General features: G+C 68.5%; 63 protein-coding genes (1 of these 63 running past the window's edge). 40 read left to right on the forward strand and 23 right to left on the reverse strand.

Annotation, left to right across the window (positions count from 1 at the left end; all coding sequences use genetic code 11):
* Positions 1-272: 272 nt before the first annotated feature.
* Both EPN29_05830 and EPN29_05835 read right to left on the reverse strand, forming a co-directional pair.
* Positions 273-1328 carry a hypothetical protein gene (locus tag EPN29_05830; GenBank protein TAN33277.1) on the reverse strand — a complete coding sequence of 352 codons (1056 nt, stop codon included), beginning with the start codon at positions 1326-1328 and terminating at the stop codon, positions 273-275.
* Positions 1325-1831: an RNA polymerase sigma factor gene (locus tag EPN29_05835; GenBank protein TAN33278.1), complete on the reverse strand. Its 507-nt coding sequence runs from the start codon at positions 1829-1831 to the stop codon at positions 1325-1327. Before EPN29_05835 ends, EPN29_05830 begins: the two co-directional genes overlap by 4 nt.
* A gap of 824 nt (positions 1832-2655) precedes the next feature.
* Between EPN29_05835 and ppsA the strand changes: the two genes are divergently transcribed.
* On the forward strand, positions 2656-5253 hold the full coding sequence (gene ppsA, locus EPN29_05840; GenBank protein TAN33279.1) for a phosphoenolpyruvate synthase: 2598 nt from the start codon (positions 2656-2658) through the stop codon (positions 5251-5253).
* Positions 5254-5535: 282 nt separating this feature from the next.
* Here ppsA and EPN29_05845 read toward each other — a convergent pair whose 3' ends face one another.
* Positions 5536-5967, reverse strand: coding sequence for a hypothetical protein (locus EPN29_05845; protein ID TAN33280.1), 432 nt, complete (start codon positions 5965-5967; stop codon positions 5536-5538).
* Between the two features lie 27 nt (positions 5968-5994).
* On the opposite strand from EPN29_05845, the gene EPN29_05850 reads away from it, so the two are divergent.
* From EPN29_05850 to add, 9 genes are all read left to right on the forward strand, one after another.
* On the forward strand, positions 5995-7113 hold the full coding sequence (locus EPN29_05850; GenBank protein ID TAN33281.1) for a twin-arginine translocation signal domain-containing protein: 1119 nt from the start codon (positions 5995-5997) through the stop codon (positions 7111-7113).
* 32 nt (positions 7114-7145) lie between these two features.
* A complete protein-coding gene (locus EPN29_05855; protein TAN33282.1) occupies positions 7146-8018 on the forward strand; it encodes an SGNH/GDSL hydrolase family protein in 873 nt (290 codons plus the stop codon).
* 99 nt (positions 8019-8117) lie between these two features.
* Positions 8118-8453: an ArsR family transcriptional regulator gene (locus tag EPN29_05860; protein TAN33283.1), complete on the forward strand. Its 336-nt coding sequence runs from the start codon at positions 8118-8120 to the stop codon at positions 8451-8453.
* Between the two features lie 71 nt (positions 8454-8524).
* The gene (locus EPN29_05865) at positions 8525-8995 is read left to right on the forward strand and encodes an ATPase (protein ID TAN33284.1); all 471 of its coding nucleotides are present in this window, start codon (positions 8525-8527) and stop codon (positions 8993-8995) included.
* Positions 8996-9077: 82 nt separating this feature from the next.
* Entirely contained in the window at positions 9078-9962 is an 885-nt protein-coding gene (deoC, locus tag EPN29_05870; GenBank protein TAN33375.1) for a deoxyribose-phosphate aldolase, read from the forward strand.
* A gap of 9 nt (positions 9963-9971) precedes the next feature.
* On the forward strand, positions 9972-11444 hold the full coding sequence (locus tag EPN29_05875; protein TAN33285.1) for an aldehyde dehydrogenase family protein: 1473 nt from the start codon (positions 9972-9974) through the stop codon (positions 11442-11444).
* On the forward strand, positions 11444-12277 hold the full coding sequence (locus EPN29_05880) for an aldehyde dehydrogenase family protein (protein TAN33286.1): 834 nt from the start codon (positions 11444-11446) through the stop codon (positions 12275-12277). The genes EPN29_05875 and EPN29_05880 overlap by 1 nt, the downstream gene beginning before the upstream one ends.
* 53 nt (positions 12278-12330) lie before the next feature.
* Positions 12331-12912 (forward strand): hypoxanthine phosphoribosyltransferase, encoded by a 582-nt coding sequence (gene hpt, locus EPN29_05885; protein ID TAN33287.1) that lies wholly within the window; start codon positions 12331-12333, stop codon positions 12910-12912.
* Complete coding sequence (gene add / locus EPN29_05890) at positions 12909-13856, forward strand: adenosine deaminase (protein ID TAN33288.1); 948 nt, start codon at positions 12909-12911, stop codon at positions 13854-13856. The genes hpt and add overlap by 4 nt, the downstream gene beginning before the upstream one ends.
* 39 nt (positions 13857-13895) lie before the next feature.
* Here the strand turns inward: add and EPN29_05895 are convergent, their stop codons facing one another.
* From EPN29_05895 to EPN29_05905, 3 genes are read right to left on the reverse strand one after another with little or no spacing between them, the layout of a single operon-like run.
* Positions 13896-14516 carry a uracil phosphoribosyltransferase gene (locus EPN29_05895; protein TAN33289.1) on the reverse strand — a complete coding sequence of 207 codons (621 nt, stop codon included), beginning with the start codon at positions 14514-14516 and terminating at the stop codon, positions 13896-13898.
* Positions 14497-15270: a nucleoside phosphorylase gene (locus tag EPN29_05900; GenBank protein TAN33290.1), complete on the reverse strand. Its 774-nt coding sequence runs from the start codon at positions 15268-15270 to the stop codon at positions 14497-14499. The genes EPN29_05895 and EPN29_05900 overlap by 20 nt, the downstream gene beginning before the upstream one ends.
* A gap of 12 nt (positions 15271-15282) precedes the next feature.
* Positions 15283-16575: a thymidine phosphorylase gene (locus tag EPN29_05905; GenBank protein TAN33291.1), complete on the reverse strand. Its 1293-nt coding sequence runs from the start codon at positions 16573-16575 to the stop codon at positions 15283-15285.
* A gap of 112 nt (positions 16576-16687) precedes the next feature.
* On the opposite strand from EPN29_05905, the gene EPN29_05910 reads away from it, so the two are divergent.
* Genes EPN29_05910 through EPN29_05925 form a run of 4 tightly spaced genes read left to right on the forward strand, consistent with a single transcriptional unit; the run spans position 16688 to position 21454 of the window.
* On the forward strand, positions 16688-17716 hold the full coding sequence (locus EPN29_05910; GenBank protein TAN33292.1) for a BMP family ABC transporter substrate-binding protein: 1029 nt from the start codon (positions 16688-16690) through the stop codon (positions 17714-17716).
* A 59-nt stretch (positions 17717-17775) separates the two neighbouring features.
* The gene (locus EPN29_05915) at positions 17776-18960 is read left to right on the forward strand and encodes an ABC transporter permease (protein ID TAN33293.1); all 1185 of its coding nucleotides are present in this window, start codon (positions 17776-17778) and stop codon (positions 18958-18960) included.
* The gene (locus EPN29_05920; GenBank protein ID TAN33294.1) at positions 18957-19907 is read left to right on the forward strand and encodes an ABC transporter permease; all 951 of its coding nucleotides are present in this window, start codon (positions 18957-18959) and stop codon (positions 19905-19907) included. Before EPN29_05915 ends, EPN29_05920 begins: the two co-directional genes overlap by 4 nt.
* Positions 19904-21454: an ABC transporter ATP-binding protein gene (locus tag EPN29_05925; GenBank protein TAN33295.1), complete on the forward strand. Its 1551-nt coding sequence runs from the start codon at positions 19904-19906 to the stop codon at positions 21452-21454. The genes EPN29_05920 and EPN29_05925 overlap by 4 nt, the downstream gene beginning before the upstream one ends.
* On the opposite strand, the gene EPN29_05930 is transcribed toward EPN29_05925, so the two are convergent.
* Positions 21451-22155, reverse strand: coding sequence for an HAD family hydrolase (locus EPN29_05930; protein ID TAN33296.1), 705 nt, complete (start codon positions 22153-22155; stop codon positions 21451-21453). The genes EPN29_05925 and EPN29_05930 overlap by 4 nt on opposite strands.
* Positions 22156-22227: 72 nt before the next feature.
* Positions 22228-24054, reverse strand: coding sequence for a hypothetical protein (locus EPN29_05935; GenBank protein ID TAN33297.1), 1827 nt, complete (start codon positions 24052-24054; stop codon positions 22228-22230).
* Here EPN29_05935 and EPN29_05940 point away from each other — a divergent pair.
* The 3 genes from EPN29_05940 to EPN29_05950 all read left to right on the forward strand — a co-directional run bounded on the left by EPN29_05940 (position 24002) and on the right by EPN29_05950 (position 25618).
* Positions 24002-24970, forward strand: coding sequence for a ring-cleaving dioxygenase (locus EPN29_05940; GenBank protein ID TAN33298.1), 969 nt, complete (start codon positions 24002-24004; stop codon positions 24968-24970). The genes EPN29_05935 and EPN29_05940 overlap by 53 nt on opposite strands.
* Positions 24971-25034: 64 nt before the next feature.
* A complete protein-coding gene (locus tag EPN29_05945) occupies positions 25035-25403 on the forward strand; it encodes a hypothetical protein (protein ID TAN33299.1) in 369 nt (122 codons plus the stop codon).
* Positions 25400-25618, forward strand: a complete 219-nt coding sequence (locus EPN29_05950) for a hypothetical protein (GenBank protein TAN33300.1) — start codon at positions 25400-25402, stop codon at positions 25616-25618. Before EPN29_05945 ends, EPN29_05950 begins: the two co-directional genes overlap by 4 nt.
* A gap of 51 nt (positions 25619-25669) precedes the next feature.
* Here the strand turns inward: EPN29_05950 and EPN29_05955 are convergent, their stop codons facing one another.
* From EPN29_05955 to EPN29_05965, 3 genes are read right to left on the reverse strand one after another with little or no spacing between them, the layout of a single operon-like run.
* On the reverse strand, positions 25670-26698 hold the full coding sequence (locus EPN29_05955) for an ABC transporter substrate-binding protein (GenBank protein ID TAN33301.1): 1029 nt from the start codon (positions 26696-26698) through the stop codon (positions 25670-25672).
* Positions 26699-26713: 15 nt separating this feature from the next.
* Positions 26714-27568 carry an ABC transporter permease gene (locus EPN29_05960; GenBank protein ID TAN33376.1) on the reverse strand — a complete coding sequence of 285 codons (855 nt, stop codon included), beginning with the start codon at positions 27566-27568 and terminating at the stop codon, positions 26714-26716.
* A 13-nt stretch (positions 27569-27581) separates the two neighbouring features.
* On the reverse strand, positions 27582-28430 hold the full coding sequence (locus tag EPN29_05965) for an ABC transporter ATP-binding protein (protein TAN33302.1): 849 nt from the start codon (positions 28428-28430) through the stop codon (positions 27582-27584).
* Here EPN29_05965 and EPN29_05970 point away from each other — a divergent pair.
* The 6 genes from EPN29_05970 to EPN29_05995 all read left to right on the forward strand — a co-directional run bounded on the left by EPN29_05970 (position 28388) and on the right by EPN29_05995 (position 33583).
* A complete protein-coding gene (locus tag EPN29_05970; protein TAN33303.1) occupies positions 28388-30091 on the forward strand; it encodes a sensor histidine kinase in 1704 nt (567 codons plus the stop codon). The two genes, EPN29_05965 and EPN29_05970, sit on opposite strands and share 43 nt — an antisense overlap.
* Positions 30088-30768, forward strand: a complete 681-nt coding sequence (locus tag EPN29_05975; GenBank protein TAN33304.1) for a response regulator — start codon at positions 30088-30090, stop codon at positions 30766-30768. Before EPN29_05970 ends, EPN29_05975 begins: the two co-directional genes overlap by 4 nt.
* Before the next feature lie 39 nt (positions 30769-30807).
* Complete coding sequence (locus EPN29_05980; GenBank protein ID TAN33305.1) at positions 30808-31308, forward strand: glutathione peroxidase; 501 nt, start codon at positions 30808-30810, stop codon at positions 31306-31308.
* Between the two features lie 61 nt (positions 31309-31369).
* The gene (locus tag EPN29_05985; protein ID TAN33306.1) at positions 31370-32026 is read left to right on the forward strand and encodes a DUF4013 domain-containing protein; all 657 of its coding nucleotides are present in this window, start codon (positions 31370-31372) and stop codon (positions 32024-32026) included.
* Complete coding sequence (pxpB, locus tag EPN29_05990) at positions 31977-32633, forward strand: 5-oxoprolinase subunit PxpB (protein ID TAN33307.1); 657 nt, start codon at positions 31977-31979, stop codon at positions 32631-32633. Before EPN29_05985 ends, pxpB begins: the two co-directional genes overlap by 50 nt.
* Positions 32582-33583 (forward strand): biotin-dependent carboxyltransferase, encoded by a 1002-nt coding sequence (locus tag EPN29_05995; GenBank protein TAN33308.1) that lies wholly within the window; start codon positions 32582-32584, stop codon positions 33581-33583. The genes pxpB and EPN29_05995 overlap by 52 nt, the downstream gene beginning before the upstream one ends.
* Here EPN29_05995 and EPN29_06000 read toward each other — a convergent pair.
* From EPN29_06000 to moaC, 6 genes are all read right to left on the reverse strand, one after another.
* Positions 33578-33928, reverse strand: coding sequence for a redoxin domain-containing protein (locus EPN29_06000; protein TAN33309.1), 351 nt, complete (start codon positions 33926-33928; stop codon positions 33578-33580). The genes EPN29_05995 and EPN29_06000 overlap by 6 nt on opposite strands.
* A 3-nt stretch (positions 33929-33931) precedes the next feature.
* Positions 33932-34447: a redoxin domain-containing protein gene (locus EPN29_06005; GenBank protein TAN33310.1), complete on the reverse strand. Its 516-nt coding sequence runs from the start codon at positions 34445-34447 to the stop codon at positions 33932-33934.
* A gap of 455 nt (positions 34448-34902) precedes the next feature.
* Positions 34903-35685, reverse strand: a complete 783-nt coding sequence (locus EPN29_06010; protein TAN33311.1) for a hypothetical protein — start codon at positions 35683-35685, stop codon at positions 34903-34905.
* Entirely contained in the window at positions 35686-36378 is a 693-nt protein-coding gene (locus EPN29_06015; protein TAN33312.1) for a LamB/YcsF family protein, read from the reverse strand.
* Positions 36375-36890 (reverse strand): MogA/MoaB family molybdenum cofactor biosynthesis protein, encoded by a 516-nt coding sequence (locus EPN29_06020; protein TAN33313.1) that lies wholly within the window; start codon positions 36888-36890, stop codon positions 36375-36377. Before EPN29_06020 ends, EPN29_06015 begins: the two co-directional genes overlap by 4 nt.
* Positions 36845-37345, reverse strand: coding sequence for a cyclic pyranopterin monophosphate synthase MoaC (gene moaC / locus EPN29_06025; GenBank protein ID TAN33314.1), 501 nt, complete (start codon positions 37343-37345; stop codon positions 36845-36847). Before moaC ends, EPN29_06020 begins: the two co-directional genes overlap by 46 nt.
* An 11-nt stretch (positions 37346-37356) precedes the next feature.
* On the opposite strand from moaC, the gene EPN29_06030 reads away from it, so the two are divergent.
* Together EPN29_06030 and EPN29_06035 are read left to right on the forward strand one after the other, a co-directional pair.
* The gene (locus tag EPN29_06030) at positions 37357-38070 is read left to right on the forward strand and encodes an HAD family hydrolase (GenBank protein TAN33315.1); all 714 of its coding nucleotides are present in this window, start codon (positions 37357-37359) and stop codon (positions 38068-38070) included.
* Positions 38067-38309 (forward strand): hypothetical protein, encoded by a 243-nt coding sequence (locus tag EPN29_06035; GenBank protein TAN33316.1) that lies wholly within the window; start codon positions 38067-38069, stop codon positions 38307-38309. Before EPN29_06030 ends, EPN29_06035 begins: the two co-directional genes overlap by 4 nt.
* A 9-nt stretch (positions 38310-38318) precedes the next feature.
* Here the strand turns inward: EPN29_06035 and larB are convergent, their stop codons facing one another.
* Both larB and EPN29_06045 read right to left on the reverse strand, forming a co-directional pair.
* Positions 38319-39053 (reverse strand): nickel pincer cofactor biosynthesis protein LarB, encoded by a 735-nt coding sequence (gene larB / locus EPN29_06040; protein ID TAN33377.1) that lies wholly within the window; start codon positions 39051-39053, stop codon positions 38319-38321.
* A 68-nt stretch (positions 39054-39121) separates the two neighbouring features.
* Positions 39122-39709, reverse strand: a complete 588-nt coding sequence (locus tag EPN29_06045; GenBank protein ID TAN33317.1) for a hypothetical protein — start codon at positions 39707-39709, stop codon at positions 39122-39124.
* Between EPN29_06045 and EPN29_06050 the strand changes: the two genes are divergently transcribed.
* The 4 genes from EPN29_06050 to EPN29_06065 all read left to right on the forward strand — a co-directional run bounded on the left by EPN29_06050 (position 39608) and on the right by EPN29_06065 (position 44071).
* A complete protein-coding gene (locus tag EPN29_06050; GenBank protein TAN33318.1) occupies positions 39608-39880 on the forward strand; it encodes a cupin domain-containing protein in 273 nt (90 codons plus the stop codon). The genes EPN29_06045 and EPN29_06050 overlap by 102 nt on opposite strands.
* Before the next feature lie 170 nt (positions 39881-40050).
* The gene (locus EPN29_06055; protein ID TAN33319.1) at positions 40051-41391 is read left to right on the forward strand and encodes an aminotransferase class V-fold PLP-dependent enzyme; all 1341 of its coding nucleotides are present in this window, start codon (positions 40051-40053) and stop codon (positions 41389-41391) included.
* A complete protein-coding gene (locus tag EPN29_06060) occupies positions 41384-42166 on the forward strand; it encodes a xanthine dehydrogenase (GenBank protein ID TAN33320.1) in 783 nt (260 codons plus the stop codon). Before EPN29_06055 ends, EPN29_06060 begins: the two co-directional genes overlap by 8 nt.
* A gap of 123 nt (positions 42167-42289) precedes the next feature.
* A complete protein-coding gene (locus EPN29_06065; protein TAN33321.1) occupies positions 42290-44071 on the forward strand; it encodes a serine/threonine protein kinase in 1782 nt (593 codons plus the stop codon).
* 6 nt (positions 44072-44077) lie between these two features.
* On the opposite strand, the gene lysA is transcribed toward EPN29_06065, so the two are convergent.
* Both lysA and EPN29_06075 read right to left on the reverse strand, forming a co-directional pair.
* Positions 44078-45319, reverse strand: a complete 1242-nt coding sequence (gene lysA / locus EPN29_06070; protein ID TAN33378.1) for a diaminopimelate decarboxylase — start codon at positions 45317-45319, stop codon at positions 44078-44080.
* 51 nt (positions 45320-45370) lie between these two features.
* Entirely contained in the window at positions 45371-45619 is a 249-nt protein-coding gene (locus EPN29_06075; GenBank protein TAN33322.1) for a zinc ribbon domain-containing protein, read from the reverse strand.
* A gap of 3 nt (positions 45620-45622) precedes the next feature.
* Here EPN29_06075 and rsmG point away from each other — a divergent pair, with 3 nt between their 5' ends.
* A complete protein-coding gene (rsmG, locus tag EPN29_06080; GenBank protein TAN33323.1) occupies positions 45623-46240 on the forward strand; it encodes a 16S rRNA (guanine(527)-N(7))-methyltransferase RsmG in 618 nt (205 codons plus the stop codon).
* Between the two features lie 59 nt (positions 46241-46299).
* On the opposite strand, the gene pstS is transcribed toward rsmG, so the two are convergent.
* Positions 46300-47385, reverse strand: a complete 1086-nt coding sequence (pstS, locus tag EPN29_06085) for a phosphate ABC transporter substrate-binding protein PstS (GenBank protein TAN33324.1) — start codon at positions 47383-47385, stop codon at positions 46300-46302.
* A gap of 178 nt (positions 47386-47563) precedes the next feature.
* Between pstS and EPN29_06090 the strand changes: the two genes are divergently transcribed.
* The 10 genes from EPN29_06090 to thiS all read left to right on the forward strand — a co-directional run bounded on the left by EPN29_06090 (position 47564) and on the right by thiS (position 54847).
* Positions 47564-48598, forward strand: a complete 1035-nt coding sequence (locus EPN29_06090) for a hypothetical protein (GenBank protein ID TAN33325.1) — start codon at positions 47564-47566, stop codon at positions 48596-48598.
* A 40-nt stretch (positions 48599-48638) separates the two neighbouring features.
* The gene (gene pstB / locus EPN29_06095; protein TAN33326.1) at positions 48639-49481 is read left to right on the forward strand and encodes a phosphate ABC transporter ATP-binding protein; all 843 of its coding nucleotides are present in this window, start codon (positions 48639-48641) and stop codon (positions 49479-49481) included.
* Position 49482: 1 nt separating this feature from the next.
* Complete coding sequence (gene phoU / locus EPN29_06100) at positions 49483-50145, forward strand: phosphate signaling complex protein PhoU (GenBank protein ID TAN33327.1); 663 nt, start codon at positions 49483-49485, stop codon at positions 50143-50145.
* Positions 50142-50879, forward strand: a complete 738-nt coding sequence (locus tag EPN29_06105; GenBank protein TAN33328.1) for a response regulator transcription factor — start codon at positions 50142-50144, stop codon at positions 50877-50879. The genes phoU and EPN29_06105 overlap by 4 nt, the downstream gene beginning before the upstream one ends.
* 31 nt (positions 50880-50910) lie before the next feature.
* Positions 50911-51837, forward strand: coding sequence for a phosphate ABC transporter permease subunit PstC (gene pstC, locus EPN29_06110; protein TAN33379.1), 927 nt, complete (start codon positions 50911-50913; stop codon positions 51835-51837).
* Complete coding sequence (gene pstA, locus EPN29_06115; GenBank protein ID TAN33329.1) at positions 51834-52688, forward strand: phosphate ABC transporter permease PstA; 855 nt, start codon at positions 51834-51836, stop codon at positions 52686-52688. Before pstC ends, pstA begins: the two co-directional genes overlap by 4 nt.
* A gap of 175 nt (positions 52689-52863) precedes the next feature.
* Entirely contained in the window at positions 52864-53247 is a 384-nt protein-coding gene (locus EPN29_06120; protein TAN33380.1) for an NUDIX hydrolase, read from the forward strand.
* A 78-nt stretch (positions 53248-53325) separates the two neighbouring features.
* Entirely contained in the window at positions 53326-54120 is a 795-nt protein-coding gene (locus EPN29_06125) for a thiazole synthase (protein ID TAN33330.1), read from the forward strand.
* A gap of 14 nt (positions 54121-54134) precedes the next feature.
* Positions 54135-54641, forward strand: coding sequence for a thiamine phosphate synthase (locus EPN29_06130; GenBank protein ID TAN33331.1), 507 nt, complete (start codon positions 54135-54137; stop codon positions 54639-54641).
* Positions 54638-54847 (forward strand): sulfur carrier protein ThiS, encoded by a 210-nt coding sequence (gene thiS / locus EPN29_06135; GenBank protein TAN33332.1) that lies wholly within the window; start codon positions 54638-54640, stop codon positions 54845-54847. Before EPN29_06130 ends, thiS begins: the two co-directional genes overlap by 4 nt.
* Here the strand turns inward: thiS and EPN29_06140 are convergent.
* A protein-coding gene (locus EPN29_06140; GenBank protein ID TAN33333.1) for a UDP-N-acetylmuramoyl-L-alanyl-D-glutamate--2,6-diaminopimelate ligase crosses the window boundary here: on the reverse strand, positions 54844-55217 show its end. 1135 nt of this gene lie beyond the right edge of the window; the window shows 374 of its 1509 coding nt (coding positions 1136-1509); its start codon lies off the right edge, out of view; the stop codon is at positions 54844-54846. The genes thiS and EPN29_06140 overlap by 4 nt on opposite strands.

Raw genomic sequence — 55217 nt, forward strand, 5'->3', positions numbered from 1 at the left:
CTCGACGACGATGGCCTCGACGATGTAGCGATCGCGATTGGACATGACCACCTCCGGATTTGGTGGTGTCCACTATGTCTTGCGACATCTGTCCACTATGTGCTGAAACCACACACCTGCGCGAGCACCATGATGTCGCGTTTCTAAGTTCAAACCGACCCCAGATCTACTGCCCATGACGCGACGCGTCACGTGCAGTTGACAATCTGGCACTTTGAACAATCGCTGATCGTCCAGCTCTGGTCGACCGTCAGTGATGAGGTGCAGGCTCCTCAGGTCACGGCGATTGTGGAGGTCACCTTGGCATCGCCGCTTCCGATGCCGATGGTGTATCGCCCAGGCCCAGGCAGGACACCCTCCCATTGCCCCTCCGCTGGCCTGCCGTTTGGGAACGTGTAGCCGTACGTTCGCATCTGCACCAGCTGGCCGCCGCTGTCTAGGACGAGGACAGGCCATAACTCGACCTGACTGCTTGCAGGATCGGCAAAGCTGCCGGCCGCGATCCTTGCGTGGGCTCGATGGTTCGCGCCGCCGCTGACCAGCCAGCGCAGCTTGAGCAGTTGGCCGCTCAGTTGGGCGGAGGTGAAGGTGTATGTGGTGTCGCCGCGGATGACCGAAGCCGGCAGCGGCAGCGCCTTGCCGGGTGCTTGAGTGATCACGAAGTGGAGGTCCCAACTGCCCGACACAATGCTGCCGTCTCGGAATGTGGGCAGGAGCTCCGTCACGTGCAACGTGAGGCGGGCACCAATCGTGGCGGCGGGTGGCTGCAGCGGCTCGAACTCCGTAGCTCCCGGCGAGTACACGCGATTGTATTGGCGCCCGAACTGATCGCTCAGGGTGGCGTCCAGGTCGTAAGTGTGAGAGGTCTTGGAGGGAACCGCCAGCGGCTGGTCATCAATCTCGATCAAGGTCAGCGTCCTCAAGGGGTCGGCGTAGGCCCCAATTAAGTGCAACTTGTGGCCGTTAGCCACAGCGACGTCGTCCACCCCATTGATCGCCCCAGGATCCAGGCCGATGTACTTGAGCACGGGCGTGGAGACAGACCCCACGAATGGCGCTCTCGCCAGGGCACTGCCATAGACAGGGATGAAGTAGACGAGCCCGACGTTCACGATCAAAAGCAGCATGATGGCGGCCACCGCTAGCGCAGGCAGCCGAGTCGGCCGCCAGATAGAGCGCGAGTGCACGCGAGGCATCGTGCGCCCCTGCCTTGGTCGCGTGTCACCAGCTTCGAGAAGAGTCGACCGCAGTCGTTGCGCCGCCCCGAGCGATGGCTCAGCGTCGAAGGCCAGATGGAAGTGTTCGGCCACGTACTTCTCGTCGATCATGCGATCACCTCTTGCATCTGCAGCATTGGTCTCAGCCGTTTGAGAGCGCGTTCGGTTCGGGTGCGAGCCGCTTTCGTTGAGACGCCTAGCTGCAGACCGATTTCCTCGTAGGAGAGATCCACATAAAAGCGCAGGATCAGAATGACTCGCTCGTGGTGTGACAGGCGTTTGAGCGCAGCCCTCAGCTCGAGCGACGCCACTGCATCGGGTTGCTCCTGGACCTCTTGTCGTCGCACCTCGGGCACACGAAGCACCGACCACCACCGTCGCCCTGTAGCCGACCGGCACTCGTTGGCCACTATCCCCAGGAACCACGGCTTGAATGGCGACCCCTCATGGAGCTGGCCAATTTTGCGCCATGCCTTGAATGCCGCTTCCTGGACGGCATCCTCAGCCGCGTTGACGTCGTGGAGAAGAGCAAACGCAAGCCTGAACGCCGAGTCGTACTCGGCCGTGATCAGCTCCGCTAACGCGGCGAGATCCTGCGGATTGGCCACCAACATATACGCTTCCAGCAGCCAGTTTGCCCCAAGAATGTGAGCTCGGCGCGCTCGCAGATGGACTCGCGGCGGCCGAACGTCGCCTATCGCCCGTTTGACACCCTATCTGACACCTTGACCGTGGCGCTCGCTGGCACTCTGTGACACTCACTGGCGCTGCTGCGTCAAAATCCGGAGCTCATTTGGCACTCGCTGGCATTCCCTGACACCGTCTGGCACTCCGGTCCAGCGGTCTCTTAATCCCAAGGTTCAGGGTTCGACCCCCTGCGCGAGCACAATCATGTAGCGACAGCTGCCACTCGGCGAGCTACATGTTGTAGTGAGACTGCCGCGTTGCGTCAGATTCGCGGCATTGGACAGCTCATGGCGCAGCACCGCGTCTATTAGCTTGGCAAGTCGCACTTCTCGACAGACCGATCAGGATTCTGCGGCTGCCAGATCGATTGTCCCCCGCCCGGCTTGTTCTCAGCCCGGTTGGGTCCGAGCTGCGTGTAGAAGTTCGGCTGAAGCGCGCCAAAACGCCTTCGGTTGATGCATTACACACCTTCGGCCGATGCGTGGCTGAGCGAAGGTACTGGGCGGCCATGGCGGTGGGCGGGCGTTGCTTGGCTGATGGACGAGGTTGCTGCCGGAAGGGATCTGGACGGCGGCCCAATCACCAAGCCGGTTAATCCCCCCGCCATTACCAATGGTAGACGAGGGTGGGGGTCTTGCTGCAAGGGCCCCGATGTGCTGACACTGCACGCCACGAGCCGGCCCATGGCGGTCGGCGCGACCGACAGTAGGAATGAGAGAGGCCCGAGTGGGCTGAAGGGGAAGGTGGACGGATGGGCAGCTACGTGCTGGGTTTCAAGGAGATCGACCAGACGCAGGTCGCAATCGTTGGCGGCAAGGGCGCGCACCTGGGGGAGCTTTCGCGGATCGAAGGCATTCGCGTGCCGGCTGGCTTCTGCGTGACGACGGGCGCCTTCCGGCGGATCATGGCGGAAGCGCCGTCCATGGACCCACGGCTGGATCGGCTATCGCGCCTGAACCCGGACGACCGGGAGGCGATCCGAACGCTCAGCGCGGAGATCCGCCGGACCCTCGAAAGGATCGCCGTCCCCGACGATCTGGCGACGGCGATCACCGTCGCGCTTGCCCGGCTCGGCGAGCAAGCCGCCTACGCCGTCCGCTCGAGCGCGACGGCAGAGGACTTGCCGACGGCCTCGTTCGCAGGCCAGCAGGACACATACCTGAACATCGTGGGGCCGGCGGCGATCTTCGAGCACATCAGCCGGTGCTGGGCGTCGCTCTTCACTGAGCGGGCCGTGACCTACCGCCTGCGGAACGGCTTCGACCACCGGAGCGTCCACATGGCCGTGGTAGTGCAGCAGATGATCTTCCCGGAGGCCGCCGGCGTCCTCTTCACGGCCGACCCTGTCACGTCAAACCGGAAGGTCGCGTCCGTAGAGGCCAGCTTCGGCCTCGGCGAGGCACTGGTCTCCGGCCTGGTGAACGCGGACATGTACAAGGTGCGAGACGGCCACGTGATCGCCAGGGCGGTTGCCACCAAGCAGCTTGCCATCCACGCCCTGCCGGCTGGTGGGACGCAGGAACAGGCGATCGACCCGGAGCGGCAGGAGCAGCCAGCGCTGACGGATGCGCAGGTCGTGCGGCTCGCCCAGTTGGGATGGCGGATCGAAGCACACTTCGGCCACCCCCAGGACATCGAATGGTGCCTGGTCGATGACGGCTTCCAGATCGTCCAGAGCCGGCCCATCACCACGCTGTTCCCCATTCCCACCACGGACGACGGGGGGAATCACGTCTTCGTCTCCGTCGGTCACGGGCAGATGATGACCGACGCCATGAAGCCCCTTGGGATTTCGATGTGGCAGCTCACGGCTCTCCCGCGGATGTACGAGGCCGGCGGGAGGCTGTTCGTCGATGTCACCCAGCGCCTGGCGTCGCCCACGAGCCGGGCAGGCCTCCTGGAGATCATGGGGAGAGGCGATCCCTTGATCAGGGACGCGCTGGAGACCGTCCTCGAACGCGACGACTTCATCCCGTCGCTTGCGGACGATGACCGCGGTGGTGCTCCGGGCGGCAGTGCTCCCGCCCCGCTGGAGACCGATCCGGCCATCGTCGAAGAGTTGATGGGACGCACCCAGGCGTCCATCGCCGCGCTGCAGCGCGACATCCGAAGCCAGTCAGGACCCGCCCTGATCGACTTCATCCTGGCGGACATCCAAGAACTGCGGCGAATCCTCTTCGATCCGCGGAGCCATCAGGTGTTCATGTCGGCGATGGAGGCAACGTGGTGGCTCAACGACAAGCTGGAAGCGTGGCTGGGAGAGAAGAACGCGGCCGACACGCTGACCCAGTCCGTCCCCGACAACGTGACGTCGGAGATGGGGCTGGCGCTACTGGACGTCGCCGATGCGATCCGGCCGCATCCGGAGGTGGTCGCCTTGCTGCAGCGGGTCGACGGCAACGACGATTTCCTCGACGGGCTCGAGCGGGTCGCGGGCGGCCAGGAGGCGCGCGACGCCATCCGCGGCTTCCTCGACAAGTACGGCATGCGTTGCGTCGGTGAGATCGACATCACGAGGCCGCGTTGGAGCGAACGCCCCACCACGCTCGTGCCCGTGATCCTCGGCAACATCAAGAACTTCGAACCAGGCGCCGGCGAGCGGCGCTTCGAGCAAGGGCGGCAGGAGGCGTGGACGAAGGAACAGGAGCTGCTCGAGCGCTTGCGGGCCTTGCCGGACGGAGAGCAGAAGGCCAAAGAGGTCAAGCGGATGATCGACCGCGTCCGGACCTTCATCGGGTATCGGGAGTATCCAAAGTACGGCATGGTCAGCCGCTACCTCGTTTACAAGCAGGCCTTGCTGGAAGAGGCCGAGCGCCTCGTGCAGGCCCACGTGCTACGTGAGAAGGAAGACATCTTCTACCTCACGTTCCAGGAGATCCAAGACGTCGTGCGAGCGAACCAAGTGGATGACCAGCTCATCCACGCGCGCAAGGACGCGTTCAGGTCGTATCAAACGCTGACACCGCCCCGGGTGCTCACGTCGGATGGCGAGGTCATCGCCGGGGCGTACCGACGCGATGACGTGCCGGCCGGTGCGCTGGTCGGCTTGCCGGTTTCCGCCGGGACCATCGAGGGCCGGGCCCGCGTCATCCTGGACATGGCGGAGGCCGATCTCGAACCGGGCGACATCCTGGTCACGGCCTACACGGACCCCAGCTGGTCGCCCCTGTTCGTCGCGATCGCGGGGCTGGTGACGGAAGTGGGGGGCCTCATGACCCATGGCGCGGTGATTGCACGGGAGTACGGCTTGCCGGCCGTAGTGGGCGTGGATCAAGCCACCCGGCTGATTCGAAACGGGCAGCGGATCCGCGTGGATGGAACGGACGGGTACGTCGAGATCCTGCCCTAAGCGTTGCTGGGGTGGTGGTCCTTGGAGGTTCGGGACCGTGACTAGAACGGCGACTGACAGCTTATTTGACAGCTTATCCGGGGCAGTCTGTGGCACCCCGTGGCGCCCTGCGGCACAAACGCGTCAGACCGGCGAATACGTGAGGCACGTCCTGACAAGGAAGGTCAATCTCCGATTAACCCCAAGTTCAGGGTTCGACTCCCTGCGCGAACACCACACACATCGATCACGCCACGCCACGAAAATGCGCGGGAGGGGCTGCTCAGCCCCTCCCAGGATCAACTACCGCATGACCGTTGCCGGCTGCGCCACCCACTCCTGAGTCTTGTAGTGATAGCTGCCGTCGGCCTCGATCACGTACTCAGTGACGGTAGCTGCGCCCAGCAGCCGCTCGAACCTCGCCGGAACGGTCTGGAAGGCTCCGCAGACGGCGAACCGAGCCGCGGGCGGCGGGCCGGTCGGCCGACCTACGCCAAAGCCCTTCCAGAGAAGGGACTCTCCCTTGCTGGTCATGAACAGGACCCGGCCTTCGCCATAGAGCGAGCCCTCAGGCCGCATCGTCTGCCAGTAGGTCGTAAGTTCGGTTACGTCCTCGCCCAGGAGCTTGCCGGCGCCCTGGGTGCTGGCCTCGATCTTGAACTCCGGCCCTTCCGGCGGCAGCAACTTCGTCCCGATCATCTTGCCGCCGCCTTCTCCAAGAACCTCACCGAGCATGTCCGCCTCCTTCCGGTCCGAAGACCGGTGTCCACCTACCGGATGTCACTCGATCCGGAATCGGTCACGGCGGGCCGCGCGCCCAGTCGAGCTCGCTCATCACCCACTCCCCGAGCCCTGCTCACGAACCATGTTGCGCCACCGCCCAGGGATGTCAAGGCCGGCGACCAACGCGGCTTCGAGGGCCAGTCCTGCGACGGGATTTGCCGGCGCCTTGGCTACGGCAATTGTCCCATTGACACTCACAACGAATCCGTGCTAATTGAGCGCGGAGGCTGTCAGATGGCCAGTGGGTTCCTGGGCCGCCGGAAGTTGCTGGGTGCTGGGGCTGCCGGAAGGCTTGGGGATCTGCTGACACCGCAAAGCGTTCTCGCCGATGACGAGGAGGTGGGAGGTCGGCGGGGAGTTCGCGTGACACTCGCGGTGGCGCCGTACAGATTCAATCAGGCGAAGGTTCGATCACGGTGCACACCGGCAGTGCCGCGGCCGGTTCGACTGGAGGCCCGCACCCGCGGATCGATGCAGGTCGGAATCAGGAGGGGAGCCATGAAGGATGTAGTGCTCAGCCGCCGTCAGGTTCTGAAAGGGGCGGGCGCCATCGGAGTGCTGGGCGCGCTCGGAATGCCGGCGGCGGTATTCGCGGATGACACCAAGGTTCGATGGGACATCGTCAATGTCAACTTTGCGACCCTCACGCTCTTGGCCGGGGGGATGGCGTCTGCTCTGGCCAACGACAACTCCAAGATCGCGCTCAGCGGTTCCGGGAGATTCGGCTCGGGCGAAGACGACGGGGTGACCGGCGGTGGAACGTGGAAGACGTTCAACCCCGGCGGCACCCTGACCGGGAGCGGTACGTACAGGGTGAGGCGGCTCGTCAGTTGGGAGCGGGCTCCGGGCACACCGCCCCTTCCCCATGACAGCATCGGGAACCGAGCCGACGAAAGCGCGGGCCTGGCGGTGCTGCGGATTCGCTACTCGGACGGGAGCCGCGGCGTGCTGACGGTCAGTTGCTCACTGGTGGGGACGCCCAGCGGGGTGCTCGAGGGGGTCACTGCAACCAAGGGTTTCGTCGATTATTGGAACCGCCAGGCACCAGTGGCGGGCGTCCAGGGCAACCGCACCAATTTCCACGTCATGTCGGACTAGCCGTTAGCTTCGGGCTCGGGTAGGTGGGGAGCATGCACGTTCGTCTATCGGCCCTGGTAGCGGCGCTGGCCGCCGTCCTCGTCACCACGACCTCGGCGGCCGCCGCGCCGGGCCAGTATCAGGCTCCGCGCAAGTACTACCTGGCCCTGGGCGATTCGCTGGCCTTCGGTTTCGAGCTGGCGAAGTTCGATGCCGAGCTCCCCAACGTCACCGCGGCCAGCTTCGACACCGGCTACGTGGATGATTTCGCCGCCGCGATCCATTCAGTGCGGCCCGATGTCCGCGTCGTCAACTTCGGCTGCCCGGGCGAGACGACGTCATCCTATTTCACCGGGTGCGCCTGGCACGCGGTCAAAGGACTGCCCCTGCACGACACCTACGCCACCGCGCAGGAGGCTGCCGCGCTGGCATTCCTCAACGCCCATCCCGGTGAGGTCAGCCCGATCACGATCGACCTGGGGGCGAATGACGTGCTGGGCTTGGCCGCCGGGTGCAACTTCGTCCCCTCGTGTCTCGCCCAGGGCGCGCCGGCGGTGCTCCAGAGCATCTCCACGAACCTCTCCACGACGCTGGCCGAGCTCCGCGCGGCGGCTCCCCGCGGCGAGATCATCGTCATGGAGTACTACAACCCGCTCTACGTCGTGGCGCCCAGCACCGACGCCCTTCTCGGCCAACTGAATGGCGTGATCGCGGCGGCGGCGGCTCCGTACGGGGCCAGGCTCGCCGACGCCTTCCCCGTGATCAACCACAACCCGGCCTTTCCGAGCGAGGGGGCGAGCGTGTGCGGGCTGACCGGCATGTGCTTCCCGGCACCTGGGGGCGATATCCATCCCAACGACGCGGGGTACGCGCTCATCGCCCAGCGGTTCTGGGCCGCGTCCGGATACGCCTTGCTCGACGGCTGAATCGCCGGATCAGAGACCAGACCGGCCTGACCAGGCTTGACACAGGGCGGAGGGGTGCTATTCTACCTTTCGGTTAATTAGCTGAATGGGAAACTAGCAGTGGCACCTGATCCATTGAGCGTCACGTTTGCGGCGTTGGCCGACCCCACGCGGCGGGCGATCCTGGCTCGCCTCGCCTCGGGCGAGACGTCTGTCACCGAACTCGCCAAGCCCTTCGACCTGAGCCTTCCCGGGGTTTCAAAGCACCTCAAGGTGCTGCAGCGAGCCGGGCTGGTCACCCAGGGACGCAGGGCGCAATGGCGACCCTGCCGGCTCGAAGCCCCTCGCCTCAGGGAGGTATCGGAGTGGGTGGAGGGTTACCGCCGCTTCTGGGATGAGAGCTTCGATCGCCTGGACGACTACCTGCTGGACTTGAAGAAGGAGGAGAAAGAGTGACAGTGGCCAGCAGGGTGGGCTGAACCCGTTCGACCGCCTGGCGGATTACTTCGAAGTAAGGAGAGACCACGATGGCGACAACCGAGTACCTGATCGAGCCGGCCACGCAAGAGATCGTCATTACACGTGTGTTCGAGGCGTCGCGCGAGCGCGTGTTCGAAGCGTTCACGGATCCTCAGCTCGTGGCGAAGTGGCTGGGGCCGAGACGCCTGACGACCGCGGTTGAAACGATGGACGTGAGACCCGGCGGCATGTGGCGATTCATCAATCGCGATTCCGCCGGCAATGAGTTCGGGTTCCATGGTGTGTACCACGATGTCGTCGCGCCCGAGCGGATCGTCCAAACCTTTGAGTACGAGGGGGAGCCAGGCCACGTGCTGCTTCAGACGGCGACGTTCGAGGATTTGGGGGGCACGACGAAATTGATTCAGCAGGCCGTCTTCCAATCGGTTGAGGATCGCGACGGGATGGTCAGATCGGGGATGCGCGAAGGCTCCAGCGAGTCCATGGATCGTTTGGCCGAGCTCCTGGCCAAGGCGTGAAGCCCGCCGGAGCGCCGGCGAACCCGGGCGCATAATCCCAGTAGTGGCCACCGCACTCTCGCTGACTCATCTCGGATCGCTGATGCGCGGCGTGCGCAGCGTGGACGAGGTCGGAGCGAATGAGCGCGCGGCCTCGCTGGCCAAGCGCTCGATCAAGAAATCCTCGAAGCTGTGGGCGCTGGACCTCGCGGTGCGCTGCATGGACCTCACGACGCTCGAGGGCTCGGACACGCCCGGCAAGGTTGCGGCGCTCTGCGCCAAGGCGATTCGGCCCAAGCCGGGCGACGCCTCGATCCCTTCCGTGGCCGCGATCTGTGTCTATCCCGCCCGCATCGCCGACGCCGTCGCCCACCTGCGCGGCAGCCAAGTGCGCGTCGCCTCGGTGGCGACCGCGTTCCCTTCGGGGCAGAGCTTCACCTCGATCAAGGTCGCCGAGACCAAGGAGGCGGTCGCCGCGGGTGCGCACGAGATCGATATGGTCATCGACCGTGGGGCGTTTCTGTCGGGCGACTACCAGCGTGTCTATGACGAGATCGTCGCCGTCAAGGAGGCTTGCGGGTCGGCGCACCTCAAGGTGATCCTGGAGACCGGCGAGCTGGGCACGTACGACGGCGTGCGCCGCGCCAGCATCCTGGCCATGGCCGCCGGCGCCGACTTCATCAAGACCTCCACCGGCAAGGTTCAGCCCGCGGCGACCCTCCCGGTCAGCCTGGTGATGATGGAGGCGATCCGCGATTTCGTCCGCGAGACCGGCCGGGCTGTCGGCTTCAAGGCGGCGGGCGGCATTCGCACCTCTAAGCAGGCGATCGCCTACCTCGTCCTGCTCTATGAGACACTCGGAGCGGACTGGATGACCCCGGAGCGCTTCCGGCTCGGCGCCTCCACGCTGCTCAACGACGTGCTCATGCAGATCGACAAAGAACGCACCGGCGCCTACCAGTCAGGCGACTACTTCACCATCGATTAGGTGTCACAGATGGCAATCACCAAGAAGCCAAGCGCAGAGCTCGCCAAGCAGGCGTTCGAATACGCCCCGGCGCCCGAGTCGATCGACCACGTACGCATCCAGCCGCGCCAGGGGCTGTTCATCGGCGGCCGCATGGTCGAGCCGCACAGCAAGAAGCGCTTCCCCACGATCAACCCCGCCACCGAAACCAAGCTGGCCGAAGTCGCGGTGGCGGACGAAGTGGACGTCGACCGTGCCGTCAAGGCAGCCGGTCGCGCCTTCGATTCGTGGGCACGCCTCGGCCCCTCGCAACGCGCTCGGTACCTGTTCCGCATCTCCCGCTTGATCCAGGAACGCGCGCGTGAGCTGGCGGTGGTCGAGACCATGGACGGCGGCAAGCCGATCAAGGAATCACGCGACGTCGACATCCCCCTCAGCGCGGCCCACTTCTTCTATTACGCCGGCTGGGCGGACAAGCTCGAGTGGGCCTTCCCCAACCGCAAGGCGCGACCTCTCGGAGTCGCCGGCCAGGTCATCCCGTGGAACTTCCCGCTGCTCATGCTTGCCTGGAAGATCGCCCCGGCGCTGGCCGCGGGCAACACCGTGGTGCTCAAGCCGGCGGAGACGACGCCGCTCTCGGCGCTGCTCTTCGCCGAGATCTGCCAGCAGGCCGAGCTTCCCGACGGCGTCGTCAACATCGTCACCGGCGCCGGCCAGACGGGCTCGCTGGTGGTCTCGCATCCCGGCGTCAAGAAGGTCGCGTTCACCGGCTCGACGGAGGTGGGCAAGAGCATCCAGCGGGCGCTCGCCGGGAGCGGCAAGAAGCTCACCCTCGAGCTCGGCGGCAAGGCAGCCAACATCGTGTTCGAAGACGCTCCGCTGGACCAGGCGGTCGAGGGGATCGTCAACGGCATCTATTTCAATCAGGGCCACGTTTGCTGCGCCGGCAGCCGCCTTTTGGTGCAGGAGTCGATCGCCCAACCGCTGCTGGAAAAGCTGAAGCGACGGCTGTCGACCCTGCGCTTGGGTGATCCGCTCGACAAGAACACCGACATCGGCGCCATCAACTCGCGCGCGCAGCTGGAGAAGATCCAGGGCCTGGTGGAATCGGGCCTCGAGGAGGGCGCCGAGCTCTACCAGCCGGAGTGCCGACTGCCCGAGCGCGGCTTCTGGTTCCCGCCCACGCTCTTCACCAACGTCTCGCAGTCGTACCGCATCGCACGCGAAGAGATCTTCGGCCCGGTGCTCTCGGTGCTCACGTTTCGCACCCCGGCGGAAGCGGTCGAGAAAGCCAACAACACGCCCTACGGCCTGTCGGCCGGAATCTGGACGGACAAGGGGTCGCGCATCCTGTGGATGGCACAACACATGCGAGCGGGAGTCGTGTGGGCGAACACCTTCAACCGATTCGATCCCACCTCTCCATTCGGCGGCTATAAGGAATCGGGGTACGGCCGGGAGGGCGGCGTGCACGGCCTGCTGCCCTACCTCGAGTTGAATTGATGCCTGGCAAGGACGGCCGCGAACGCATCGAGGTGCGCAAGACGTACAAGCTGTACGTCGGGGGCGAGTTCGTCCGCTCCGAGTCCGGCCGCGCTTACCGACCGGACGGAAACGTCAATGTGCCTCGAGGCTCGCGCAAGGACCTCCGCGATGCGGTCCGCGCCGCGCGCGGCGCGTTCGCCGGCTGGGCAGGGCGCACGGCGATGAACCGCGGTCAGATCCTGTATCGAGCGGCCGAGATGCTCGACGGCCGCGGCGCGCAGTTCGTCGAGCTGCTCGGTGGTGGCGCTCCCGCCCGTCGCGAGCTGGACCAGGCGATCGAGACGCTGGTCTGGTACGCCGGCTGGACCGACAAGCTGTCCCAATTCACGGGCACCGTGAACCCGGTCGCCGGCCCGTACTTCAACTTCACCATCCCCGAGCCGACCGGCGTCGTCGCCATCGTGGCGCCGGAAGAGCCGGCGTTGGCGGGATTCGTGCGGCGCCTGGCGCCGGCCCTCTGCGGCGGCAACGTGGTCGTGGCGCTCGCGCCGGAAACCCGGCCGCTACCGGCGCTGACGCTGGCCGAGGTGCTCGCCACGAGCGACTTCCCTGCGGGCGTCGTCAACGTGCTCAGCGGGCAGCGCACCGAGCTGCTGCCATGGCTTGCGGGCCACATGGACGTCAACGCGATCGATGCCGCCGGATGCACCGCGGACGAGATGACCGCGATCGAAAGTGCCGCCGCCGGCAACGTGAAGCGGGTCGTGAAGACCCCGCCGGACGAGATGAGCCCATATCTCATCACCGCCTTCATGGAGATGAAGACGGTGTGGCACCCCATCGGAGTTTGAACCCAGGCGTTGCGCGCGCCCGGCGGCCATGACCGCGACTAAGCTCTTCGTGCATGGCTGAGGTGCTCATCAAGCCCGTCCACGTGCAGAATCCGCGCCCCACAGCCGACCGTCCTGGCAGCGGCCCTCCGATGATCACCTCCAACCGCATCGCGCGCCGGGTCCGTCAACTGGGCCGAGGCATCTCCGAGGTTTACGCGGACATCGACACGCCACTCGTGATGGTCGTGATCCTCAAGGGCGCGACCGTTTTTGCCGCCGACCTCCTGCGCAGCCTGAGCATTCCCGCCGAGCTCGAGTTCGTACGCCCCAATCGCAACCGGTCCGCGACCTCGAAGGGCAGCCGTCTGCGGCTGGCTCGCATGGTGGAAGGGCCGCTCGTCGGAAGGCACGTGCTGCTCGTCACGGACATCGTCGACTCGGGGATCACGGCCGACGCCATCGCCCGGCTGATCGGGGGCCTCGGTCCGGCTTCGCTCCGGATCGCTGCGCTTCTCGACCGACCGGCGCGACGCGAGGTCGAGGTCAAGATCGATTTCAACGGTTTCGTGATCCCGGATCGCTTCGTGATCGGCTATGGAATCGACTATGCGGGCCTGTATCGCGAGCTGCCCGGCATCCACTCGCTGACATAGGCATCAGTTCGCCCGGCTCGCCATACCACGCCTGGCGCAAGGCGGAGCTTCACTGCCACCTGGACGGCGCGGTGCGCCCGGCCACCGCGGACGAGCTCGCGCGGGAGCAAGGCCTCGACCTGCCGCGGACCCTGCGGATGGTGGCGCCGGCGGATTGTCCGAGCCAGGCCGTCTACATCGGGTACTTCGACGACGCGCTCGCCGTGCTGCAGACCGAAGCGGCGCTGGCGCGGGCGGCGTTGGAGCTGGGCCTCGACTCCGCGGCCGAGAACATCGATTATCTCGAGGTGCGGTGGGCGCCCCGGCTGCATTCCCGGCGCGGACTCACGGTCTCACAGGTCATCGCGGCGGTCCTTTCCGGACTCGAGGCGGCGCCGCTGCGGGCCGTGGCGATCGTCTGCGCGATGCGCCAGCACGAAGTCGAGGACAACATCGCGCTGGCCAAAGAGGCCGGGCGATTCGCGGGCCGCGGCGTGGTCGGCTTCGACCTCGCGGGCGACGAGGTCCGCTACCCGGCCGCTCCACAGCGCCCGGCGTTCGAGGCGGCCCGTGCGGCAGGCTTGCACCTGACCTGCCACGCGGGAGAGGCGGGGGAGCCGTCCAACGTCGAGGAGGCGCTGCGGCTGGGAGTGGAGAGGATCGCGCACGGCGTGATCGGAGCCCGCGACCCGCGCGTCGTGGAGCGCGTGCGCACCGAGGGCGTGGTGCTCGACCTTTGCCCCACGGCCAACTGGAAGTGCAAAGCGGTGCCGAGCCTGGCCGACCACCCGTTGCCCCGGCTGGTCCGCGCCGGTGTCCGCTGCACGATCAGCACCGACTCCCGCACCGTCGCGGATACGACCCTCAGCCGGGAGTTCGAGCTCGCCGGCGCGATGGGCTTGAGCGACGAGGAGCTGCGGCGGTGCAACGAGGTTGCGTTCGAGGCTGCTTTCTCGCCGGGATGAGGGCTTGCGCCACTCACCGTCCTGAGGGATGAACCGCCTCTAGCCGGTGCCGAAGAGGCGGTCGCCGAAGTCTCCCAGCCCGGGCACGATGAAGGCCCGATCGTTGAGCCGCTCGTCCAGGGCGGCGGTGTAGATGTGGACCTCGGGGTGGCGCTCCTCGAGCGCCCGCACCCCTTCCGGCGCCGCGACCACGCACAACATGCGCGGGTCGCGCCCGCCCGCGTCCTTGATCATGTCCAGAGCCTGGGCCGCCGACCCACCGGTGGCCAGCATCGGATCGAGCAGCAGCGGCACTTTGCCCGCCAACTTCGGCAGCTTCTCGTAGTAGATGCGGGCCACGGCCGTATCCTCGTCGCGCTCGAGGCCGATGTAGCCCACGCTCACGCGAGGCAGCAGCTCCAGCACCGGGCCGAGGATGCCGAGCCCGGCGCGAAGCACAGGGATGGCGACCACCTCGTTGGCGACCCGCGTGGCGTTCGCTTCGCTCAGCGGCGTCTGGACCTTGCCGTGCCGCACGGGCAGATCCGCCGTCGCCTCGTATAGCAGCATGGTGATCAACCTGCGGGCGAGGACCCTGAACTCTTCGGGCGTGGTCGCACGGTCGCGAAGGCCGACCAGGCTGTCCGCGACCAGCGGGTGGCTACTTACCTTTAGAGGCACGGTCGCGCTCGATCAGCCGGCGAATCGCGTCCACAGCGACCCGCAGCATGCGATCCATGTAGGAGGGGTCGAGATGGTGGATCTCGCCCGCTCCCAGCTCGTCGACGCATAGATTGATCGTTCCCGCTCGGAGCTTCCTCAGGCGAGCCACGACGAAAAGCGTCGATGACTCCATGTCGTTGCTGAGCACGCCGGCCCGCGACCACATCTCGAGCTCCTCGCGCACGTGACCCGGACGCGGCATGCGTTCGGGCATGAGGTCTGAATAGAGCGCGTCGACGCTGCGGAGGATGCCGACGTGATATGGCGCGCCGGCGGCCGCGGCGGCCTCCACCAAACCGTTGACGACGTCGAGCGAAGCGATCGCTGGGTACTCCGGCGGGATGTAGCCGTTCGGCGTGCCCTCGCTGCGAACGGCCCCGATGCCGATCACCAGGTCGCCCATCTTGATCTCCGGCTGGGCCGCGCCGCATGTGCCGACACGCAAGAAGGTGTGGACGCCCAGCTCGCTGAGCTCCTCCACCGCGATCGCCACCGAGGGCCCGCCCATGCCGGAAGAGATGGTCGAGACCGCCACCCCGCCCAGCCTGCCCGTGAACGTGCGGTACTCGCGGCTGAAGGCGACCTCGCGCGCGTCTTCGAGGTACCTGGCGATCATCGGCGTGCGCCCCGGATCGCCCGGCACCAGGACATACTCGCCGACCTCGCCCTTCGCCAGGCCGACGTGATACTTGCGTTCGTCCGTCGCCGCCACCGGGTCGAAAGTCTATCGGGCTCTGGTGGTGCCGTCCCTGTCGACTCGAGCCAGGACGTGCGGCGGACGCTGCACCTCCAGCCTGCTCAACCGCCATGCCTGCTGCAGGCGCGCGGCCACCAGGTCGACGAGCTGCTCTGAGCGCGCATGTGCCACCACCAGCGGATCGCCCTTGCGGACGTAGGCGCCGACCGGCGCCTCGATGACGAGGCCGGCCGCGTGGTCGACCCTGTCCTCCTTGCGGACCCGGCCCGCGCCGAGCTCGAGCGAGGCCAGGCCCACCGCCAGGGCGTCGATCGACTCCACGTACCCGTCGGCCGGCGCCGCCAGCGGGACCTGGACGGGCGCCGCCGGCAATCCCTGGCGGAGGCTGCCGCCCTGCGCGGCAAGCATGCGGATGAAGGTCTCGCGCCCGGCGCCGGAGCGGAGAACGCGCTTCGGGTCGGCCGAGACTCCGGCGAGCTTGCACATCTCGCGGGCCACCTCCAGCGACACGTCGAGCAGCTCTTCGTCGCCCTCGCCGGCGAGCGCGTCAAGCGCCTCTTTGATCTCGAGCGCGTTCCCCACCGAGCGGCCGAGCGGGTTGTCCATCGCCGTGACCAGGGCCACCGTGCGGCGCCCCGCCCCCTCGCCGAGCAGCACCATCTCGGCTGCCAGCTCCTCCGCGGCGGCGGCATCGTGCATGAACGCGCCACGCCCAAACTTGACGTCGAGCACGATGGCGTCGGCGCCGGCGGCGATCTTCTTCGACATGACGCTCGAAGCGATGAGCGGCACCGACGGCACCGTCGCGGTGACATCGCGGAGCGCATACAGGGCCTTGTCCGCCGGGACCATGCGCGGCGACTGCGCCGCGACCGCGATGCCCACCTCCCGGACCTGCCGGATGAACCTGTCGGGCTCGAGGTCGACCGTGAGGCCCGGCACCGACTCGAGCTTGTCCAGGGTGCCGCCGGTGTGGGCGAGCGCGCGCCCGCTCAGCTTGGGCACCTTCACGCCGCAAGCGGCGGCGAGCGGCGCCGCGATCAGGGTGACCTTGTCGCCGACTCCTCCGGTCGAGTGCTTGTCGACCTTCACCCCTTCGATGGCGCTCAGGTCGAGGACCTCACCGCTCGCCACCATGGCCTGCGTCAGGGCGAGGGTCTCCGGGCGCGTCATGCCGCGGATGCAAACCGCCATCAGCCAGGCGGCCATCTGGTAGTCGGGAACATCACCGCGCAGGTAGGCGGACAGCAGGTGATCGATCTCGGCGCGTGAGTGCTCACCGCCGTCCCGCTTGCGACCGATGATCTCCAGCGCGTGCATCGGCGCCTAACTTACATTCCCGGCGGCCGCGCGTTACAATCTCGCGCGGATCGGAAGCGAAGAGGGCCTCCGACCTTTTCACCAGGTTAGCTCTTAGAAGGGGGCACGAGGTATGAGGCAATCGCAGCTTCGGTTCCTGGGACTGGTCGGCGCGGCGCTGCTCTTGCTGGCAGCCTGCGGCGGCACGTCGGGAACCACTCCTAGCAAGACAGTCAAGATCGGTCTGGTCACCGACATCGGCGGGTTGAACGACAAGAGCTTCAACCACCTCGCCTTTGTCGGCCTGCAGAAGGCGATCCAGGACTTCCACGTCCAGGGCGATGTGACCGAGTCCAAGACCGGCGACGACTACATTCCGAACCTGACCAACTTCGCCTCCAAGAACTACGACCTGGTCATCGGCGTCGGCTTCCTGATGCAGGAGGCGGTCGGGACCGTGTCAGGGCAGTTCCCGAACGTCCACTTCGCCATCATCGACGGCGCCGGCACCGACGCCAAAGGCAACGACCTCAGGCACGCCAACGTCGAATCCCTGTTCTTCAGGGAGCAGGACGCGGGCGCCATGGTCGGCGTCATCGCCGGGATGCTGGAGAAGCAGGGCAAGGCGAAGAAGAACCAGCACGTGATCAGCGCGGTGGGCGGGGTGAGCATCCCGCCGGTCAACCACTACATCGCCGGCTACAAGTGGGCGGCGACGATGGAAGACCCCTCGATCAAAGTCCTGGTCGGCTACTCGAACGATTTCACCGACCCTGCCAAGTGCAAGAGCGTCGCCAGCAGCCAGATCAACCAGGGAGCCGACATCCTGTTCCAGGTCGCGGGCGGCTGCGGGCTCGGCGTGCTCCAGGCGGCGGGCCAGGCGGGGTACTACAGCATCGGCGTCGACGCGGACCAGAAGGACGCGGACCCCTCGGTGATCGCAAGCGCCCTCAAGAAGGTGGACGTCGCCACGTACACGGCCATCAAGGACGTGGTCAACGGGTCGTTCAAGAGCGGAGCGCTCACCTTCAGCATCCAGAACGGCGGAGCCGGCTACCAGCTGGACAATCTGACGCTCCCGGCTGACATCCAGGCCGAGCTGGACAAGGTGCAGGGCGAGATCAAGTCGGGAGCACTGACCCCACCCGACACGATCCCATAGCCAACGAATCGGGGACGGGCGCGACCGCTGCCCGTCCCCGACCCGGCCTGCCCCCCGCGGTGCGCCGCGTAGCCCGTGGGCTGGCCGTGCCGGTCGGTTCGGTCGTATTCGCCTTCGTCGTCGGCGGCCTGATCGTCGCCGTCACAGGGGCCAACCCCTTCGACGCGTACTCCGGGCTGCTGTGCGGTGGAGTCGGCATCTCGTGCAGCCAGGGTGAGAACTCCGCGCTTCAGGTCTCCAACACCATCGTGTTCATGATCCCGCTGGTCACGACCGGCGTCGCGGTGGCGCTTCCGTTTCGGGCCGGGCTGTTCAACATCGGCGCCGAGGGACAGCTGCTCGCGGGCGCGATGGCCTGCGCCGCGATCGGCATCAAGTTCGGCGACTGGCCGGCACCCGTCCTACTGCCGCTGGTCCTGCTGGGCGGGATGGTGGCGGGCGCGCTGTGGGCCGGCCTGGCGGGCTTGCTCAAAGCGACCGTGGGCGCCCACGAGGTAGTGACGACGATCATGATGAATTACGTCGCCCAGTGGCTCCTCCGGTACCTGATCATCGGCGGCCCGCTGCAGCTGGCCAGCGGCACCTCCAAGTCTTCGCCGATCGGTCCCGGCGCCCGGCTGGCGACCATCCTTCCGAATGACAACAGCCTGATCATCTTCGGCCTGCCGGCAAGCGTCTTCCGCGTGCACACCGGGCTGCTCCTGGCGCTGGTCGCGGCGGCGGTGTTCGCGTTCCTGCTGTGGCGCACGGCGCTGGGCTATGAGATCCGCGCGGTGGGCCAGAGCCAGCGCGCGGCCCGTTACGCGGGCGTGAGCGTGCGCCGGACCATCATCGTCACCATGCTCATCGCCGGCGCCTTCTCCGGGCTCGCCGGCGCGATCCAGATCGCCGGCGTCGACCACAACCTGACCGACAAGTACTTCAGCGACACAACCGGCTTCGATGCCATCGCGGTCGCGCTGCTCGGCCTGGGCAGCGCGTTCGGCATCGTGCTCGCGTCGCTGCTGTTCGGCGCCCTCCACTCCGGCGGTGCGGTAATGCAAGCGGACGCCGGAATCTCAGGCAGCCTCGTCCTGGTGCTGCAGGCCCTGATCCTGTTCAGCATCGCCGCCAACTTCCTGGGCGCCATCAGGCTCCGCCTGCCGGGATTCGGCCGGGCGGCTCCGCCGCCTGACGCTCCCGCCGCGGCCCTGATGACGGAGGCCGCGGCTGCGCTGCCCGTGGAGGATGGGCCGGTCAAATGAGCGTCGTCTCCGTAATCCTTCACCTGCTGCTCACGTCGGCTCTGTGGCAGGCCACGCTGGCGGCAGCCGTGCTGCTGTTGCTGCCGGCGCTGGGAGGCGTCATCTCGGAGCGCAGCGGAGTGGTCAACATCGCGATGGAAGGCATGATGCTGACCGGCGCGTTTTTCGGGGTCGTCGCCGACCTCGCCTGGCACAACCCCTGGCTGGCCACGCTGGTGGCCATCCTGGCCGGCGGTTTGATGGCCCTCCTGCACGCCGTGGTCTCGATCCGGTTTCGCGCCGACCAGATCGTCAGCGGAATCGCCATCAACATCTTCGCCGCCGGCCTGACGGTCTTCCTGGTCAACCGGATCTTCGGGCTGCAGGACGTAGGCCATGTCAGCCAGGCCGAGCTCCTGCCCAACTTCAATGTTCCGGTGCTCGACCAGATCCCCTTTTTGGGGAGGGTCTTCTTCCAGCAGAACGTGGTGGTGTACGCGGCTCTGATCCTGCTGCTGCTCATCCACGTGGTCCTGTTCAGGACCCGCCTGGGGCTTCGCCTCCGAGCGGTGGGTGAGCATCCGCAGGCCGCCGACACGGCCGGCATCAACGTGTATCTCATCCGCTACGGCGCCGTGGTCACCAGCGGCCTGCTCTCGGGCCTGGCGGGCGCGTTCCTCGCGATCGGGGTCTCCAACACGTTCGTCCCGAACATGACCGACGGGCGGGGATACATCGCGCTGGCGGCCATGATCTTCGGCAAGTGGACTCCGCTGGGAGCGTTCGTCGCCTGCCTGATCTTCGGCTTGGGCGAGGCGATCTACGCCAACAACTCGATCATCCACGTCTCCCAGTACCTGCTCAGCATGCTGCCGTACATCCTCACCCTGGTCGTCTTGGCCGGCCTCGTGGGCAGGAGCAACCCGCCCGCCGCCGACGGCTTCCCGTACGTGCCCGGAGCCGAATGAGCGCGCCTCCCGCCAGTCCGTTCGCGGTCGAGACGAGGGGCATCACCAAGGCCTTCCCCGGGGTGGTCGCCAACAGCCAGGTCGACCTCGCCGTTCGCGCTGGAGAGATCCACGCGCTGGTCGGCGAGAACGGAGCCGGCAAGACGACGTTGATGAACATCCTTTACGGCCTGGTCCATCCGGACTCCGGGGAGATCCTGATCGATGGGACGGCGGCGCGCATCGCGGGTCCCCGCGATGCCATCGCCCACGGCATTGGCATGGTGCACCAGCACTTCATGCTCATCCCGGTCTTCACGGTCGGCGAGAACGTGATGCTCGGGCGCGAGCCGGTCGCCGCTCCGGGCTTCTACGACCACGCGCGAGCGCGCCAGGAGATCGAAACGCTCACGCGGCAGTACGGGCTGGCCCTCGATCCCGACGCCCGCATGGGCGATTTGCCCGTCGGGCTCCAGCAGCGGGCCGAGATCGTGAAGGTCCTATACCGCGGAGCGAAGATCCTCATCCTGGACGAGCCCACCGGTGTGCTCACGCCCCAGGAGAGCACCGAGCTGTTCGGCGTCCTGCGCGACCTGGTCAAGACCGGCAAGACGATCATCTTCATCAGCCACAAGCTGCGCGAGGTGCTCGAGATCTCCGACCGCATCACCGTGATGCGGCGCGGCAAGGTGGTCGGCCACCTGGTCACGAAGGACACGACGGAACAGGAGATCGCGACCCTCATGGTCGGGCGCGAAGTCCTGCTGCGCGTCGACAAGAAACCGGCCGCGCCGGGGGCCGTCGCGTTCCGGGTCGAGAACCTGACCGCGAGCTCGGATCGCGGCGTGCCCGCCCTGCGCGGCGTGTCGTTCGACCTTCACCACGGTGAGATCCTCGGCATCGCGGGGGTGGAGGGAAACGGCCAGAGCGAGCTGGTGGAGGTGCTGGCCGGCACCCGGCACGCAACCGGCGGCCGCGTCCTGCTCGAGGACCGCGACGTGACCACCTTTGACGCGCGGACCGAACGCGATGCGGGGATCGCTTTCATTCCCGAGGATCGGCGGGGCACCGGGCTCGTGCTCAGTTACTCGGTCGCCGACAACCTGATCCTCGGCCGCCAGCGCTCACAGGCCTTTTCCTGGCGCGAGCTGGTGCTGCGCCTCGCCGCCGTCAGGACGTGGGCCAGGCGCCTGGTCAAGGAGTTCGACATCCGCACGCCGAACATCGACACCGCGGCACGCAACCTGTCGGGCGGCAACCAGCAGAAGATCATCGTCGCTCGCGAGATGGCGAGCCGGCCGCGGGTCTTGCTCGCCGCCCAACCGACACGCGGCGTCGACATCGGCGCCATCGAGTTCATCCACCGCAAGCTCATCGCCGAACGCGACGAGGGCACCGCCGTGCTGCTCGTCTCCGCCGAGCTCGACGAGATCCGCTCGCTGTCCGACCGGATCGCGGTCATCTACGAGGGGCGGATCGTGAGCATCGAACCTGGTGACGCTCCCGAAGAGCGGCTGGGCCTGCTCATGACCGGCGGCGGCGTGGAGACGCGAACCGGGGCGGCCTAACCGTGGTCGAGCGAATCCAGTAAGCCACCGAGCTCGGCGATGCCGCCGAGTCGATGCCAGCCCGAGGGCGGCAGCGATTCGTCCGGCACCTGCTCGTGGTGCCACGTCACGACGTATGGAATGTGGACCGCCGTCGCGCCCAGGGCCACGACCGGTGCGACGTCGGAGCGCAGCGAGTTGCCGACCATCACGAATTCCTCGGGCCTGATGCCCCGGCGGCTCAGCAGCGAGCGGTAGGTCTCGACGTTCTTGTCGCTCAGGATCTCCACTCCCTCGAAAAGCCCCGCCAGGCCCGAGCGCGCCAGCTTGCTCTCCTGGTCGAAGAGGTCCCCCTTGGTGATGAGCAGCAACGAGTAGCGGCGGCCCACCTCGAGCAGGGTGGAGTGGACCCCCTCCAAAAGCTCGGTCGTCTCGAGGAGCATGCGCTTGCCCCACCCCAGGATCACCTCGAGGTCCGACGCCGGGATCCGCCCCTCGGTGAGCTGGATCGCGGTTTCCAGCATGGAAAGGGTGAAGGCCTTGATCCCGTAGCCGTACAGCTTCAGGTTCCTCATCTCCACCTCGTACAGCCGGCCGTCCACGTCCGCGTCGGGGACGTGTCGATGCAACAGGTCGCGCAGGGCGGTTTGCGTGAGGTTGAAACGGATCTCGTTGTGCCACAGCGTGTCATCGCCATCGAACGCAACGACTCTTATGGCCATTCCCCAGCTGCTCCCTGGGGATGATATCGGGGATGCCTGGAGCGGCGGCTCGACCCTGGACCGGCGCTGCCGCTACGGCCGGCTTTCGTCCTGAACCTGAGCCTCTGCCGGTGGCGATGCGGCCTGGTCCCGTTTCGCCGCCGCGCAGAGGGGAAGCGTGAGGGCGAATCGCGACCCGCTGCCCGGCTCGCTCGACTCGATCACCAGGCTGCCGCCATGCGACTCCGCGAGCTGACGGCTGATGTAGAGCCCAAGACCCGTGCCGGGCACGTGCTCGAAAGCCGGGTCGTGGTGGCGATGAAACGGCTCGAAAACCAGCTCCCAGCTGTCCTCCGGGATGCCCACACCGTTGTCTTCGACCCGCACCACGGCACTGTCGCCAAGGCCGGATGCGGCGATGGCGACTCGCGGCCGCACCAGCGTGTAGCTCAGCGAGTTGTTGATGAGGTTGTCCAGGATGCGACCGAGCTGGCCCGGATCCGCCAGCACGGGCAGCGGATCCGGAGGCGACTCGACGGCGATCTCGGCGCCGACGAGGCCGGCCCTCGGACGGGCCCGGTCGGCCGCCTCCTCGACGACCCGGCGGAGATCCGTCTCGCTGCGGCCGCGCAACCGCACATCGCCGTCGATCCGCGAAATCTCCAGCAGCTCGTCCATGATCCTGTTCAACTCCCCGGTCTTGGCCGCCAGGATCTCGAGCGGCCCGAGCCAGGGCTTGCGCGGAGCACCCAGCGAGCCGCTCGCCAGAAGCGACACGTAGCCGCTCAGGACGGTGAGCGGACCCCTCAGCTCATGTGCCGCCATCTGGAGGAATCTGCTCTTGGCCTGGCTCGAGACCTGCGCCGACAGATACAGGCGCCCCACCTGCTCCTCACGCTCCCGCGTATCGACGTAGGAAGCCAGCACGAACGACGACAGCGCGACGAAGACATTGAAGACCTGCAGCGTGACCATCTTCTCCAGCAACGTCTCGGTCGCGAACGGGCCGGTGCCGTTGACCGCCGCCGTGATGGCGACCCCCGATGCGATCAGTGCCGCCGGGGCGGCGCCGCGCAGCCGGAACCGCAGGGCGGCGGCCATGATCAGGGGAAAGACCAGGTATTCCAACCTGAACGGGTTCTGGAAGACGGCGATGGTCACGATGGCGACGCAGCCGAGCAGGCCGACCAACTCCGCCTGCCGGCGCCAGCTCAGCGGGGCCGCTCCCGCTCTCGGCCTGAAGCTCAGCAAGAAGGGCGCCACCACCAGCACGCCCATCGCGTCACCGGTCCACCACACCGCCCAGGTCTGCGCCAGGTTCGCGGCCGGCACCTCCCCCGAGAAGACCAGGACCGAGCTGCCCACCGAAGCGCTGATCGTCATCCCCGCCAGCGCCCCCAGCAGGATGATCGCCGCGGCGTCGCGCAGGCGGTCCAGCTCGAGATGGAAACCGGCGCGCTTCATCAGGGCGGCGGAAACCAGGGGCGCGATCGTGTTGCCGGCCGAGATCAAAGCCGCGCCCAGGGGGGTCGGGCCGATGGGCAGGTTGACCGCGAAGGCGGCGACGGCGATCGCCGGCCAGACGCGAGGACCGATGACTAGCATCGCGGCCAGGGCGATCCCGGTCGGCGGCCATATGGGCGTCACCTGGCCGTGCACCAAAGCGAGCTCCAGGCTGAGGCGGGCCGCGACCCAGTACGCGAGGGCGATCAACCCCAGCCCCAGGAGCCTCCGGGCGGGTCCGGGCAGCCCCCGGACCGCGTCGACCATCCCGGCGAGTATCCCCCGGAGCCCTGGGCGCGTCAATTGACGGTTCCGGCCGGCGGGGAACAAAACCCGATCGCGCGAGGGTTGGAACCCGTGCACCATGAAGAAGCTCGAAGGCATCCACCACATCAGCGCCATCACCGCGGACGCCACGCGGAACGTCCTGTTCTACGCCGGCGTCATGGGCCTGCGCCTGGTCAAGAAGACCGTCAACCAGGACAACCCGGCGGTTTACCACCTCTTCTACGCGGACGAGGACGGCAGCCCCGGCGCCGACCTCACCTTCTTCGAGTACCCGGGCCTGGTGCGCGGACGCCCCGGCGCGGGGATGATCCACCGCATCGTCATGCGTGTCGGCTCGCACGAAGCCCTCGACTTCTGGGCCGTGCGCCTGGCGGCGGCCGGCATCGAAAGCCGCTTGGAGGGCGACAGTCTGCGTTTCGAGGACCCAGAAGGCCTCGGCCTCGAGCTGACGGCCGCACCGACCCCCGACCGGCCGCTTGTGGCCGCGCATCCAGAGGTGCCGGAGGAGTTCGCGCTACAGGGCTTCGCCGGTGTTCGCGCCTTCGCGCGGCGGCCCGAGGCCGGCCACGGCTTCCTGACGGCAACGCTCGGCTTCGACGCCACCGGGCGCGCGCCGGGCGTGTCGCCTTCGGACAGCGCGAGCTATGAGTCCCGCGGCGAGTCCCGCGGTTCGCTCTTCGTCTACGACGCGGCCCCCGCGGAGCGGGGTCTGAGCGGCTCGGGAACCGTGCACCACGTCGCGTGGGCATCCACGTTGAGCGACCACGAAAGCTGGCGTGACCGCGTCATCGAAGGCGGCGGCAGCCCGACCCCGGTGATCGATCGCTTCTATTTCCGATCGATCTACTTCCGGGAGCCGAGCGGAGTGCTGTTCGAGATCGCGACCATGGGCCCCGGCTTCACGGCGGACGAGCCGAAGGAACACCTCGGCGAGCGGCTCGCGCTGCCGCCGGCATTCGAGCACCTTCGCTCGCAGGTCGAGGCCAATCTGGTGCCGTTGCCGAACCCGCGACAGGCGACGCCGGTGGGGCGCCAGCGGGCTTAGAGCCTCGAGCCGCGCCATTCGACCGGTGGCGTCATCGCCGCCCGGACCGGCGATGATTCAGCGGGTGAGCGTCCCCCAGGTGCGGCTCGAGTCCATACGCCTGAAGACGGGCGGTCGCGTCCATCTCGTGCCACGCGTCCCGAGCAGCGGGCCGGTGACGACCATGTGCGGCCGCAATCTCCCCGAGAAGTCGTTTGCGGCCGTCGCCACCGAAGCCGACTGCGCGAACTGCGTCCGGCGCTCCCAGGATCCAAGCCGCATCTCCGGGGCCTTCTTCGCCCAGGAGGAAGGGATGGAGCTGCTGCGTCTGTCCCTGGAGCAGGCGCGGCTGCGCAGGCCCCGCCGCCCAGCTCGCCGCCGTCCAAGCCTGCCATGCGGCCCGCCCCAAAACCGCCCCTCGAGATGCCGCCGGATCGGATCGGCGAGCTGGTGACACGTGGCTTCAAACCCGCCGGCGAGGGCGTCTGGCGCAGCCCCGCGGGGGTCGTGGTCCGGATGCGTCGGAAGGGCAACGACTGGCGCTTTGACGAGCTGGTCTTCGAGGGCCGGGTCGTGGCGACACGCGTCGATGACGGCATCCGGCTGAGAGCGGGCGATGTCGATGTGAGGCCTTCGGATGGGGGCTTTGAGATCCGCCTCGGGCAGTAAAAAGAAAGGGACCGAGCGGGTTGCCCGGTCCCTTTTCGTGTCGGAGGCGGATCAGCTCGCCTTGTCGGCGAACTCGTTCGTGTAGGTCTCGCTCAGGTTGGCCGACTTGCCCTTGAAGCTCGGCACGTAGTCCTGCTGGATTTTCTCCACGGTCTCAGGCCCGCCGGCAGGCATCCTGCAGTCGGTCCCGAAGATGGCGAGCTGGTTTTGCAGGGCCGTGACGTAGAGGTCCTTGTTGCCCGCGTAGTAGTCCGGCGGCATCTTGTCCGCGATCTCAGCCGCGGTGTGGGAGTGGATGAACTTCAGGGTCTTGACGTAGGCGTTGACCAGCCGCTGGACGGTGTCCTTGTTGCCGTTGACCCAGTCGTTCTTGGCGAAGATCCCGATGAAGGGGTAGTCGCCCCCCAGGGCCGCCCGCGTCGATTCCGGCGTGCGGAGGTCGACCAGCACCTTGCCGTCGCCGGTCGAAACCAGGCGCGAGATGGTGGGTTCGGTCGTCATCCCGGCGTCGATCCTCTGCTGCTTGACGGCGGCGATGAAGGTGTCGCCGGCGCCGACCGCCACAAAGTGCTCCTTGGTGGGATCGATGTTCGCCCTGCCGAGGATCGCGAGCGAGAGCGTGTGGGTCCCCGACCCGATGTCGGTGACGCCGAGGTTTTTGCCCTGCAGGTCGGCGGCGGACTGAATCGAGCCGGCCTTCTTGGCGTCCACCATCTCCGCCTCGCCCGGCGCGATGCCGAACTGGCAGATGGTCTCGATCTTCTTGCCGAGCGCGTTGAGCACCATCGGGTGAACGTAGGCGCCCGAGCCGGCGTCGACGTTGCCGGCGACGACCTCGTCCTCCGAGGCCTGCCCGGAACCCTCGTCGATGAGGGTCACATCCAGGTGCTGCTCCTGGAAGTAGCCGAGCCGCTGGGCGAGCATGTTCGGCAGGTAGATCTGCTTGTTGAGTCCCCCGACCATGATCTTGAGGGAGACCGTCTGAGCGCCGGCGCCGCCTGACGAACCGGTCCCGCCGCACGCGGCCAGCATCGCGAACGCGACGATGGCGATGATCAACCGTCGACTACGAAATCCCATGCACCAAGTCCTCCTTCAAATCCTCGTCTCGGTGACGACCTGCGGCCGCCAGCGGATGAGGCGGTCCTCCAGCGCTGTGATCAGAGCCTCTGCCACCAGCGCAATGGCAGCGAGCAGCGCCATGCCGGCGAACACGCCGTCGGCGTCGAAATTGTTCTTGGCCGCGTAGATGAGCTCGCCGACCCCCGCGGTCGCGCCGAAAAGCTCGCCGACGACGGCGCCGACGAGAGCCAGTCCAAAGCTGGTGTGGAGGCTGGCGATGATCCAGGAGAGGGCCGACGGGATGATGATCTCGGTCGTCAGCCGGCGGTTGCTCGCGCCCAGGATGCGAGCGTTCGCGACGAGGTTGCGGTCGACCTCGCGAACCCCCTGGAACGCATTGAAGAAAACGACGAAGAAGACAAGGATGGCGGCGGTGGCGATCTTGGACTTGATGTCGAGGCCCAAAGAGATGGCGAAGAGCGCCCCGACGACGACGCGAGGGATGGCGTTCATCCCCTTGATGTAGGGGCCGAGAACATCGGCCAGCAGCGCGCTGCGGCCGAGCGCCACACCGAACACGACGCCGAGCAGGGCGCCGGCGACAAAACCGCCGACCGTCTCCTGCATCGTGACGAACACTTGGTCCCAGAGCGGGCCGAGCTCGGTCCCCTGGGTGATCCAGGTCCAGAGCTTGAGCACGATCTCGGAGGGCTGGGCGAAGAAGAACTTGTCGACCCAGCCGAGTCGTGTGGTGAGCTCCCAGCTGCCGAGCCAGAGGATGGCCACGAGCACCCGCAAGCCCATCACCGAAAGCCGCCGGCGGCGCGCGTCCCGCACCCGCCGGGCGCCGAGATCGATCCCCGGAACCTCGGCCGGCGCCGCCGCCATGCCCACCGGGCGGCTAAGCCGCGCCGCTGCGCTTCTGCCGCTCATAGCTCACGAGGACCTCGTCCCTGAGGTCCTTCCAGATCTCTTCGTAGATTTCCGCGAAGCGGGGATGGAAGCGGATCTCGGCGACGTTGCGCGGGCGCGAGAGGTCGACTTTGTAGTTGCTCTTGACGGTGCCCGGGCCGGCGGTGATGACGAACACGCGATCGCTCAGGGAGATGGCCTCTTCCAGGTCGTGCGTCACGAAGACCACCGACGCCGAGCTGGCAGACCACAGACCGAGCAGCTCGTTTTCCATCAACGAGCGGGTCTGCACGTCGAGGGCGCTGAACGGCTCGTCCATCAGCAGGATTCGGGGGCCGTTGATCAAGCTCTGGGCCAGCGCCACGCGCTTGCGCATGCCGCCAGAGAGCTGGTAAGGATAGCGGTCCTCGAAACCCGCCAGGCCGACGCGCGCGATCCAGTCCCTGGCCTTCTCGCGGGCGTCGCGATTGGAGTCCCCGTGGTAACGAGGCCCGGCCGCAACGTTCTCGAGCACCGTCTTCCAGGGAAAGACCGCGTCCGTCTGGAAGACGTAGCCGATCCCGCCGGCGATGCCGTCGACCGGGTTGCCGAAGACTTCGGCCTCTCCCTCGCTGGGCGTCTCCAAGCCCGAGATCAGTGCCAGCGTCGTGGACTTGCCGCAGCCGGTCGGCCCGACGACGGCACAGAACTCGCCGGGCTCGACCGTCATGTTGAGGTCGCGCAGCGCCGTGTAGACGCCGCCGGACGGAGTGAGGAATCGCTTCGTGACGCCACGCAGCTCGATCGCGAGGGGCATTGGCACCGACTCTGGAGGCCGCCGGCGGCGCGCGCAATCCATGCGGTCGTTGTGGCCGTTTTGGTCGTTTTGGTCGCCGCCGTCCGCCGGCGGACGGACTACCATCTCGTGGGCACGAGCTCGTGAAAACCCGGCTTCCCCTCGCCTACCAGATCCTGGTTTTCCAGGTCGCGATCATCCTGTTGTCCTCATTGATCGGGGCCGCGGCGGCCATCTGGCAGGCGAGCCAGGAGCTCGATCGGCAGTACGAGCAGCGTTCGCTCGCCATCGCCGAGTCCGTGGCCGCCAACAGCATCATCCAGGAGGCCCTCCTCACCGGCGATCCCAGCGGCACCATCCAGAAGACCGCTCAAGACGTCCGCCGAGCGACGGGAGCGACCTACGTGGTGGTCACCAACCGGCAGGGGATCAGGTACTCGCACCCCAACCCCGCGCTGATCGGCAAGCCGGTCGACGAACAGCCGGGCACGGTCCTCGCCGGCCACACCTGGGTTGGGGTTCAGACCGGGACGCTCGGGGTGTCGGCGAGGGGCAAGGCTCCGATCCTCGTCCAGGGCCAGGTCATCGGGCTCGTGTCGGTCGGGTTTCTCGAGACCGCGGTGTGGCGCCAGCTGATGGCCGAGCTCCCTGGCTTCGCCGTCACGCTGCTGCTGGCGCTGGGGCTCGGGGTGGCGGGCTCGATGCTGCTCGCCTCCCGCCTCAAGCGTCAGACATTCGGCCTCGAGCCCTACGAGATCGCCGGTCTGCTCGAAGAGCGGGAAGCGAGCCTGCAGGGCATTCACGAGGGCGCCATCGCGACCGACAGCGACGGCACCATCACGCTGGCCAACGACGAGGCGCGCCGCCTCCTCGCCCTCCCCGCCGACGCGGTGGGTCGGAAGGTGTCCCACGTCCTGCCGCAGGGGCGCTTGCTGAAATTCCTTGCCGGCGGCCTCAATGACGAGGACGAGGTGCTCCTGGCGGGAGACCGAGTGCTGGTCGCGAGCCGCCGTGCGATTCGCGTCCGCGGCCGCAAGATCGGGCACGTCGCCACGCTGCGCGACACGACGGAGCTGGCGGGCCTGGCCCGCGGCCTGGGTGTCGACAGCCTCACTGATGCGCTGCGAGCGCAGGCTCACGAGTTCGCCAACCGGCTGCACACCATCGCCGGCCTGGTCCAGATGGGGCGGGGCGACGACGCGATGAGGCTCATCGCTCAAACGTCCGGGGTACACCAGGAGCTCACCGAGGCGCTCCTCGAGCGCGTCGGCGACCCGGTGCTCGGCGCTTTGCTGCTGGCCAAGGCCGCGATGGCTTCAGAACGCGGCATCGAGCTGCGGGTTAGCGACGACACGGTCATGACGCGCAGCACGCTCGACAGCGAGGACCTCATCACGCTGCTGGGCAACCTCATCGACAACGCCCTCGACGCGGCGGCGTCATCGACCGGCGAGCGGTGGGTCAGCGTTTCGGTCAACGAGCAGGACGGCGAGCTGGTCATCAAAGTCCACGACTCGGGGAGCGGCATCCCCGACGGAGTTCACGGGCAGATCTTCCAGGAGGGCTTCAGCACCAAATCCGCTCCGGGCCGCAAGCGCCGTGGGTTCGGGCTGGCGCTGGTGCGTCAGGTGGCGCGCCGCCACGGCGGCGAAGTCACCGCGGTCAACGCGGGCGGCGCCGTCTTCATGGTGCGCCTGCCCCGGCGTGTTGCCGCCAAACCATGATCCGGACGCTGGTCGTCGACGACGACTTCCGGGTGGCTGAACTTCATTGCGCCTATGTCGACAGGATCAGGGGGTTCACGGTGGTGGGCCGGACGCACACCGGCGCGGAAGCTTTGCAGGGTGTCGACCGGCTCCGCCCGGACCTCGTCCTCCTGGACATCTATCTGCCGGACATGTCCGGTCTCGAGGTGCTGCGGAGGCTGCGCGAGGACGACCACCCGCCGGTCGACGTCATCTCGATCACGGCGGCGCGCGAGGTCGAGAGCCTCCGTGCGGCGATGCGCGGCGGCGTCGTCCATTACCTGATCAAGCCGTTCCTGTTCGCCATCTTCGAGGAAAAGCTGCTGTCCTACGCTGCCGCCCGCGAGCGCATGACGCGGATCGGCCAGGCGGAGCAGGGCGACGTCGACAGGATCTTCGGCGCCCTGCGCACCGCCAGCAACGAGCCCCTCCCCAAGGGCCTGTCGGATGCGACGCTCGAATTGATCGCTCGGGCGCTTGGGCGATCACAGTCCGGCCTCCCCGCGGCCGCGGTCGCGGATGCGGCCGGCGTGAGCCGGGTGACCGCGAGGCGCTATCTCGACCACCTCTGCCAGCTGGGCAAGGCCGAGTTGACGATGCGCTACGGCGGCCCCGGCCGGCCGGAGCATCGCTACCGCCTCGTGTCCGGCGCGTAGGCCGGGAATACCGGCCGGGTTCAGCGGCTTCTTGATCACATGAGCACCATCCAGGGGCGGTCCATTCACGAGATCGAGCTGCCGAGACTCAACGGCGAACCGGCCAGCCTGTCGGAGTACGCCGGTCAGGTCGTCCTTGCGGTCAATGTCGCGTCACGCTGCGGGTTCACCCCTCAATACGCTGGACTCCAGGCCCTGCACGACCGCTACTCGAGCCGCGGCTTCACCGTGCTCGGGTTTCCCTGCAACCAGTTCTTCCACCAGGAGCCGGGGAATGCCGAGCAAATCCAGGAGTTCTGCCGTGTCAACTACGGCGTCACCTTCCCGTTGTTCGCCAAGCTGGACGTCAAGGGCGCTCACCAGCACCCGCTGTACGCGATTCTCAGCGAGTTCCCCGACGCCCAGGGCAAGGCCGGCAACGTGAGCTGGAATTTCGAGAAGTTCCTGGTCGGCCGCGATGGGCGGGTGGGGCGTCGATTCCGGCCGAAAGTCGTCCCCGAAGACCCGCGGGTCGTCGAGGCGATCGAGGCGCTGCTCTAGGCCCCAGCCGACCGCCGGAACAAGAGGCGCCCGCGCCCAGCCGCGACCTTAAGGTTGCCTCGTGAGGCTCGTCGCCGAATCTTTCGCGTGGCCGTTTCGAGGCGCCTGGAGGTCCAGCTGGGCGCCCGGCCTCCTCGCGGTGCTGCTCCTGCCGATCGCCTTCGTGCCGCTCCTCGGCTATGCGATCGCGGCCACCCGCGCCGCCGCGAGCGATCCCGCGCACGGCCCCCCGAAGTGGACCATCTCCGCGCGTCTGCTGGCCGACGGGTTCTGGACCGCGATGGCGCTGGCCCTGCTCAGCGTGCCCTTCGCCCTAGTCCTGAACCCGCTCGCGGAGTTCCTGTTCGAAGCTCATCTCTGGCGGGTCGGTGACAGGTCGCAATCGGAGTTCTACGCCCACCTGGCTTCAGGCTTCATCCTCGCGCTGCCGTGGGGTCTGGCTCTGCTGCTGCTCATGCCGCATGCGACGGCGCGTTTCGCGACCACCGCACGGCCCGGCGACCTTTTCGATTTCGGGGCGGCGATCCAGGGAGTGCGAAGGGGCTTCGCCGCGTGGAACCTCGCCGCCGCCGCGATGGTCACCGCGTGGGCCGCCGGCGTCGCCTGCGTCGGGCTGCTGTGCATCGGCCTCGTGCCGGGCATCTTCTACGCCATTCTTGTGAGCGCACATGCCAGCGCCGCGCTCCACGACCAGGATCCAGATTCACCCCCTCGGTGACACCGCGCTCATGGCCGAGCTGGGAACGCGCCTCGACACCGCCGTCAACACACGCGCCATCGCCCTCGCCGCCGCGCTGAAGAAGCGGCGCGACGTGCGGCAGGCAATCGCCGGCTGTGCCAGCGTCACGGTACATTTCGACCCTGAGCAGACAACGTTCAAGGCGCTGGGCGCCGCGGTCACCAGGCTCGCGACCAAGCGTCCGCCGATGGCCGAGCCGGGGCGCCTTCACCGCATCCCCGTCGTCTACGACGGGCCGGATCTCGAAGCGGCCGCGGCGAGGCTCGGACTCCTTCCGGACAGGATCGCCGAGCTCCACTCGCGGCCGATCTATCGCGTCTTTCACGTCGGCTTCGTCCCGGGCTGGGCGTATCTCGGGCCTCTCCCCGAAGAGCTCGAACTGCCCCGACGCGACGTGCCCCGCACACGAGTGCCTGCCGGCTCGGTGGCCATCGCCGGGCGGCAGACCGGCATCTATCCGCTGGCCGCGCCCGGTGGCTGGCATCTGATCGGACGCACCTCGGTGAAGCTGTTCCTGCCTGACTCCGACCCACCCTGCCTCTTCCGCGCGGGCGACCGCGTCAAGTTCTTCGCCGCGGGCGCGTGACGAACGTCCTCCGAGTCAGAGAACCTGGTCTCCTCACCACCGTCCAGGACCTCGGGCGTCCGAACGCCGTCAGCGCCGGGGTGCCCGGCGGTGGCGCGATGGACCGGTTCGCCCACTCGGCGGCGAACCTGCTGGTGGGCAATGACGCCGGCGCCGCCACGCTCGAGTGCACGCTCACCGGCCCTCACCTCATCGCGGAGCGGCCCTGCCTGGTCGCCATCACGGGGGCCGACCTCGCCCCGCGAGTCAACGGCAGGCCGGGGCAGACGTGGACGGGCATCCGCCTGGGCGAGGGCGACGCGCTCAGCTTCGGCGCCAGGCGCGTTGGCGCGCGGGCGTACATCGCGGTCGCAGGCGGCATCGCGGGCGACCGATGGCTCGGTTCGCTTTCGACCAACCTGATGGCGGCGCGGGGCGGCATGCGGGGGCGGGCCCTGAACGCGGGCGACCTCATCCGCACCGCCGCTGATCCTGCAATGCCGATGGTCGCCGGCGGCCGGCTCCACGCTCACATGCGACCCGGCTACCAGGATCACACGCTGCGCGCGATCGCCGGTCCTCACCTCGAACGCCTGGGAGCCAAGGGACGGCACCTGCTCTTCCATTCGGTGTTCACCGTCGGTCGCGAGGCCGACCGCATGGGTTACCGGTTGGAGGGGCCGAGCCTGGCGGCGTCAGGCGACGAGCTGCTGTCCTTCGGGCTCGCGGCCGGCGCGGTCCAGGTGCCGCCTGGCGGCGGTCCGATCCTTTTGATGGCCGACCACCAGACCGCGGGCGGCTACCCGGTCGTCGCCACCGTGGTCAGCGCAGCCCTCCCGATCGCCGCCCAGCTCGCGCCGGGCGACGAGCTCCGCTTTGCGGAGATCAGCGTCGAGGATGCGGTGCGCTTGCGCCGCGCTCTGCAGGCGGCGCTGGAATCGCTGCGAGCGGGCAGCCCGGCTCCGTCATGACGCCTCGGCCGGCCCGGCGGCTTTCCGCGCTTCGTTGATCACGGCGTCGTAGTCGGGTTGCGGCTGCTCTTTGGATCCCACCCAGGTCCAGCGCACGATGCCGTCGTGGTCGATGACGAAGACGGTCCTCCTGGCCATCCCGGAGTAGCCCTCCACGTCATCGCGCCGCACGCCGTAATCGGTGACCATCTTCCGCTCGAAGTCACCGATCAGCTCGAACGGCAGGCCGCCGAGCTCCTTGGCGAAAGCCTGGTGCGAGAAGACGGAGTCGACGCTGATGCCGTAGATGCCGATGCCGTCCGCGGCTGCCGCCTCGTGCCTTGACCGAAACTCGGTCAACTCCATCCTTCAACCACCGGTGAAGTCGAGGACGTAGAAAAGGAAGACGAGCGCTTTGTGTTGGGCGAGGGCTTCGGCGAGCGTCAGCTCCTGGCCCGCGGTCGTCGGCAGCTTGAACTCGGGAGCTCTGTCCCCAACCTGCAGCACGCAGGAAAGTCTATTCGGCCCCGGTCCGCTGGCGTTCCAGGACGTACCAGCCCGACTTCGTCGCGCCCATGACGCTGTAGCCCGCGTCGAACGCATCGACCAGCGCGGTGCGCACCGCCATCCGCCACGAGCGTGCCAGCGCGGGATCGGAGTGCCGGATGGCGACGATGTCATCAGGCACCTGGCACAGAAGGACGCGCGCGGATGACGGCGTCGCCACCGGCTCGCCTTGCGCGCCGACACGGACCACCCGGGCCGCGCCCTCGCCGAGCAACCCGTCGAGCGACGGTTCGGCGGCGCGGCCGCCGGCCGCGGATTCAGCCTGCGGCGATTCGAGCTCCCAGCTGATGAGCAGGCGGTCGGACTCTTCGCCGGCATTGATCCCGTCCGTCATCTCGCCGTAGAAGTTGACCAAATACCTGCCGGCCCGGGCGCCAAGCTTGGTCAGGTTGAAGTAGGCGTTGCGGCGCACCAATGGGTCGGTCGTCCACTCGATGACCTTGACTGCACGGTCCAGGCACCACCCGCGCTGATGCTGCTTGAGCTCGAACCCGAGCCCGCGCGCGTCGCTGCCGGTGCTCACCCCGAGGATGTGCGAGTGCAGGTGCAGCTCGTGAGGGGGAACGCCGCCAAGCCAGCCGACGAGTCCCCCGACGAGCCGCTGATCCACGTAGGCGCCGGCGACGTAGTTGCCCGAACGCGCAAGCGCCCTGAGCACGTCGGAGCTGATGGGCGGCTCACCCGGCCGGCCCCAAACCTCTGCCAGCAGCCGTTCCAGCTCGCGCAGGTCTCCGAGCTCGCTCAGCTCCAGGATCAGGACGGCCACCCCCAAACTATGCGATCCGCAGCCGCCGGCCCACCGCCAGCGAAAGTCCCTGCAGCGCCAGCGCGACGACCACCGCCGCGGTGAACGCGACCGCGATGCCGTGCCCGACGAGCAGCGCCGAGAGCATGAGAAAGAACGCGGCGAACGAGAACAGTCCCAGCAGGAGCCCACGCAGCGTGCCGACCGCTGGCGCCGCGCCATGGACGCGATGGGCAAACGCGGCCAGCACGGTGGCATAGAGAGGAAAGGGCGCGAGCAATCCCGCCAATCGCGGGCCGAGCAGCGGCGCCATGCCGGTCAGCACGATGACGAACGCGGTCGCCGCCGCCATGCGTGCGGGAAGATCCCAGCGCGGAAACGCAACCGGCGGCGAAGCCGTTACTTCGCGGCCCGGCATCAGGGCAAGGCACGCGACGAGCACCAGGACCATCGCCACAAAGGTGAGCGGCGCCGAGAGCACGACGAGATCGAGCAGGGCCGTGACCACCAGGAAGCCGGCGGTTGCGATCAGGAGCGACGGTCCCCAGCCGCGACGCTGCGCGACCCACGCATACGCCAGGCAGAACGCGGCCTGGGAGGCCGTTGCGGCCATGATCCCGACCGCGGCGGTGGCCGCGAAACGCGGCCCCGGGCCGAGAGCGAGGAAGAACGCGACCGGCGCCGACGTGAACGGGATGCCGACCAGCCAGCCACCGATCTCCGAGCCCCAACGCCGGCCGGCCAGGCTGGCCGCGCCCACGAGAACCGGCGTCAGGATGAGCTTCAGGGCGAGGGTTTCGGCGGCTCCCACCTAGGAGGGAGCCGCGCGGCGGGCCAGCGGACCGGTTGCCACGCCGGCCTCGCGCAGACCCTGGCGCACGCTGGCGGCGATTTGCGCGGCTCCCGGGGTGTCGCCGTGAACGCAGATCGTGTCGTATTGCCCCGATCGCGCCAGCCGCACCGCCTGCTGGGCGGCGAGGGCTGGATTGAGCACCGCGCCGGGCTGCGTCCGCGGCGCGAGGCGGCCATCGGGCAGCAGCAGGCGATCGGCGAACCCCTCACGGTAACCGGGGATGCCGGCCCGCTCGGCGGCGGCGAGGATCTCGAATCCCGGCTGGCCGAGAAGCCCGACCCCATGCGCTTTGGCAACCCGCGCCACAGCGTCGGCGACAGCCGGGTCGCTCTGGCAGCGGTGGTACAGGGCGCCGTGCGGCTTCACGTAGGCAATGGGAGCCACCGCCGCGAGGCCCGCGACCTGGAAGGCGACGAGCGCCTCGATCTCCGGTGGAGACAGCGATCGATCCACGCGCCCGTGACCGGCGCGGTCGTCATAACCGGGATGGGCGCCGACCTCGACCCCCAGCGCGCGGCACCGCCAAGCCGTGGCGATCGTGATCGAGACCGACCCCGCGTGCACGCCGCAGGCGATGCTGGCGCTGTCCACGCTGGCCAGGATCGCCTCATCCGCGCCGGCGCCCTCTCCCAGCTCGGAGTTGAGGTTCAATGCGAGGTCTGGCCCCGGAGCAGCTGCACGGCGTGGTCGAGCACCGGCATCACGGCCAGCAGCGACTCGGTCGCGCCCCTGACGCTGCCGGGGACGTTGATGATCAAGCTCCTTCCGCGCACGCCCGCCATGGCGCGGGATAGAGACGCCATCGGTGTGCTCGCGGCGCCGGCGCGCCGCATCGCCTCGCCGATGCCCGGCACCTCGTAATCGATGACGGCCGCTGTGGCCTGCGGCGTGACATCGCGAGCGGCGAGCCCGGTGCCGCCCGTCGTGACGACCAGGTCGGCGCCACGCGACGCGGCCGTGACGATCGCGGTCGTGATCCGCTCCCTCACATCAGGCACCACCTCCGGACCGCTCGCCTCGAAGCCGGCCTGGCTGAGCAGGCGCACGAGCTCGGGCCCGCTGACGTCGTCCCTGGTGCCCGCCGAGACGCCATCGCTGACGGTGATGACGTGAGCGTTCACGGTTGGCTCGAGGGCCCCCGGCGCGCGCCGGGACGCTTCCACGTCCCCGAGCGGCCGCCTGACTTCTCGAGCAGACGGACCACCTCCAGGTAGACGCCGCGCTCGACTCCCTTGGTCATGTCGATCAGCGTCAAACCGGCCACCGAAGCCGCGGTCAGCGCTTCCATCTCAACGCCTGTCTGCCCGACCACGCGAGCCCGAGCGAGCACCCGGATGGCGCCGGGCACGAACTCGAAATCGACCGCCACGCTCGTGAGCGGCAGCGGGTGACACAGCGGGATGAGCTCTGACGTGCGCTTGGCGGCCATGATTCCCGCCACCCGGGCGACCTGGAGGGCGTCTCCCTTGGCGGTCCCCTCGCGCACCGCACGCAGGGTGTCGGGAGCCATGCGCACCAGGCACTCCGCCAGCGCTTCGCGTGTGGTCGAAGCCTTGTCCGCGACATCGACCATGCGCGCCGCCCCCTTCTCGTCCAGGTGCGTCAGCCGGTTCGTCACGCGCTCAGGATATGCGGATGCCCGACACGGAAGGCGTGCTTTTCGACTACGGCCGGACTTTGGTCACGTTCGCGTATCCGACCGGCGAGCTGCTCGACGTCCTGCGCGACTTCCGCCCCCGCATCGAAGCCGCGCTGGGGGTGCCCGCCCCCGACGCGGAGGCGATCCTCCACGACGTCCTGCTGCCGCTCGAGGAGTACATCGCCAGCATGAGCGAGGACGAGGTCGACTACATGGACGTCTATCGGGCGACGTGGGAGCGCGCGGGCCTGAAGCTGCCCGACGGACTCCTCCACGACATCCTTGACGCGGAGCAGATGTGCTGGGACCGCGCCGTCCGGCTGGACGCCGACGCGCTGCCGGTGCTGTCGTGGCTCGGCGCCCATGGAGTCAAGCGCGCCATCTGCTCCAATGCGCCTTTCCCCCCCGAGATGATGCGGCGCCAGGTGGACGCGAACGGCATCGGTGAGCGGGTCGACGCGGCCGTCTTCTCGAGCGAGGTCGGCCGGCGCAAGCCGGCGCCCGACGTGTACCGCGCGGCGCTGGACGCCATCGGGGTCGCGGCGCCGCGGGCCCTCTTCGTCGGGGATCGGATACGCGAGGACTACGACGGCCCGCGCGCCCTGGGCATGCGCGCCGTGATCCTGACCGCGCATGCCCAGGAGCTTCCACCGGACGGCGTCCCGACCATCGCCTCGCTCAGCGAACTGCCCGGACTTCTGTGAGCGAGCCGAAGAAGCGGCCCGGGCCGCTCTGGTTGCTGTTCTACGGGCGGCGCCGGTCGGGCTTTCCCTGGCTGCTTGCGGGAGTGATCGCCGCCGTCGTCGTGCTCGGGCTCACCTTCGCCATCCCTGGAGGCGCGGAGATGTGGCGCTCCATCGCGCCGCCGCTGCTCGGGTTGCTCATCGCGCTCGCGATCGTCGCGGCCCTCGTCGCCGCGCTCCGGCCGCGCCGGCGGCGGTGAACGGCGCGCCTATCGAGCGCGCGCTTTGCGGCCGGCCCCGCTCGCCCGCGTGCGCGCCGCCGACGCCCGGGAGGCGATGAGCACGGCCGCGGCGCCGGCGCCCACCCCGTTGTCGATGTTGACGACCACCAGACCGGTCGAGCACGACTGGAGCATGGTGGTGAGCGCGCCCTCTCCGGCGCCGCCACGGCCGTAGCCGGTCGAAACCGGAAGGCCGATCACCGGCACGTCGATCAGCCCGGCCACGAGGCCTGGCAGCACGCCGTCCATGCCGGCCGCGACGACGATGACGTCGGCGCCCCATTCCAGGGTCGTGGCCAGCGGGCCGACGAAGCGGTGCAGACCGGCCACGCCGAGGTCGGCCGCCAGCCGGGCCTGGAGCCCGCACGCCTCGACGACCATCCTCGCCTCCTCGGCGGCGCCGACGTCCGATGTCCCGGCGGTGAGGATGCCGACCCTGCCCTCGATCGGCTCCGGCGCGAATCCAGGCCGCAGCGCGCGCGCCGAAGCCCCATACGCGGCCACCTCGATGCCCGCGGCCGCAGCCGATGCGCGCAGGGCGGATGCATGCTGCGCGGTCATGCGGCTGATCAGGCCCTGGCCCTGGCGCCCGGCCAGCGCCACCGTCAGGCGCGCTGCCTCCGAAGGCGTCTTCCCCGGGGCGAGCACCACCTCCGGGAGGCCGCGGCGCAGGAAGCGACCGAGGTCGAGCCTGGCCCGCCCGCCCAGCTCCTCCAGCTGCATGGTCCGCAGCTCGGCCAGGGCCTCGTCCTCGGTGAGCTCGCCCGCCAGCAGCCGGCGCAGGACGTCCCTCACAGGGCCGCGATCACCTCGCGCATGCGCTGCCAGTGGGTCCCGGCCCAGTAGACGCGCCCGCAACCAGGACACTCCGAGTAGCGCGACTGGGTGCGGCGGACGTGGGGCGGCACCCGCTCGGCCACCGTCGCCAGGACGCGTGGCTGCAGCTCGGAGTTGCACTCGATGCAGCGTGTGAGCGCCTCCTTGAGCTCGAGGCCCAGCTCTCCGAACACCTGGCGCAGCTGTTCGGTCACCTCGTCGTCACGGATCAGAATCGCCCGGACCGCGCCGGTCTGGATGACCCGCCGCTTAGTGAGGTCGCGGTCCCGGGTCAAGAGCACGCGGCCCTCGGCGGCGGCTTCGCGGACGAGCTCAGAGTCACCGATCCGGGCGTGATAGGAGGCGTCGTAGCCGAGGGCGCGCAGCCAGCGCGCGAGCCGCCCGACGTTGCAGTCGGCGAGAAACCGGGGCTTCACCGCTGCCGTCCTAGAATCGCTTCGATGGCCACCCTGGAACACATGATGACGCGGTTGAAAGGGGAGGCGAGCGGCTGCTACTCGTGGTCGAACGGGCCGGGAGACCGCTATGGAGCCCACAGTCACGGGTACGAGAAGGTCCTCTACTGCGTCGACGGGTCGATAACTTTCGTGCTCGAGGTCGAGGGCCGGCGGCTGGAGCTCAAGGCCGGGGATCGGCTGGTGCTGCCGGCCGCGACGGTGCATTCCGCGGTCGTCGGGCCGGCCGGTTGCACATGCATCGAAGGCCGCCGTTAGCCGCGATTGTCGCGGCGTAATATGGGCTCCGCGATGAGCATCATCGAGTTCATCCGCGACCGGGCACGCTTCTACAACTGCCCGGTGTGCGGGCGCAGTCTGAAGGGCTGCGATGTCGAGGTCCTCAGCCACGAGGAGGAGCGTTTCCACCTCCAGGTCACTTGCGCCCAATGCCAGGTGACGTTCATCGTCGTGCTCGCCATCGCGGGCGCCGCGGTCGAGGAGACCGAGGACACGACGCCCGAGCCGGCGTCCGAGCCCGCCGCGGCGGCCGAGCCGATCAGCATCGACGAGATCCTCGACCTTCACCTTTACCTCAAGAACTTCCAGGGCACTCTTCCCGAGCTCGTCCAGCAACCGGATCACAGCCGCGGCTGATCACCAGGAGCGCATTCGTGCGCGCGCCTGACCGGAGCCGGGTCTATCTCGACGACGCGGGTGCCGCGCCGGTCCTGCCGCAGGTCGTCGAAGCCCTCCGCGGCCTGCCCGAAGGCAATCCCTCGAGCCCCCACACCGAAGGGCGCACCGCCCGCGCCGCCCTCGATCGCGCCCGCGACCTCGCCGCCCACGCGCTTGGAGCCCGGCGCACGGAGATCACCTTCACCTCGTCAGGCACCGAGGCGGTCAACCTCGCGCTGTTCGGCGCGGCACGCCGTCTGAGCAGGCACGGGGTGGTCGTGACCTGGGCGGCCGAGCACCAATCCGTCCTGGGCGCGGTTCGGCGGCTGCAATCGGAGGGTCACGCGGTGGAGATCGCCGGCGTCGACAATGCGGCCCGCGCCGGCGCCGACGCCATCCCGCCCGGCGCGGCGCTGGTCTCCATCGGGCTCGCGAACAACGAGGTGGGCACGATTCAGCCGGTCGCCGAGGTGATCGAGCGCGCGCACGACGTCGGCGCCCTCGTGCACGTCGATGCCTGCGCCGGGCCGCGATGGATTCCGATCCCCGGCGGCGCCGACCTGGTCTCCCTCAGCGGCCACAAGCTGGGGGCGGGCCGCGGCGGGATCCTGTTCGTCAGGGATGGCGTGCGGATCGACCCGCAGCTCTTCGGCGGCCCGCAGGAATGGGGTCGTCGCGCGGGCCGTGAGGATGTCGCCGCCGCGACCGCCGTCGCCACCGCGCTGTCGGTCTGCGTGCGCCAGCGAGAGGCGCGTGGGCGCTCGGCGGCGCACCAGAGCGCATCGCTGAGATCGCTGCTGGAGGAGATGGGGGGGACCCTCACGGGCGCCGGACCGCGACTGCCCAACTTCGCGTCGTGCGCCTTCGACGACCGCCGCGGTGAGGACCTGCTGCTCGCTCTCGACCTCGCCGGAGTCGCGGCTTCGAGCGGCTCCGCATGCGCTTCCGGATCGCTGGATCCGTCACACGTCCTGCTGGCGATGGGGCTCGACCTGAGACGGGCCCTCGGCAGCCTCCGCCTGACGACCGGCTACGCCACGACCGACGAGGAGGTCTCGCGCGCGCATACGATCATCTCGCCCGCGCTGACCCGCACGCCTGTCCGTGCCTAGCGATCCCGCCGGGTCGGGCCGGCCCTTGACCGCGGAACAGGAGCTCGCTCAACGCGTGTCCCGCGGCGAGGAGGTCGTGCTCGCCACGGTCATCAGGGTGGATGGCGAACCGCCCTCCCAAGCCGGCGCCAAGCTGCTCCTGTCGCGAACCGCCATGCTCGCGGGCACGCTCGGCTGCAGCGAGTTCGACGGCGCCGCCCTCGCCGACTCAGAGCGGATAGCCGAGTCGGGAGCGCCTCAGCTTCGCACCTACCGCCACGACCTCGGCAGCATCGAGGTCTACCTCGAGCCGTACGCGCCCGCGCCGACCCTGCTGGTTTTCGCGGCGACTCCAGTCGCCCGGTCGCTGCTGCGGTGGGCGCCCGAGGTCGGGTTCCGGACCCTGCTGGTCGAAACGCGGCCGGAGCGGCTGAAGGACGCCGGCTGGCCGGCGGCGGTCGGAGCGCTGACCGATCTTCCCGCCGGCCTCGGGCCGGAGCTCTACATCGTGCACACCGACCACGACGCGGAAGACCTGGCGCAGGCGCTGGCAACCGTGCTGCCGAAGCAGCCCCGATTCATCGGCCTGGTCGGGAGCCGGCGGCACACCGGCCATCATCTCGAGGCGCTGCGGGCGAAGGGCGTGCCCGAAGAGGTCATCGCCCGCATCCAGAGCCCCGTCGGCCTCGACCTCGGCGGCATCACCCCAGGCGAGATCGCGCTCTCCATCCTGGCCGGCCTGGTCGCGATCAGAAGACATGGCCGTGGCGGCTGGAAACAGGGCGCCCCAGCCTGACTTCGCCCGCCGGCACGCCGCCGCCTGAGCCCGCCGAGTCTGGGTCGCCGGCCCCGTCGCGGCGCCCGACGATCGGTTAATTCGGACTGGGTTCGAGCGGTGCGAACGGCATAATCAGGCTCCGTGTCGATCGCGCCCGGAACCAAGCTCGGCCAGTACGAGGTCCAGGACTTCATCGGCCAGGGGGCCATGGGCCTGGTCTACCGCGCCTATCACCCGCAGCTGGAGCGCACCGGCGCGGTCAAGGTGCTGCAGTCGATCGCACCGGATCCGGACACGACCGCCCGCTTCCGCCACGAGGCGCAGGCGATCGCCCAGATGCGCCACCCCAACATCCTGAATGTCTACGACTTCGGCGAGTACCAGGGAATGCCGTACATGATCGTGGAGTACGTCCCCGGCGGCAGCCTCGCGAACCGCCTGAGCCAGGGGCTGCTGGATCAGCCCGCGGCGCTGCGATACCTGCGCGGGATCGCCTCCGGCCTCGATTACGCGCATGGGCTCGGCGTCGTCCACCGCGACGTCAAGCCCGCCAACGTCTTGCTGGAGACGGACGACACCCCGGTGCTCGCCGATTTCGGCCTCGCCAAGCTGATGCAGGGCTCCTCCCTGAAGTCGATCTCCGGCGTCACCACCGGCACGCCGGCCTACATGAGCCCGGAGCAGGTGACGGGCAGCCAGGTCGGTCCGCCCGCGGATCGCTACTCCCTGGCCACCATCGCCTACGAGATGCTGACGGGAGTCATTCCCTTCGATGGCGAAGGCGTGCTCGAGCTCCTGTACGCGCAGGTGCACCGCGAGCCGCCGCTTCCCAGCGCGCGCAACGCGCGTTTGGGCCCTCGCCTCGATGCGGTCGTGATGCGCGGGCTGGCGAAGGACCCCAATGCGCGGTGGGGGAGCTGCACGGCCTTCGTCGACGCCCTCGCCGCCGCGCTCGCGCAGGCCGCCCCGGCAGCCGTCGAGCAGACGGTGGCGATGGCGCCGGCGGTGGCCTCCACCATGCCGCTCGCCGCCCTGGCGGCCGCTGCCGAGGTTCCACCCGCGCCCCGAGCCGCCCCCAGTCCGAGCGCCACGGTGGCGGTGGCGTACCCGGCGCCGGCGACCGCGGCGGCGAAGCCGAAATCGCGCAGGGGATGGTTCGCCCTCGCCGCCGCGGCGGTCATCGTGCTGCTGCTGCTCCTCGCCATCGGCGTCAACGCGGCGGCGCACCCCCAACCGACGCTCTCCCTGTCGGCGACGACGGTTCGCGCCGGCGGCACGGTGACGGTGAGCGCCGCCCATGTGCCGGCCGGCCAATCAGGTGAGATCCAGCTGCTGAGCACGATCCACCTCTTTCCCTTCGTGGCCGGCTCCAGCGGCAACGTCAGCGTCCCGATCACGGTGCCGCGCGACATCGGCATCGGCGATCACACGGTGCGGATCTGCTGGGCCTCCCAGTGCCACGCGTCGGCGACCCTGCACGTGATCGAACCCCTGGCCCTCCGGACTCCGACCGCCGGCGCGACCCCGACGGCGACCCCGAGCCCGGGCGCCGGCCCAAGCCCCAGCCCAGGGGTGAGCGCGCCTCCGACCGCCACCACCGGCGCCAGCCCCAAGCCGGCTTCCAGCCCGAAAGCCAGTCCGACCCCGCCGCCGCCGCCCGCGCCGTCGATCACACTTTCAGCCTCAAGCGTCAAGGTCGGCGGTTCAATCACCGTCTACGGCTTCCACTTTGGACCGGGCCAGACCGCGACCATCAGCTTGATTCAGGCGACATCAACGACCGTCGGGACAGCTCCGGTCAAATCAGACGGCTCGTTCACCGCACCCGTGACGATATTGGCGGCGGTGCCCGGACCGGCGACGATTCGTGCCTGCACCAGCAGCGGATGCGCAAGCCAGGCGGTTACGGTCACGCTGACCTAGGGCGCTTTAGAAGACCTCGGCCGCGACCAGGTCGTCCAGGGTTTCGCGCCGCCGCATGACGCGCGCCTCGCCGTCCTTCAGCATCAGCACCTCGGGCCGCGGCATGCCGTTGTAATTGCTCGCCATCGCCAGGCAGTAGGCGCCGGCGGCGGGGAGGCAGATGACGTCCCCCGGCTTGAGCTCCGGCATCTCGACGTCGGTGATGAGGATGTCCGTCGACTCGCAGTACTTGCCGGCGATCGTCACCCTGCCGTCCGGTGAGCGATCCGGGTCGGATGCGAGGTAGGCCTCGTAGCGCGCGCCGTAGAGCTTGGGCCGGATGTTGTCGCCCATGCCGCCGTCGACGGCGACGTAGCGGCGGACGCCGGGGATGTCCTTGATCGAGCCGACCGTGTACAGCGCCAGGCCGGCCGGGCCGGCGATCGAGCGGCCGGGCTCGACCACCAGCTGCGGCACCTTCAGACCGCGGCGGGCGCAGCCGGCGTCGAGCGCGTGCCGGATGGTTTCGACGAAATGGCGAGGGGTCGGCGGATCGTCGTTGCGCGTGTAGGCGATGCCGAGCCCGCCGCCGGCGCCGAGCTTGCGCGGCTCGAAGCGCAGGTCGTCGCGAAGCTGAACCAGGAGGTCGAGCATGATCCGCATCGCGTCCTCGTAGGCGCCGAGGGCGAAGATCTGCGAGCCGATGTGGGAGTGAAGTCCGACCAGCTCCAGGCGCGGATGCCGCAGCGCCTTCTCCACCGCCTGCCGCGCCGCGCCCGACTCGATCGAAAACCCAAACTTCGAATCGAGCTGCCCCGTCGCGATGTGATCGTGGGTGTCGGGCTTGACGCCGGGCGAGAGGCGCAGCATGACGGGCGTCCGCCTGCCCTCGGGCACGATCTCGCGCAGCAGCTCGAACTCGTGCTCGCCGTCGATGACGATCGTGGCGCCGGCAAGGAGCGCCGCGTCCAGGTCCTCGCGACTCTTGTTGTTGCCCAGGAAGTGGATGCGATCGCCGGGGAAACCGGATTTCAGCGCCAGGTGCAGCTCGCCCGCCGAGACGACGTCCAGCCCCAGACCCTCCTCGGCCACGATGCGCAGGAATTGGGGCGAGGCGAAGGCCTTGGCGGAATACAGAACCTGGCCGCCGAAGCCCATCGCCGCGACATACTCGGCGGCTCGTTGGCGCACGGTCGCTTCGTCGTAGACGTATAGCGGCGTGCCGTGCTTGCGGGCCAGCTCGACGAGGTCGCAGCCGCCCACCTCCATCCGGCCGGCGGCATTGACCCGGTATGTCACCGGGAAGAGCAAGTTAGGTCGTCAGTTCGGGCCGGAGCCGCACGAGCCGCACGAGCCTCCGCAGCAGCCGCCGCCGCCACCCTCCCCGCTCCCGAAATCGAGGGCCGAGGACGGGTCGCCGGCGCCGGCGAAGGCAAAGCTCGAAACCAGCACCCTGGTCTTCGTCGACTCGCAGGCCGGGCACACTTGAGCAGTGTCCCGCTCCGCGAACCTGGTCAGGACGTCGAAGGTTTCAGAGCAGCTCTCGCACCGATACTCGTAGATGGGCATCTCATGAACGATTCTAAGCTGGTTGAGCTCGCGCGCATGATCTCGGAGTGGCCCGGGCTCGTCGCCCGGCCGGACATGGATCTGGTGGCGGATTCGCTCGCGCTGCTCGAGCACCTCGACACCGCGCGCACCCTGGTGGACGTGGGCTCCGGCGCCGGGCTGCCCGGCCTGCCGCTCAAGATCGAGCAGCCGGAGTTGAGCGTGACCTTGATCGAAGCCGATCAGGACAAGGCGGCGTTCCTGGTGCACGCGTGCGCCGCGCTGGGGTTGAAGGGAGTGGAGGTCGTGGCCAGGCGGGCCGAGGAGGTGGGGCACGACCCGAAGTTCCGCGAGGCGTTCGACGTCGCGGTGGCGCGCGCGCTGGCGCCGATGCCCGTGCTGGCCGAGCTGTGCCTGCCCCTGGTTCGGGTCGGCGGCCGGCTGCTGGCCATGAAGACCAGGGGCGAGGACCTGGCGCCCGCGCGACATGCTATCCAGACGATGGGCGGAGAGCTGCTCGCCGTCCTGCCGGCGCCTTCCGCCGCCCGAGAGTCCGGAACCGTCGTCGTCGTCGACAAGCTCCGCCCGACGCCGCCCGCCTACCCTCGCCGCCCGGGCGTGCCCGCCCGCAAGCCGCTGTAAGGACGCCAACGGCGCGGGCCCCGACGACCCGCGCCGCGTTTCGTGGAGGACGAGGACTTCTAACTGAGGACGGGCTGGCCCCCGGCCTTGATGAGCTTCAGGTTCGCCAGCGCCAGGTCCTGGACTGCTTTCGGCAGCGGCGCGTACTGCAGGTCCGTACCCTCCGCCTGCCCGTCGGTGACGAGCCACTTGAAGAGGTATGCGACCGCCTTGCCCTTGCCCGCGTCGCTGTACGACGTGTGCAGGATGACCCAGCTGAACCCGGCGATCGGGTAGGTCGTGTCACCCGGCTCGTTGGTGATGGAGAAGTTGGTCGGGCTCACGGTGTCGTTCTGCCCCGCCGCGGCGGTCGCTCCGTCCACGCTGGCCTGGACGAACTTGCCGTTGGCGTTCTTCAGTGACGCCTGGTGCATGCCGGTCTGGACCACGTATGCCAGCTCGACGTAACCGATGGCCCCATCGGTCTGCGAAACCGCCTGGGCCACGCCCTGGTTGCCGCTGCCGCCGATACCGGCCGGCCACTTGACCGACTTCGCGTTGCCCACCTGGGACTTCCATTCGTCGGAGACCTTGCTCAGGTAGTCGGTGTAGATGAACGTGGTGCCGCTGCCGTCGGAACGGTGGACGACGGTGATCGCCCTGGCCGGCAGGGTCACGCCCGGGTTGAGCGCGGCGAGCGCTGGGTCGTTCCACCTGGTGATGTGCCCGAGATAGATGTTCGCGAGGGTCGGACCGTCGAGCCGCAGCTTGGCGACGCCGTTCAGGTTGTAAGCGATCGCGATCACGCCCAGAGTGGTCGGGACCTGGACCAACGTGTCCGGGCCGCCGGCCGACGTGATGTCGGCGGACCCCATCGGCACGTCACTCGCGCCGAAGTCGACGGTCTGCTTGATGAATTGCTGGATGCCGGCGCCCGATCCCACCGGCTGGTAGTTGACGGTGACCTGCGGGTACTTCGCCGAGTAATCGAAAAATGCCTTCTGATAAAACGGCGCGGGGAACGTCGCCCCGGCACCGGTGAGCGCGCCACTGCCGACGTCGGCCGTCGACGATCCGCCCGTGCCGGATCCACCACACGCGGTCCCCACCATGGCGGCTGCCGCACCCGCCAGCAGCAACCGCATGATCGGTTTGACTCGAAACATGAATTCCCTCCTGATGAATCGGACCACCTACGCACATCCAGGGTATGGACGGCCGTTTAAGTGGGGGTTAACCGTGCCTTAAGCCCCTGTGCCGCCGCCGCCGGTCGCGGCCGGCGCATTGCAAGCATGCGCATCCAGGACCCACTCGAACAGAGGCGCTCATATACTCCGGGCCGTGATGTTGGATCGGCGGCGGGAGATGGGGCCGGCGGAGCCGCAACTGCCCCCGCGGGATCTCTTCGCGGAGCTCCTCGAGCAAGCTCCCGTGATGACTCTGATGCTCGATGCCGACAGGCGGGTCGTCGGCGCCAACGAGGCGGCGCGGAGGTTCTTCGTGATCGAGCCTTCGAGGTTGCCGGTGAGCCTGGTCGAGGTGACGCTGGAGTCCCGGCTGTTGGAGATCGTGGACGCCGGCGAGCCGCATGCGGAAGCGCAGCTCGTCCACCACCGCCGCACCGTGCTGACCAAGCTGGTGCCCGGGCGGCGCGAGGGGGAGACGGTGATGTTCCTGATGGACGTCACCGAGCTCCGTCGCCTGGCGACCGTCCGGCAGGAGTTCGTCGCCAACCTGGTGCACGAGCTGAAGACCCCGATCACCTCGCTTCGCCTGACCGCCGAAAGCCTCCTGGGCGATCCGGCGCCGAAGGACCGTCGGCGCTTTGCCGAGCGGCTGGTCAGGGAGGCCGACCTGATGAGCAAGATCATCGACAACCTGCGCTATCTGGGAGAGATCGAAGCCGGCGCCATGACCCTCGACGTTTCGCGCTTCGACCTCGCCGAGCTGGTGGGGGAGAGCGTCACGAGGCTCGGCATCGACCGGCCGGTCGAGACCTCGATCCAAGCGGGGCTCACCGTCGCCACCGACCGGCCCAAGCTCGTGCAGGCCCTGGACAACCTGCTCGACAACGCCGCCAAGTTCTCGCCTCCTGGCACCGCGATCGACGTGCATGCCGAATCGGCCGGCGGCGAGGTGGTCCTGAGCGTCCGGGACCGCGGCCCCGGCATCTCTCCCGAGCACTGGAGCCGCGTCTTCGAGCGCTTCTACAAGGTCGACCGCGCCCGGCCGCGAGAGGCCGGCGGGTTCGGTCTGGGGCTGGCGATCACCAAGCACCTGGTCCAGGTCCTGGGCGGCCGGATCTGGACGGAGGCCGCCCGGGAGGGCGGGCAGGTCTTCTACATCGCGCTGCCACATCAAGTCTTAACGAACGGATAAACCTGCGTTAACCCGGGGCCGCATATCCTGAACCCGGGGGATGGCAGACCTCAGACCGGTGATACAGCCGCTGGCGCACGCAGGGAGGCCAGGTCTACGCGCTGTGTATGGAGCCGCTCCGACCAAGATCAAGGTCGACAACCTCTCCTTTTATTACGGCAGGAACCAGGCGCTCAAAGACGTCAGCTTCGAGATCCCCGAAAAGCGCATCACGGCGATCATCGGGCCCTCCGGGTGCGGCAAGAGCACGCTGCTCCGAGTCTTCAATCGAATGTACGACCTGGTGCCTTCGGCTCGCGCGCTGGGCCGGGTGGTGCTGGACGGTGTGGATGTGGTCAGCACCCGCCGGCTGCTGGAGCTGCGCCAGAAGGTCGGCATGGTCTTCCAGCGGCCGAGCCCGTTTCCGATGTCGATCAAGGACAACGTGGCGTTTGCGCCCCGGTTGCTGGGCTGGAGCTCATCGCGCATCAACGACGTGGTGCGCCAGAGCCTCGAGAGCGCGGCGCTCTGGGACGAGGTCAGCGACCGCCTGGACGCCCCGGCCACATCGCTTTCAGGCGGGCAGCAGCAGAGATTGGCGATCGCGCGCTGCCTGGCGGTCAGCCCCGAGGTGATCCTGATGGACGAGCCGTGCTCCGCGCTCGACCCGGTCGCGACCCTCAAGATCGAGGACCTGATGGGCCAGCTGATGCAGGACTACACGATCGTCATCGTCACCCATAACATGCAGCAGGCAGCGCGAGTCTCCGATTTCACCGCCTTCATGCTCATGAACCCCGAGGGTCGATACGGCGAGCTGATCGAATTCGCGCCCACCGCGGATCTCTTCAACCGGCCCCAGGATCAGCGCACAGAGGCCTACATCACCGGGCGCTTCGGCTGAAATGCCGCGCCTGACATTCGAAAGAGAGCTCGCGAGCCTTCGCGAGTCGGTCGTGCGCATGGGCACGCTGGTCGAGTCGCAGATCGAGGCCGCGCTCGACGCCCTGCGCCGGCGCGACGGCACCGCGGCCGAGAAGGTGCGCACGCAGGACCAGTACCTCAACGAGCTCTTCCGGCAAATCCGCGAGCAGGTGTTCATGGTCATCTCCACGCAACAGCCGGTGGCCCGCGACCTGCGGCATCTCATGGGCATCCAGTACATCGCCACCGAGCTCGAGCGGATGGGCGACTACGCGGTGCGCATCGCGCGGATGACCGGCACCCTGGTCGCTTTGCCCGAGAAGGCGCTCCGCGCCGAATTCGGCCTCATGGGCGAGCTGGCGATCGGCCAGGTGCACGACATCCTCGAGGCGCTGATCGACCAGAACGAGGTCCACGCTCGCGAGGTGGCCAGCCGGGACAACGAGGTCGACCGCCTCTGGCATCGCGTGTTCGAGGACCTGGTGACGGAGATGGGCGCCGGCAAGAACGACCCCGACGGGGCCCTGCGCTCGGTGACCCTGCTCCTCGTGGCCCACAACCTGGAGCGCATCTCCGATCGCGTCACCAACGTCGCCGAGGACATCGTGTTCCTCGAGTCGGGCCAGGTGGTGGAGCTGGGATGACCCGTCCCGCCGGCAATGGCGGCGCCGGCCGCGTCCTCGTGGTCGAGGACGACGAGGGAATCAGGGAGATGCTGAAGTACAACCTGGCCACCGCGGGCTTCTCCGTGCAGGAGGCCAGCGACGGGGCGGCGGGCCTGCGCACCGCGCGCACCGCCAGGCCCGACCTGATCCTGCTCGATCTGATGCTCCCCGGCATGAGCGGGTTTGACTTCTGCCGCGCGCTTCGAAAGAGCAGCCGCGTGCCGATCATCATGATCACGGCGAAGGACGCCGAGGTCGACAAGATCGTCGGGCTGGAGCTCGGCGCGGACGACTACATCACCAAGCCCTTCTCGATCCGCGAAGTCCTCGCTCGCGTCAATGCGGTCCTGCGCCGGGCCTCACCCGAGGCCAACGAGCCCAAGTCGATGCCGGAGCGCGACGTGATCGGCGACTTCAGCATCGACCGCGCCGCCCGGCGGGTGGTGTTGAACGGAGAGGACGTCAAGCTCACGGCGCGCGAGTTCGACCTCATCTCCTACCTGCTCGCGTTCCCCGGTCGCGTGCACACTCGCGACGTTCTGCTCGAAAACGTGTGGGGTCACGAATTCTCCGGTGACCGCAAGACGGTGGACGTGCACATCCGCTGGCTGCGCGAGAAGTTCGCCGGCGTGGCGCCGTTCGAGATCGTCACCGTACGGGGCATCGGCTACCGGCTCGACCGTAAGGGCGAGTCCGGCAGCGGATCCGCCTGAGGTAACCGTGGCCACCGCCCTCGACACCGGCGTGAGCGCGGCTCCGACCCTCCGCCGCGCGCCCGACCGGTTCCGCACGTTCACGGCGGTGGTGGCGTGGGCCGCCCCGGCCGCCCTCGTCCTGATCGTCCTCATCCTGCTCCAGCAGGCCGCGCCCGCGGTGCGCCGGTTCGGCTTCGGCTTCCTCACCGGCAGCGATTGGAACCCCGTCACCGACAGCTTCGGCGCCCTGCCCGCGATCTTCGGCACGGTCGCCACCAGCGGGCTCGCGCTCGCGCTCTCATTGCCGGTCGGCGTGGCCGTCGCGGTGCTGCTGGCGGAGCAGGGCCACGCGAAGGTGCGAGGCGTGATCGGCACCGGCATCGAGCTGCTGGCCGCGATACCCAGCGTGGTCTACGGCATCTGGGCCCTGTACGTGCTGGCCCCGTTCACGCTCGAGCACATCGAGACACCACTGGTCGACCGCCTCGGCTTCATCGGTTTTCTCTCCGGCCCGCCGCGTCAAACGAGCCTGCTCACCGCTTCGCTGGTGCTCGCGGTCATGATCCTGCCGACTCTGACCGCCATCTCGCGTGACGTCATCCGCGCGGTGCCGCGCGGCCTCAGGGAGAACTCCGTGGCACTCGGCGCGACGTGGTGGGAGACCACCTGGCGCGTCATCCTGCCGGCCGCCCGCGCCGGGATCTTCGGCGCGACCATCCTCGGCCTGGGCCGCGCGCTGGGCGAGACCATCGCGGTGACCATGGTCATCGGTAACCGCTACGAGATTCCGCATTCCATCTTCTATCCGGCCTACACGCTCGCCAGCGTCATCGCCAACGAATTCACCGAGGCGACCGGAACCCTCTACCCGGCGGCCCTCGTCGAGCTGGGCCTGGTGCTCATCCTGGTCACGCTCGCGGTCAACGTCGTCGCCCTGCTGCTCGTCCGCTCCACGCAAGCACGGATGGCCGCGTGAGCCGCAACGTCAGGCGGCGCTTCACCAGCACCGCGTCGTTGAGCATCATCTACGCCCTGACCGGCCTTGCGCTCGTGCCGCTGGGACTGGTGCTGTGGTTCACGGTCACCAAGGGCCTGCCGGCGGTGGTCCATCCCGAATTCTTCTACAACTCTTATCGGCCTGTCGGCGTCCCCGGCGCCGGCGTCGCCCACGCCATCGCCGGCACGGCGATCATGGTCGGCCTGGCATCGCTCATGGCGATTCCGGTCGGAGTGCTCGGCGGCGTATACCTGGCCGAGTACGACCGGGCCGGCTGGGCGAGCTGGGTCAGGCTGGCGAGCGATGTGCTCGTCGGGACGCCATCGATCGCGGTGGGACTCTTCGCCTACGCCCTGGTCGTCGCGCCCCTGCACCACTTCTCGGGCATCGCGGGCTCGGTCGCCCTGGCCATCCTCATGCTCCCGATCGTGATCCGCACCACCGAAGGCGCCGTGTCGCTGATACCGGGCGGCCTGCGCGAGTCCGGCCTCGCGCTGGGGCTCCCACGCTGGCGCGTATCGCTGCAGCTGATCCTGCCCGCGGCGTCACCCGGCGTGATCACGGGCGCCCTGCTGGCCGTCGCGCGCGCGTCAGGCGAAACCGCGCCGCTGCTGTTCACCGGGTTCGGCAACCTGATCTTCAGGCTCGATCCAACGCAACCCCTGGCGGCCCTGCCGCTGTTCGTCTACCACAACGCGTTGACGCCGTACAAGTCACTTCAAGAACAGGCCTGGGGCGCCGCGCTCGTGCTCGTGGTCATGGTGCTCGGCATCAACCTCGTGAGCCGCTGGGTCCTGCGCCGTCAGATCCGCCTGGCGGGGCAGCTCTAGCCGCTCGCGAAGCGAGGCAAATTTCCCGTGGTGAGATGGCGCTGCGCACGGCTAAACTTCGAGGACAGCGCCGATCACCAAGTCATGACGTAGGGGACCCCGCCGCCCAAACGTTGCAGCTTACGAAGGAGCAGTGGTGGCAACAAAGATCCTGGACGTGACCGACGTGAGCGTGATCAGGGCCGCGGGCGGCGCCGTCTGCCGGACGGCTCCATCCGGGGAGACCGAGATCGCGGTCATCCATCGCCCCGCATACGACGACTGGACTCTGCCCAAGGGCAAGATCGAGCCGGATGAAAGCCCCGAGGAGTGCGCGCTCCGCGAGGTCAAAGAGGAGACCGGCCTGCGCTGCGAGCTGCTGCGCCCGCTCGGCTGCACCGCCTATGTCGATCGCCGCGGCCGTGACAAGGTGGCTTGCTACTGGGTGATGCAGGCTCGAGGCGGGCGGTTCCGCCCGGGCATCGAAGTCGACAAGCTGTTGTGGCTCGGCATCGACGGCGCGATCAAGCGCCTGACGTACGAGCGGGACAGGACCCTGCTCCTGCAACAGGACCTGTAACCGCCGCTCCGGGCGAGCCGTGGCGCGGAAGTCCGCAACCGGCCCTCGACAAAATCCACCACTCGCTAAGCTGGATCCATGCAGACCATCACCGCCGCGGACCGGTTGGTGATCGCCGGCGTGGAGCTGCGATCCCGACTCTTCCTCGGCACTGGGAAGTACCCGACGGACGACTCCATGCTCGCCGCCCTGGAGGCGTCGGGTTGCGAGCTGGTCACCGTGGCGCTGCGCCGTCTCGACCTCGACGACCCGAAGAAGAGGACCATCCTCGACGTGATCGACTGGCAGCGGTACCGAATCCTGCCCAACACCGCGGGGTGCCGCACGGCAGACGAGGCGATCCGCATCGCGCGGCTGGCGCGGTCGATGGGGCTCTCGGATTGGGTGAAGCTCGAGGTCATTCCCGACCCGCGATACCTGTTCCCCGACCCGGAAGAAACCTTGAAGGCGGCGCGGGTGCTCGCCGGCGAGGGCTTCAAGGTCCTCCCGTACATCAACGCCGACCCTGTGCTCGCCAAAAAGCTGGAGGAGCTTGGCACGGTGACGGTGATGCCGCTGGGCTCGCCGATCGGGTCCGGACAGGGGCTGCAGACCCAGGAGCAGATCCGCATCATCATCGAGGAGGCCCGGGTCCCCGTCGTCGTCGACGCCGGCATCGGAGCCCCCTCTGACGCCGCACTGGCGATGGAGCTCGGCGCGGACGCCGTCCTGGTCAACTCCGCGGTCGCCCTGGCGAAGGACCCGGCGCTGATGGCCGAAGCGATCAAAGAAGGGGTCGAGGCCGGGCGCAAGGCCTATACCGCCGGCCGCATCCCCAGACGCGGCCAGGCCAGCGCCAGCTCGCCGGCCGAGGGCATCTCGCGACCGTCCTGAGCCGGCCAGTGGCGATGGCGGTCGTCGAGACCGCGAGCGCGGGCCTTCAGGCGGCGTCGCGGGCCACCATCCTCCAGCTTCGAGCCCCACACCTGGACGCGCGCGCTCTCGAGCGGGAGGCGAGCGAGCTGGTGGCATCGTCGCCGGTGCCGGTGCTGGTGAGCTCGCGGTGCGACATCGCGTTGGCGACCGGCGCCGCCGGCGTCAACCTGCCGGAGCGCGATATCACCGTCGCGGACGCGCGAGCCATCCTCGGCAAGCGGATGATCGGGCGCTCCGTGCACTCGATCGCGGGCGCCACCGCGGCCGAGCTCGACGGAGCCGACTTCGTGATCTTCGGCCCGGTCTGGGCCAGCGCCAGCCACCTCGAAGCCGCCGCCGCGGGCGTGGCCGCGCTGGCCGAGGTCGCCGGAGCGGTTCGCATCCCGGTCCTGGCGATCGGGGGCGTCACCGAAGAGCGCATCGCCAGTTGCCACCAAGCCGGCGCCGCCGGCTATGCCGCGATCAGGCTGTTCCGATGATCACCCTGCAGATCAACGGCAAGCGAGTCGAGCTCGCCCAGCCGACTCCGCTTTTGGCCTACCTCGACCAGCTCGGCGTCAATCCACGAGCGGTGGCGATCGAACACAACGGGGTGATCATCGATCAAGTCGCCTACGCGACGATCACCTTCAACCAGGACGACCACGTGGAGATCGTGCGCATGGTCGGAGGCGGGCGCGGCTAAGGAATCGCCGTCCGCTCCCTGATCGCCGCCTCGGCCTCGGCCCGCTCGTCCCACGGCTCTGAACCCGCCGCCGTACGCATCGACCGCTCGTGGCCCTTGCCCGCGAGCAGCACGCAATCCCCGGGCCTCGCGATCTCGATCGCACGGCGGATGGCCGCGCGCCGGTCGATGACGATCTCGTAATCGCGGCCGGCAGCTCGGCCCTCGGCGCCTGACTGCACGTCACGGGCGATCTCGACCGGGTCCTGGCCGAGCGGGTCGTCGGAGGTGATGAGGAAGAAGTCGGAGAACTCGGCGGCCGCGCGGCCCATGCCGGGCCGGTCGTGGTCGGAGCGGGCGGTGGCCCCGAAGACCACGATCAAGCGGCCTG

This window comes from bacterium (genome assembly GCA_004299235.1).
Taxonomy (GTDB): domain Bacteria; phylum Chloroflexota; class Dormibacteria; order Dormibacterales; family Dormibacteraceae; genus SCQL01.

Bases quoted from the DNA above. Each gene is read 5' to 3' on its own strand.
- EPN29_05845 (TAN33280.1), bottom strand. From the start codon at position 5,967: ATGCTCGGTGAGGTTCTTGGAGAAGGCGGCGGCAAGATGATCGGGACG.
- EPN29_05835 (TAN33278.1), bottom strand. From the start codon at position 1,831: ATGTTGGTGGCCAATCCGCAGGATCTCGCCGCGTTAGCGGAGCTGATC.
- pstS (TAN33324.1), bottom strand. From the start codon at position 47,385: ATGTTTCGAGTCAAACCGATCATGCGGTTGCTGCTGGCGGGTGCGGCA.
- EPN29_06005 (TAN33310.1), bottom strand. From the start codon at position 34,447: ATGCCGGCGAAGAGTCCGACCGCCTGCTCATCAGCTGGGAGCTCGAAT.
- hpt (TAN33287.1), top strand. From the start codon at position 12,331: ATGGCTGAGGTGCTCATCAAGCCCGTCCACGTGCAGAATCCGCGCCCC.
- EPN29_05905 (TAN33291.1), bottom strand. From the start codon at position 16,575: ATGCACGCGCTGGAGATCATCGGTCGCAAGCGGGACGGCGGTGAGCAC.
- EPN29_05925 (TAN33295.1), top strand. From the start codon at position 19,904: ATGAGCGCGCCTCCCGCCAGTCCGTTCGCGGTCGAGACGAGGGGCATC.
- EPN29_05940 (TAN33298.1), top strand. From the start codon at position 24,002: ATGAAGAAGCTCGAAGGCATCCACCACATCAGCGCCATCACCGCGGAC.
- deoC (TAN33375.1), top strand. From the start codon at position 9,078: ATGCGCGGCGTGCGCAGCGTGGACGAGGTCGGAGCGAATGAGCGCGCG.
- EPN29_05910 (TAN33292.1), top strand. From the start codon at position 16,688: ATGAGGCAATCGCAGCTTCGGTTCCTGGGACTGGTCGGCGCGGCGCTG.
- ppsA (TAN33279.1), top strand. From the start codon at position 2,656: ATGGGCAGCTACGTGCTGGGTTTCAAGGAGATCGACCAGACGCAGGTC.
- EPN29_06030 (TAN33315.1), top strand. From the start codon at position 37,357: ATGCGGATGCCCGACACGGAAGGCGTGCTTTTCGACTACGGCCGGACT.
- thiS (TAN33332.1), top strand. From the start codon at position 54,638: ATGATCACCCTGCAGATCAACGGCAAGCGAGTCGAGCTCGCCCAGCCG.
- EPN29_05830 (TAN33277.1), bottom strand. From the start codon at position 1,328: ATGATCGACGAGAAGTACGTGGCCGAACACTTCCATCTGGCCTTCGAC.
- lysA (TAN33378.1), bottom strand. From the start codon at position 45,319: ATGGAGGTGGGCGGCTGCGACCTCGTCGAGCTGGCCCGCAAGCACGGC.
- pstB (TAN33326.1), top strand. From the start codon at position 48,639: ATGGCAGACCTCAGACCGGTGATACAGCCGCTGGCGCACGCAGGGAGG.
- EPN29_05965 (TAN33302.1), bottom strand. From the start codon at position 28,430: ATGGATTGCGCGCGCCGCCGGCGGCCTCCAGAGTCGGTGCCAATGCCC.
- EPN29_05980 (TAN33305.1), top strand. From the start codon at position 30,808: ATGAGCACCATCCAGGGGCGGTCCATTCACGAGATCGAGCTGCCGAGA.
- EPN29_06130 (TAN33331.1), top strand. From the start codon at position 54,135: ATGGCGGTCGTCGAGACCGCGAGCGCGGGCCTTCAGGCGGCGTCGCGG.
- EPN29_05960 (TAN33376.1), bottom strand. From the start codon at position 27,568: ATGGCGGCGGCGCCGGCCGAGGTTCCGGGGATCGATCTCGGCGCCCGG.
- EPN29_06000 (TAN33309.1), bottom strand. From the start codon at position 33,928: ATGGAGTTGACCGAGTTTCGGTCAAGGCACGAGGCGGCAGCCGCGGAC.
- EPN29_05930 (TAN33296.1), bottom strand. From the start codon at position 22,155: ATGGCCATAAGAGTCGTTGCGTTCGATGGCGATGACACGCTGTGGCAC.
- rsmG (TAN33323.1), top strand. From the start codon at position 45,623: ATGAACGATTCTAAGCTGGTTGAGCTCGCGCGCATGATCTCGGAGTGG.
- EPN29_05865 (TAN33284.1), top strand. From the start codon at position 8,525: ATGGCGACAACCGAGTACCTGATCGAGCCGGCCACGCAAGAGATCGTC.
- EPN29_06075 (TAN33322.1), bottom strand. From the start codon at position 45,619: ATGCCCATCTACGAGTATCGGTGCGAGAGCTGCTCTGAAACCTTCGAC.
- EPN29_05880 (TAN33286.1), top strand. From the start codon at position 11,444: ATGCCTGGCAAGGACGGCCGCGAACGCATCGAGGTGCGCAAGACGTAC.
- EPN29_05975 (TAN33304.1), top strand. From the start codon at position 30,088: ATGATCCGGACGCTGGTCGTCGACGACGACTTCCGGGTGGCTGAACTT.
- EPN29_06050 (TAN33318.1), top strand. From the start codon at position 39,608: ATGGCCACCCTGGAACACATGATGACGCGGTTGAAAGGGGAGGCGAGC.
- EPN29_06105 (TAN33328.1), top strand. From the start codon at position 50,142: ATGACCCGTCCCGCCGGCAATGGCGGCGCCGGCCGCGTCCTCGTGGTC.
- EPN29_05920 (TAN33294.1), top strand. From the start codon at position 18,957: ATGAGCGTCGTCTCCGTAATCCTTCACCTGCTGCTCACGTCGGCTCTG.
- phoU (TAN33327.1), top strand. From the start codon at position 49,483: ATGCCGCGCCTGACATTCGAAAGAGAGCTCGCGAGCCTTCGCGAGTCG.
- larB (TAN33377.1), bottom strand. From the start codon at position 39,053: ATGCAGCTGGAGGAGCTGGGCGGGCGGGCCAGGCTCGACCTCGGTCGC.
- EPN29_05875 (TAN33285.1), top strand. From the start codon at position 9,972: ATGGCAATCACCAAGAAGCCAAGCGCAGAGCTCGCCAAGCAGGCGTTC.
- EPN29_05855 (TAN33282.1), top strand. From the start codon at position 7,146: ATGCACGTTCGTCTATCGGCCCTGGTAGCGGCGCTGGCCGCCGTCCTC.
- pxpB (TAN33307.1), top strand. From the start codon at position 31,977: ATGCCAGCGCCGCGCTCCACGACCAGGATCCAGATTCACCCCCTCGGT.
- EPN29_05955 (TAN33301.1), bottom strand. From the start codon at position 26,698: ATGGGATTTCGTAGTCGACGGTTGATCATCGCCATCGTCGCGTTCGCG.
- EPN29_06090 (TAN33325.1), top strand. From the start codon at position 47,564: ATGTTGGATCGGCGGCGGGAGATGGGGCCGGCGGAGCCGCAACTGCCC.
- EPN29_06125 (TAN33330.1), top strand. From the start codon at position 53,326: ATGCAGACCATCACCGCCGCGGACCGGTTGGTGATCGCCGGCGTGGAG.
- EPN29_06055 (TAN33319.1), top strand. From the start codon at position 40,051: ATGCCAGGTGACGTTCATCGTCGTGCTCGCCATCGCGGGCGCCGCGGT.